This is a genomic window from Spirochaeta cellobiosiphila DSM 17781, assembly GCF_000426705.1.
GTDB lineage: Bacteria > Spirochaetota > Spirochaetia > DSM-17781 > DSM-17781 > Spirochaeta_E > Spirochaeta_E cellobiosiphila.
Map to the genome: position 1 here is coordinate 253,101 of NZ_KE384557.1, position 57,671 is coordinate 310,771.

General features: G+C 39.5%; 59 protein-coding genes and 1 riboswitch (2 of these 60 cut by a window edge). Of the genes, 38 read left to right on the top strand and 21 right to left on the bottom strand.

Features of this window, described 5'->3' with window-relative positions:
• Window positions 1-620: the 5' portion of a GTPase Era gene (gene era, locus K345_RS0116150; RefSeq protein WP_028975041.1), read on the bottom strand. Its footprint begins 259 nt before the window's first position; the window shows 620 of its 879 coding nt (coding positions 1-620); the start codon lies at window positions 618-620; its stop codon lies off the left edge, out of view.
• A gap of 172 nt (window positions 621-792) precedes the next feature.
• Between era and K345_RS0116155 the strand changes: the two genes are divergently transcribed.
• From K345_RS0116155 to K345_RS0116210, 12 genes are read left to right on the top strand one after another with little or no spacing between them, the layout of a single operon-like run.
• Window positions 793-1,386 (top strand): ATP-dependent Clp protease proteolytic subunit, encoded by a 594-nt coding sequence (locus K345_RS0116155; protein ID WP_028975042.1) that lies wholly within the window; start codon window positions 793-795, stop codon window positions 1,384-1,386.
• Window positions 1,386-2,330 (top strand): phosphoribosylaminoimidazolesuccinocarboxamide synthase, encoded by a 945-nt coding sequence (locus K345_RS0116160; protein WP_028975043.1) that lies wholly within the window; start codon window positions 1,386-1,388, stop codon window positions 2,328-2,330. Before K345_RS0116155 ends, K345_RS0116160 begins: the two co-directional genes overlap by 1 nt.
• Window positions 2,330-3,217 (top strand): endonuclease/exonuclease/phosphatase family protein, encoded by an 888-nt coding sequence (locus K345_RS0116165; RefSeq protein WP_028975044.1) that lies wholly within the window; start codon window positions 2,330-2,332, stop codon window positions 3,215-3,217. The genes K345_RS0116160 and K345_RS0116165 overlap by 1 nt, the downstream gene beginning before the upstream one ends.
• 27 nt (window positions 3,218-3,244) lie before the next feature.
• Complete coding sequence (argJ, locus tag K345_RS0116170; protein WP_037572816.1) at window positions 3,245-4,525, top strand: bifunctional glutamate N-acetyltransferase/amino-acid acetyltransferase ArgJ; 1,281 nt, start codon at window positions 3,245-3,247, stop codon at window positions 4,523-4,525.
• Window positions 4,526-4,543: 18 nt separating this feature from the next.
• Window positions 4,544-5,530 carry an AAA family ATPase gene (locus K345_RS0116175; RefSeq protein ID WP_028975046.1) on the top strand — a complete coding sequence of 329 codons (987 nt, stop codon included), beginning with the start codon at window positions 4,544-4,546 and terminating at the stop codon, window positions 5,528-5,530.
• Window positions 5,530-6,408, top strand: coding sequence for a DUF58 domain-containing protein (locus K345_RS0116180; protein WP_245584636.1), 879 nt, complete (start codon window positions 5,530-5,532; stop codon window positions 6,406-6,408). The genes K345_RS0116175 and K345_RS0116180 overlap by 1 nt, the downstream gene beginning before the upstream one ends.
• Entirely contained in the window at window positions 6,405-7,259 is an 855-nt protein-coding gene (locus K345_RS0116185) for a hypothetical protein (RefSeq protein ID WP_028975048.1), read from the top strand. Before K345_RS0116180 ends, K345_RS0116185 begins: the two co-directional genes overlap by 4 nt.
• Window positions 7,260-8,261: a VWA domain-containing protein gene (locus tag K345_RS0116190; RefSeq protein ID WP_028975049.1), complete on the top strand. Its 1,002-nt coding sequence runs from the start codon at window positions 7,260-7,262 to the stop codon at window positions 8,259-8,261.
• The gene (locus K345_RS0116195) at window positions 8,258-9,247 is read left to right on the top strand and encodes a vWA domain-containing protein (protein ID WP_028975050.1); all 990 of its coding nucleotides are present in this window, start codon (window positions 8,258-8,260) and stop codon (window positions 9,245-9,247) included. The genes K345_RS0116190 and K345_RS0116195 overlap by 4 nt, the downstream gene beginning before the upstream one ends.
• Entirely contained in the window at window positions 9,229-9,813 is a 585-nt protein-coding gene (locus K345_RS22595) for a tetratricopeptide repeat protein (RefSeq protein ID WP_053228402.1), read from the top strand. The genes K345_RS0116195 and K345_RS22595 overlap by 19 nt, the downstream gene beginning before the upstream one ends.
• Complete coding sequence (locus K345_RS0116205) at window positions 9,786-11,756, top strand: BatD family protein (RefSeq protein ID WP_028975051.1); 1,971 nt, start codon at window positions 9,786-9,788, stop codon at window positions 11,754-11,756. Before K345_RS22595 ends, K345_RS0116205 begins: the two co-directional genes overlap by 28 nt.
• A complete protein-coding gene (locus K345_RS0116210) occupies window positions 11,753-12,226 on the top strand; it encodes a Smr/MutS family protein (protein WP_028975052.1) in 474 nt (157 codons plus the stop codon). Before K345_RS0116205 ends, K345_RS0116210 begins: the two co-directional genes overlap by 4 nt.
• On the opposite strand, the gene infA is transcribed toward K345_RS0116210, so the two are convergent.
• Window positions 12,227-12,445 carry a translation initiation factor IF-1 gene (infA, locus tag K345_RS0116215; RefSeq protein WP_028975053.1) on the bottom strand — a complete coding sequence of 73 codons (219 nt, stop codon included), beginning with the start codon at window positions 12,443-12,445 and terminating at the stop codon, window positions 12,227-12,229. It abuts the gene before it with no gap.
• A 115-nt stretch (window positions 12,446-12,560) separates the two neighbouring features.
• Between infA and K345_RS0116220 the strand changes: the two genes are divergently transcribed.
• On the top strand, window positions 12,561-12,932 hold the full coding sequence (locus K345_RS0116220; RefSeq protein WP_028975054.1) for a hypothetical protein: 372 nt from the start codon (window positions 12,561-12,563) through the stop codon (window positions 12,930-12,932).
• Here the strand turns inward: K345_RS0116220 and K345_RS0116225 are convergent.
• Window positions 12,908-13,600 carry an MBL fold metallo-hydrolase gene (locus K345_RS0116225; RefSeq protein WP_028975055.1) on the bottom strand — a complete coding sequence of 231 codons (693 nt, stop codon included), beginning with the start codon at window positions 13,598-13,600 and terminating at the stop codon, window positions 12,908-12,910. The genes K345_RS0116220 and K345_RS0116225 overlap by 25 nt on opposite strands.
• Before the next feature lie 46 nt (window positions 13,601-13,646).
• Between K345_RS0116225 and K345_RS0116230 the strand changes: the two genes are divergently transcribed.
• Window positions 13,647-14,831: a hypothetical protein gene (locus K345_RS0116230; protein WP_028975056.1), complete on the top strand. Its 1,185-nt coding sequence runs from the start codon at window positions 13,647-13,649 to the stop codon at window positions 14,829-14,831.
• Here the strand turns inward: K345_RS0116230 and K345_RS0116235 are convergent.
• A complete protein-coding gene (locus K345_RS0116235) occupies window positions 14,828-16,210 on the bottom strand; it encodes a DbpA RNA binding domain-containing protein (protein ID WP_211227913.1) in 1,383 nt (460 codons plus the stop codon). The genes K345_RS0116230 and K345_RS0116235 overlap by 4 nt on opposite strands.
• A gap of 131 nt (window positions 16,211-16,341) precedes the next feature.
• On the opposite strand from K345_RS0116235, the gene K345_RS0116240 reads away from it, so the two are divergent.
• Window positions 16,342-17,526 (top strand): OmpA family protein, encoded by a 1,185-nt coding sequence (locus tag K345_RS0116240; RefSeq protein ID WP_169714829.1) that lies wholly within the window; start codon window positions 16,342-16,344, stop codon window positions 17,524-17,526.
• On the opposite strand, the gene K345_RS0116245 is transcribed toward K345_RS0116240, so the two are convergent.
• Window positions 17,510-20,239, bottom strand: coding sequence for an ATP-binding protein (locus K345_RS0116245; protein ID WP_028975059.1), 2,730 nt, complete (start codon window positions 20,237-20,239; stop codon window positions 17,510-17,512). The genes K345_RS0116240 and K345_RS0116245 overlap by 17 nt on opposite strands.
• Before the next feature lie 118 nt (window positions 20,240-20,357).
• Between K345_RS0116245 and cysK the strand changes: the two genes are divergently transcribed.
• Together cysK and K345_RS0116255 are read left to right on the top strand one after the other, a co-directional pair.
• Window positions 20,358-21,281, top strand: a complete 924-nt coding sequence (gene cysK, locus K345_RS0116250; protein ID WP_028975060.1) for a cysteine synthase A — start codon at window positions 20,358-20,360, stop codon at window positions 21,279-21,281.
• A gap of 20 nt (window positions 21,282-21,301) precedes the next feature.
• Window positions 21,302-22,585, top strand: coding sequence for an O-acetylhomoserine aminocarboxypropyltransferase/cysteine synthase family protein (locus K345_RS0116255; protein ID WP_037572820.1), 1,284 nt, complete (start codon window positions 21,302-21,304; stop codon window positions 22,583-22,585).
• Window positions 22,586-22,899: 314 nt separating this feature from the next.
• On the opposite strand, the gene K345_RS0116260 is transcribed toward K345_RS0116255, so the two are convergent.
• Together K345_RS0116260 and K345_RS0116265 are read right to left on the bottom strand one after the other, a co-directional pair.
• Window positions 22,900-23,829, bottom strand: coding sequence for an NADP-dependent oxidoreductase (locus tag K345_RS0116260; RefSeq protein ID WP_028975062.1), 930 nt, complete (start codon window positions 23,827-23,829; stop codon window positions 22,900-22,902).
• Window positions 23,829-24,194, bottom strand: coding sequence for a hypothetical protein (locus K345_RS0116265; RefSeq protein WP_028975063.1), 366 nt, complete (start codon window positions 24,192-24,194; stop codon window positions 23,829-23,831). The genes K345_RS0116260 and K345_RS0116265 overlap by 1 nt, the downstream gene beginning before the upstream one ends.
• 96 nt (window positions 24,195-24,290) lie before the next feature.
• Here K345_RS0116265 and K345_RS0116270 point away from each other — a divergent pair, with 96 nt between their 5' ends.
• From K345_RS0116270 to K345_RS21530, 8 genes are all read left to right on the top strand, one after another.
• A complete protein-coding gene (locus K345_RS0116270; RefSeq protein WP_028975064.1) occupies window positions 24,291-24,872 on the top strand; it encodes a TetR/AcrR family transcriptional regulator in 582 nt (193 codons plus the stop codon).
• A gap of 510 nt (window positions 24,873-25,382) precedes the next feature.
• Window positions 25,383-25,568, top strand: coding sequence for a hypothetical protein (locus K345_RS0116275; protein ID WP_028975065.1), 186 nt, complete (start codon window positions 25,383-25,385; stop codon window positions 25,566-25,568).
• Between the two features lie 318 nt (window positions 25,569-25,886).
• Window positions 25,887-26,393 carry a hypothetical protein gene (locus K345_RS0116285; protein WP_028975066.1) on the top strand — a complete coding sequence of 169 codons (507 nt, stop codon included), beginning with the start codon at window positions 25,887-25,889 and terminating at the stop codon, window positions 26,391-26,393.
• Window positions 26,394-26,699: 306 nt separating this feature from the next.
• Window positions 26,700-27,632, top strand: a complete 933-nt coding sequence (locus K345_RS0116290) for a metal ABC transporter solute-binding protein, Zn/Mn family (protein ID WP_053228403.1) — start codon at window positions 26,700-26,702, stop codon at window positions 27,630-27,632.
• Entirely contained in the window at window positions 27,629-28,384 is a 756-nt protein-coding gene (locus K345_RS0116295) for a metal ABC transporter ATP-binding protein (RefSeq protein WP_211227914.1), read from the top strand. The genes K345_RS0116290 and K345_RS0116295 overlap by 4 nt, the downstream gene beginning before the upstream one ends.
• A 1-nt stretch (window position 28,385) precedes the next feature.
• Window positions 28,386-29,504 carry a metal ABC transporter permease gene (locus K345_RS0116300; protein ID WP_037572823.1) on the top strand — a complete coding sequence of 373 codons (1,119 nt, stop codon included), beginning with the start codon at window positions 28,386-28,388 and terminating at the stop codon, window positions 29,502-29,504.
• Entirely contained in the window at window positions 29,494-30,591 is a 1,098-nt protein-coding gene (locus tag K345_RS21525; protein ID WP_083963824.1) for a metal ABC transporter permease, read from the top strand. The genes K345_RS0116300 and K345_RS21525 overlap by 11 nt, the downstream gene beginning before the upstream one ends.
• Window positions 30,592-30,597: 6 nt before the next feature.
• Window positions 30,598-31,035: a metal-dependent transcriptional regulator gene (locus K345_RS21530; protein WP_053228404.1), complete on the top strand. Its 438-nt coding sequence runs from the start codon at window positions 30,598-30,600 to the stop codon at window positions 31,033-31,035.
• Here the strand turns inward: K345_RS21530 and metE are convergent.
• The gene (metE, locus tag K345_RS0116315; RefSeq protein WP_028975070.1) at window positions 31,032-33,296 is read right to left on the bottom strand and encodes a 5-methyltetrahydropteroyltriglutamate--homocysteine S-methyltransferase; all 2,265 of its coding nucleotides are present in this window, start codon (window positions 33,294-33,296) and stop codon (window positions 31,032-31,034) included. The genes K345_RS21530 and metE overlap by 4 nt on opposite strands.
• A 2-nt stretch (window positions 33,297-33,298) precedes the next feature.
• Window positions 33,299-33,441, bottom strand: a riboswitch (adenosylcobalamin (AdoCbl) riboswitch).
• A gap of 172 nt (window positions 33,442-33,613) precedes the next feature.
• On the opposite strand from metE, the gene K345_RS0116320 reads away from it, so the two are divergent.
• From K345_RS0116320 to K345_RS0116330, 3 genes are all read left to right on the top strand, one after another.
• Window positions 33,614-34,108, top strand: a complete 495-nt coding sequence (locus tag K345_RS0116320; protein ID WP_028975071.1) for a GNAT family N-acetyltransferase — start codon at window positions 33,614-33,616, stop codon at window positions 34,106-34,108.
• Between the two features lie 214 nt (window positions 34,109-34,322).
• Window positions 34,323-34,796 (top strand): DUF2798 domain-containing protein, encoded by a 474-nt coding sequence (locus K345_RS0116325; RefSeq protein ID WP_028975072.1) that lies wholly within the window; start codon window positions 34,323-34,325, stop codon window positions 34,794-34,796.
• A gap of 235 nt (window positions 34,797-35,031) precedes the next feature.
• Complete coding sequence (locus K345_RS0116330; RefSeq protein ID WP_028975073.1) at window positions 35,032-36,081, top strand: alpha/beta fold hydrolase; 1,050 nt, start codon at window positions 35,032-35,034, stop codon at window positions 36,079-36,081.
• A 21-nt stretch (window positions 36,082-36,102) separates the two neighbouring features.
• Here the strand turns inward: K345_RS0116330 and K345_RS0116335 are convergent, their stop codons facing one another.
• Together K345_RS0116335 and K345_RS0116340 are read right to left on the bottom strand one after the other, a co-directional pair.
• Window positions 36,103-36,645, bottom strand: a complete 543-nt coding sequence (locus K345_RS0116335) for an HXXEE domain-containing protein (RefSeq protein WP_028975074.1) — start codon at window positions 36,643-36,645, stop codon at window positions 36,103-36,105.
• Between the two features lie 187 nt (window positions 36,646-36,832).
• A complete protein-coding gene (locus K345_RS0116340; RefSeq protein ID WP_028975075.1) occupies window positions 36,833-37,825 on the bottom strand; it encodes an SDR family NAD(P)-dependent oxidoreductase in 993 nt (330 codons plus the stop codon).
• 114 nt (window positions 37,826-37,939) lie between these two features.
• On the opposite strand from K345_RS0116340, the gene K345_RS21535 reads away from it, so the two are divergent.
• Entirely contained in the window at window positions 37,940-38,602 is a 663-nt protein-coding gene (locus tag K345_RS21535) for a trimeric intracellular cation channel family protein (RefSeq protein ID WP_053228417.1), read from the top strand.
• On the opposite strand, the gene K345_RS0116350 is transcribed toward K345_RS21535, so the two are convergent.
• A complete protein-coding gene (locus tag K345_RS0116350) occupies window positions 38,599-39,039 on the bottom strand; it encodes a hypothetical protein (protein ID WP_028975076.1) in 441 nt (146 codons plus the stop codon). The genes K345_RS21535 and K345_RS0116350 overlap by 4 nt on opposite strands.
• Window positions 39,040-39,139: 100 nt before the next feature.
• On the opposite strand from K345_RS0116350, the gene K345_RS0116355 reads away from it, so the two are divergent.
• From K345_RS0116355 to K345_RS21540, 5 genes are all read left to right on the top strand, one after another.
• Window positions 39,140-39,832, top strand: coding sequence for a hypothetical protein (locus K345_RS0116355; protein WP_028975077.1), 693 nt, complete (start codon window positions 39,140-39,142; stop codon window positions 39,830-39,832).
• A 142-nt stretch (window positions 39,833-39,974) separates the two neighbouring features.
• Window positions 39,975-40,652: a hypothetical protein gene (locus tag K345_RS0116360; protein WP_028975078.1), complete on the top strand. Its 678-nt coding sequence runs from the start codon at window positions 39,975-39,977 to the stop codon at window positions 40,650-40,652.
• Between the two features lie 8 nt (window positions 40,653-40,660).
• Window positions 40,661-41,359: a hypothetical protein gene (locus tag K345_RS0116365; RefSeq protein ID WP_028975079.1), complete on the top strand. Its 699-nt coding sequence runs from the start codon at window positions 40,661-40,663 to the stop codon at window positions 41,357-41,359.
• Window positions 41,360-41,362: 3 nt separating this feature from the next.
• On the top strand, window positions 41,363-42,058 hold the full coding sequence (locus tag K345_RS0116370; RefSeq protein WP_028975080.1) for a hypothetical protein: 696 nt from the start codon (window positions 41,363-41,365) through the stop codon (window positions 42,056-42,058).
• Between the two features lie 20 nt (window positions 42,059-42,078).
• Window positions 42,079-42,891 carry a hypothetical protein gene (locus tag K345_RS21540; protein WP_053228405.1) on the top strand — a complete coding sequence of 271 codons (813 nt, stop codon included), beginning with the start codon at window positions 42,079-42,081 and terminating at the stop codon, window positions 42,889-42,891.
• A gap of 72 nt (window positions 42,892-42,963) precedes the next feature.
• On the opposite strand, the gene K345_RS0116380 is transcribed toward K345_RS21540, so the two are convergent.
• The 3 genes from K345_RS0116380 to K345_RS0116390 are packed head-to-tail and all read right to left on the bottom strand — an operon-like array spanning window position 42,964 to window position 46,077.
• Complete coding sequence (locus K345_RS0116380; protein WP_028975081.1) at window positions 42,964-44,109, bottom strand: carbohydrate-binding domain-containing protein; 1,146 nt, start codon at window positions 44,107-44,109, stop codon at window positions 42,964-42,966.
• A 43-nt stretch (window positions 44,110-44,152) separates the two neighbouring features.
• Window positions 44,153-45,109, bottom strand: a complete 957-nt coding sequence (locus K345_RS21545) for a hypothetical protein (protein WP_053228406.1) — start codon at window positions 45,107-45,109, stop codon at window positions 44,153-44,155.
• A 20-nt stretch (window positions 45,110-45,129) separates the two neighbouring features.
• Complete coding sequence (locus K345_RS0116390) at window positions 45,130-46,077, bottom strand: metallophosphoesterase (RefSeq protein ID WP_053228407.1); 948 nt, start codon at window positions 46,075-46,077, stop codon at window positions 45,130-45,132.
• A 129-nt stretch (window positions 46,078-46,206) separates the two neighbouring features.
• Here K345_RS0116390 and K345_RS0116395 point away from each other — a divergent pair, with 129 nt between their 5' ends.
• Window positions 46,207-47,850, top strand: coding sequence for a hypothetical protein (locus K345_RS0116395; protein WP_028975083.1), 1,644 nt, complete (start codon window positions 46,207-46,209; stop codon window positions 47,848-47,850).
• Window positions 47,756-48,613, top strand: a complete 858-nt coding sequence (locus tag K345_RS21550; RefSeq protein ID WP_083963825.1) for a pseudouridine synthase — start codon at window positions 47,756-47,758, stop codon at window positions 48,611-48,613. The genes K345_RS0116395 and K345_RS21550 overlap by 95 nt, the downstream gene beginning before the upstream one ends.
• Here K345_RS21550 and K345_RS0116405 read toward each other — a convergent pair.
• The 6 genes from K345_RS0116405 to K345_RS0116430 are packed head-to-tail and all read right to left on the bottom strand — an operon-like array spanning window position 48,559 to window position 54,614.
• Entirely contained in the window at window positions 48,559-48,936 is a 378-nt protein-coding gene (locus K345_RS0116405; RefSeq protein WP_028975084.1) for a hypothetical protein, read from the bottom strand. The two genes, K345_RS21550 and K345_RS0116405, sit on opposite strands and share 55 nt — an antisense overlap.
• Before the next feature lie 15 nt (window positions 48,937-48,951).
• Window positions 48,952-50,325 (bottom strand): VWA domain-containing protein, encoded by a 1,374-nt coding sequence (locus K345_RS0116410; RefSeq protein WP_028975085.1) that lies wholly within the window; start codon window positions 50,323-50,325, stop codon window positions 48,952-48,954.
• Window positions 50,325-51,200, bottom strand: a complete 876-nt coding sequence (locus K345_RS0116415; RefSeq protein ID WP_028975086.1) for an FHA domain-containing protein — start codon at window positions 51,198-51,200, stop codon at window positions 50,325-50,327. Before K345_RS0116415 ends, K345_RS0116410 begins: the two co-directional genes overlap by 1 nt.
• Before the next feature lie 8 nt (window positions 51,201-51,208).
• A complete protein-coding gene (locus tag K345_RS21555) occupies window positions 51,209-53,062 on the bottom strand; it encodes a serine/threonine protein kinase (RefSeq protein ID WP_053228409.1) in 1,854 nt (617 codons plus the stop codon).
• Window positions 53,055-54,077 (bottom strand): metallophosphoesterase, encoded by a 1,023-nt coding sequence (locus K345_RS0116425; protein WP_083963826.1) that lies wholly within the window; start codon window positions 54,075-54,077, stop codon window positions 53,055-53,057. Before K345_RS0116425 ends, K345_RS21555 begins: the two co-directional genes overlap by 8 nt.
• A gap of 6 nt (window positions 54,078-54,083) precedes the next feature.
• Window positions 54,084-54,614 carry a hypothetical protein gene (locus K345_RS0116430; protein WP_028975088.1) on the bottom strand — a complete coding sequence of 177 codons (531 nt, stop codon included), beginning with the start codon at window positions 54,612-54,614 and terminating at the stop codon, window positions 54,084-54,086.
• 115 nt (window positions 54,615-54,729) lie between these two features.
• Between K345_RS0116430 and K345_RS21560 the strand changes: the two genes are divergently transcribed.
• Window positions 54,730-55,077 (top strand): FHA domain-containing protein, encoded by a 348-nt coding sequence (locus K345_RS21560; RefSeq protein WP_211227915.1) that lies wholly within the window; start codon window positions 54,730-54,732, stop codon window positions 55,075-55,077.
• Window positions 55,070-56,359, top strand: coding sequence for a clostripain-related cysteine peptidase (locus tag K345_RS0116440; RefSeq protein ID WP_028975089.1), 1,290 nt, complete (start codon window positions 55,070-55,072; stop codon window positions 56,357-56,359). Before K345_RS21560 ends, K345_RS0116440 begins: the two co-directional genes overlap by 8 nt.
• A 257-nt stretch (window positions 56,360-56,616) precedes the next feature.
• Here the strand turns inward: K345_RS0116440 and ilvD are convergent, their stop codons facing one another.
• Window positions 56,617-57,671 carry the 3' portion of a dihydroxy-acid dehydratase gene (gene ilvD, locus K345_RS0116445; RefSeq protein ID WP_028975090.1) on the bottom strand. Its footprint extends 775 nt past the window's final position, so only the last 1,055 of its 1,830 coding nucleotides appear in the window; the start codon falls outside the window, past its right edge — the gene reads right to left on this strand; it ends in the stop codon at window positions 56,617-56,619.

Consider the following 57,671-nt stretch of genomic DNA (forward strand, 5'->3'; position numbering starts at 1 on the left):
GAGTGAGGGAGTTCCTGGGATAGACGATTAATGGTTTCTTCCCGAATGATTTCGGCTATGCGGAATTCAGGCGTTTGATCTGTATAGTAATCTGGTGGGTATAAGTATTCTCCTTCCGGAGCTATATCAAATAATTGACCCATGAGTTCATCTAATCCTTTTTCTTTAGCGGCTGATACCTCAATAGTGTTTTGGATATTCTTGGACTCCAGCCATGTGTAGATCTCTTCTTTGGCAGATTTGGCTACATCCGATTTGTTTAAACAAAGTAATAGGGGAAGATTGGTTTTTAGAATCATAGATATTAACTCTTCCTCTTCTCTTCCTGGACTTCGGGTCATGTCTATGACATAAAGAATGAGATCCGCGTCTTCTACTAGGGTCGAGTCAACGACTTCCATCATGTATTGGTTGAATTTCTTTTCAGAGTTGTGATAACCCGGAGTATCAATAAAAACAATTTGTCCCTGTTCCTCCTTGGTTAATATTCCCCGTACTTTATTACGTGTTGTCTGGGGACTGGAGGAAGTAATACTAACCTTTTCACCAATGATCGCATTTAATAAGGTGGATTTCCCTGCTGAAGGGCGGCCTACTATGGCACAAAAACCGGATTTCACTTCTTAAACTCCTCGAAAATTTTATTCAACATAGAAGAAATAGCCAGTGTTTTCAACCATTCTTAGTTGATGATTCAGAAGAAAAAGACTAACTTATAGCAAGGCTGAATAAGTCTGTCCAGCTATAGGTCTGGTACTTATTGAATTATAATAATCCTTCAGGGAGTTTTGAATGAGATTTGAAGAAGAAAAAGATACGCAAAAAAAGGATCAGGAAAATAAAGATAATGTGATGGATAAAATGCTTAAAACAAGAACCATCCTACTATCTGGAGAGGTTAACAAAGAACTGGCTGAGAAAGTTATCCGTCAACTATTATTGCTGGAAGCAGATGGGGATGATCCCATTAAGGTATTTATTGATTCTCCTGGAGGAGATGTTGATGCTGGTTATGCGATCTTTGATATGATCAGATTTGTAAAACCAGAAGTCTATACAGTCGGAATGGGATTGGTAGCTAGTGCAGGTGCTTTGATCTTATTAGCCGCTCCCGCTGAAAGACGTTTAGGCCTTCCTAATAGTCATTACTTAATTCACCAACCATTGAGTGGTATTAGGGGGGTGGCTACAGAAATTGAAATCCATGCTAAGGAACTGGAAAAACTAAGAGCTAAATTGAATAAGCTCATATCAGATGAAACAGGCAAACCATTAGAACAAGTAGAAGTTGATACAGACAGAGACTTCTGGATGAGTGCTGATGAAGCCAAAGAATACAATTTGATTAATAAGATCGTTACAAATCGTAAGGATTTTGATTTCTAATGGACTCAAGTAAAACCATTCTTGATAAAACTTTCACCGGATATCAACCTGAGGATTTTGTAGATCCCAAGGTTCTTTATCAGGGGAAGGTAAGAGATGTGATAGACCTCGGTTCAGAACTGATTTTATCAGTTAGTGACCGAGTGTCCGCCTATGATTGTATTCTGGGTACTATACCTCTAAAAGGACAGATACTAAATCAAATGGCTCTATACTGGTTTGAACAAACCAAGGATATTCTACAGAATCATTTGATAGAATCTCTTAGTCCTCGTGCGGTGAGGGTTAAGAAATGTGAGGTTCTTCCTGTAGAAATCATTGTCAGATCCTATTTAACAGGATCTGCATGGAGAGATTATACGAAGGGTAAGGCTGTCTCAGGTATTAAGATACCAGAAGGATTCAAGGCTGATCAAAAGTTTGACAAACCGATTATTACTCCTTCCACAAAAGCAGAGCAAGGATTCCACGATGAGCCTATAAGTCGTGAGGAGATTATATCCCGGGGCTTGGTGTCAGAAAGCCTATGGCAGGATATAGAACAAAAAGCTTTGGCTTTGTTTCAACGAGGGACTGAACTGGCAGCAAAACAAGGTTTGATTCTTGTCGATACGAAGTATGAAATGGGATTGTATAATGGGGAATTGATTCTGGTAGACGAGATTCACACTCCTGATTCTAGTCGCTATTGGTTTGCCGATACTTATGAGTCATTGTTTGAGAAAGGTGAGAGCCAGAGAAAGCTTGATAAAGAATATCTACGTAAGTGGTTAGCTGATCAGGGTTTTATGGGCGACGGGAATCCTCCCGTCATTCCTGATGATGTTCGTTTGGAAGTGACTAATCGTTATAAAGAAGCTTTTGAACTACTGACAGGAAAAGAATTTTATCCGGAACAAGATGATATTGAAGTGGAGTTAAGTAAAATCAAGTCTTACCTTTAGTGGTTCGATATAAATTAATAATTGTTTTTACTTTTCTTATCTTCATATGTAGTTGCTCCCCTTCTTATGAGGGGAGTGTTGTTATACTCACATGGAATGTTAACAATCTATTCGATGACAGACTAAACCATACTGAATATTCAGAGTATGTTCCCGGATCGGGATGGAATACTTCTACTATGTTAGCTAAAGTTCGCTCCTTGCAAACTGCCTTAGCTACTTTAGATGGTTCTATTGATGTCTTATGTCTTCAAGAGGTCGAAACAGATATAGTAACAAATCTTCTTCGATGTTCTTCTCTGCAAGGTTATCCTTATCAAGTTTTTTTTAAGAATCATGATCAAGCCGTCGGATTGGCTGTAATTAGTCGTTTTCCTATTATAAAGCAGAATCAATGTCAAATCATACATCCAAAACAGGCCCTTCGTTCCATACAGAAAGTTAGAATAGCCTTGTCATCGGAAGATGAATTACTTATTTACAATAACCATTGGAAAAGTGCCTTAGGCCATATTCAGGACAATAAAACCTATCGTTTACTATCTGCAGATTTATTATTAGAAGACAGTAGGCAGGAAAAGGAAGCAACTATTGTCATTGCTGTGGGAGATCTTAATGAAGATAGTTCTGGTGCCGCATATCAGTTATTAGAATCGGGAAACTTCTTTGAAGAACCTCCTGGACGTCTTGGAATTGGTAGTTACTACTACCATAAGGAATGGGAATGGATTGATCATATATTTGTTTCAAAACAGTTCAATAGGAAGACTGAGATCGTAGAATATCGCATTGTGAATGAACAACCTTTTAGTGATTGGAGGGGATATCCCTCTCCTAGTGATCATTTTCCTGTATTAATCAAAATAAACGCTGGCTTGCAGAAATAGTCCTGCTGATATATAAAGAAGTGGACTATGAAACTCTATCAATCAACAGACGACTATTGGAATGACCTAGGAGAACGAAGTCAGCTTCCTGAGGGTTTTCAAACTGCTGTTACCCAGTTGAAGTTCATTCCTAAAGAAATGGTAACTAATGAACCCTTACCTATGAATCTTAACTTGATTCTATTAGATGAAGCCAGTACTGGATTTGCTGCTGTCTTTACTCAGAATGCCTTTCCTGGCTATCCCGTAATCATTGGGCGCAGACGCTTAAAAGAATCCACTGCTATACGGGGAATATTAATTAATAATAAAATTGCTAATGTTCTCTGTGCAGAAGGAGAGGAAAAGGCAAATACCTTATGCCGGGAGATAGCGCAATTAACAGGAGCTTCTGAAGAACAGTTCTTTCCTTCTTCAACAGGAATCATTGGCTGGGAACTCCCGTGCGATGACATTAAAAGGGCTCTTCCTTCTTTAGTAAAATCATTATCCAGGAAGGATGCTCGCTCTTTAGCGAAAGGTATTATGACTACTGATAGTTATCCCAAGGTTAGAAGTCTTTGTTATGGGAACTGTCGAATTACTGCTGTTGCCAAAGGTGCAGGTATGATTGAACCAAACATGGCTACTATGCTTTGTTTTATCATGACTGACGCTAATCATAGCAAAGAAGAATTACAGCAATGTCTACAGGACGCTGTAGGGGATAGTTTTAATTCTATTAGTGTAGATTCTGATCAGAGCACGAGTGATTCTGTGATAATCCTGTCATCTCAAAAGAAAAAAAGTAACCTTCAGGATTTTAAAGAGTGTTTAAATCGGCTATGCAAGGATTTGGCGCAAGATATTGTACGTAATGGTGAAGGGACTTCTCATGTGATAGAGTTAACCGTACAGGAAGCTTCCCACTTTGATATGGCAAAAGCCTTAGGAAAGAATGTTATTAATTCTCCTTTAGTTAAGACAGCTATTTATGGTAATGATCCGAATGTGGGGCGTATTGTGTCTTCCTTAGGTGATTGTGCTGGTAATGCCGGATTCCTTTTAGATGCTCAAAAGCTGACAATTAAAATTGGTGATATAACTGTGTATTCCCAGGGGAGTTTTCAGTTGACCCCGGACAAAGAAAAAGCTTTGAATCAGTATCTTAGGGATTGCTCGTATGATGAGCATTCTTTGGGTTATCCCCAGCATGATAAAAAGGTAGAAATATTGGTAAAATTGGGATTGGGTATCCACACAGCAACCGTGACCGGATCTGATTTAAGCCATCAATATATAAATGAAAATGCCGATTATCGGTCCTAATTCGAATGAGGATATCAAATGGATAAAAGAGAACAGGAACGACAGTTATTAGAAGCAACCAAATTGCTTAATGAGGTTCGTGAAGAAATGTCACGAAGAGTTATAGGACAGGACCGCATGATTGATGGTTTGTTAATGGGAATTATTGCTGGGGGCCATGTCTTGATTGAAGGTGTCCCGGGTTTAGCAAAAACTTTAGCCGTAAAAACCTTTAGTGAAGTGATGGACGCTGGTTTTAAACGTATTCAGTTTACTCCTGACCTTCTTCCAGCCGATTTAATCGGTACTATGATCTTTAAGCAGCAAACGGGTGAGTTTATTCCCCGTAAAGGTCCTATTTTCAGTAATGTGATATTAGCTGATGAGATCAATAGAGCTCCTGCTAAGGTTCAATCGGCTTTATTAGAAGCGATGCAGGAAGGGCAGGTCACAATTGGTGAAAATACTTTTAAACTCCCCAGTCCTTTCTTTGTACTAGCGACGCAAAACCCCATTGAACAAGAAGGTACTTATCAGTTACCTGAGGCTCAATTAGATCGTTTTATATTAAAATTACGTATTGAATATCCCTCTCATCAGGAAGAATTGGAAATACTCCGTATGGTAGTGGATGAGCCTGCTATTCCTCCCAGGGTTAAGAAAGTCCTTAACAGCAGTACTTTAGCATCTATCAAGGAAGCCGTTAAGAATGTTACCGTTGATGAGCGTATAGAAGCTTATATTGTGTCCATAATTGCAGCTACAAGAGAGAAAGATCGCAAGCAATATCCCTTTGCCCGCTTCCTGGAGTTTGGCGCTTCTCCCAGAGCCACCATTTATTTGTACCGTTGTGCAAGGATTCGAGCTGTATTTGAGGGCCGAACCTATGTTTTACCTGAAGATGTCAAAGCCGTATCTTATGATGTTTTGCGTCACCGAATTGTTTTAAGTTATGAAGCCGAAGCGGAAGGAATGTCACCGGATGATGTCATCACACATCTATTGTCTGCTGTATCGGTACCCTAATGGAAATAGATAGTCAAAGCATCCTTCAAAGAGTAAAAAATCTTGAATTGACTTCCCGTAAATTAGTGGATAGTCTTTTTGCTGGTAACTACCGTTCAGTTTTCAAGGGACCAGGATTGGAGTTCAATGAAGTTCGAGGCTATGTTCCAGGAGATGATGTTAGGTTCCTGGATTGGAATGTGTCCAGTAGAATGGGGAGTCCTTATACTAAGACGTATCGCGAAGAACGGGAGATGGTTCTTAACCTTGTACTAGATTTGTCTGCCAGTCTTAATTCCGGTTCCGGGAAACAAAGTAGAAGGGATGTGTCTGCTTTAATCTTTAGTTTGTTATCATATTCGGCTGTTGCCAACAATGACCGTGTTGGGGCTATTTTCTTTTCTGATAAAGTAGAAAGCTGGGTTCCTCCTTTAAAAGGGAAAAAACACATTAGCCGATTGATACAGGAATGTTTGTCCATGTCTTCCTCTGGTAAAGGAACAGATCTTGCTTTAGCCTTGCGAACTAGTATTGAAACTATGAAGCGTCGTGGGATAGTTGTTATTATCTCTGATTTCAAGACTACTGGTTATTGGCGGGAATTGACCTTACTGGCTCGTAAACATGATGTTATTGCTATTAGAATCACTGATCCTATAGAAGAAGATTTTCCTCCAGTAGGAGCTGTTTCTTTGGTCGACCCTGAATCTGGTCATTCCTTATTCAGTTGGGGCCGAAACAGAAAGTTCTGTAAGGAATACCATGATTATTGGGCTCTTAACACAATAAACTGGCAGAGAGAATGTCGAAAGCGCCGTGTTGATACAATGATTCTATCAACAGCCGATGATCCTGCACAAAAGCTCATCCAATTCTTTGAACACCGGAGATCTAAGTGAGAAAAGTATTCGTTGGGTGTCTATTCCTATGGGCTTGTTTGGGCGCTTTTGGTCAGGATTTAAATATCATTCGAAGCTATTTTTCCCCTTCTCAATATTATGTGGGAGATGAAGCCACCTTACATTTGGAAATCCTGAAGAAGGAGGATGTAATCCTTTCTCCGGTAGTCGATATTCCCAAACATCCCTGGATCAATATTCGTGATGTTTTATTCAGTGAGGATGAAGACAGCTACAGGATTCAGATTAAATTTGTTTCCTATAATACAGGTAGCCAAACTTTGCCGGATATTACTATCGGTGGCCTTACTCTGAAAGGTCTCAAAATTTATACAGAAAGCTTAGTTGATAATAACAACTCATCCATATCGGAACCGAAGGGGAATTTACTGGTTCCAGGCACAAGAACTTTCATAATTGCTGTTGTCTTTGTGATAATTCTTGTTCCTTTATTGTTCTTAGGTTTGATTCAACGTCTGTATCTCTTCTTTAAGAACAGTTTCCTTCTGTATAAGCATAAGAAAATCTATCGGAAACTTCAAAGTCAATTGGATTTACTTCGACGGGATATTGCTGTGTTAGAGGATGCGCCCTTCTATGATGGTTTATTACAGGCCATTAGGGTTTACCTGCAAGATAGGCTTCAAGTTCCTTTATCATCAGCAACGACTGCTGAATTGGATTATTACATAGGTGATCGCATAGGGTTTCGTTATAAGACCTTCATTAGTGATTTATTTAGGTATGGGGATATGGTAAAGTTTGCCCATCATCCTGCTCCCCTTGGAGACCGACGTAATCACCTTGAAGGGGTTGATTCTCTAGTTCAGTCTTTGGAGGCAGATGAATAAATGCTCATTTTTGAACGACCACTGGCTCTCTTTCTTTTTATTGCTTATTTCATTGCCATTTATCTAAGGTATCTATGGCCCCATAGGGGGGGACGCTTGATATATCCCTTCCATCCTTGGAAAGGACATATTACCTTATCAAAAAATATTTTTATGTCTGGAACAAAATTAATCATTGATCTGTGTTTTTGGATAGGTATGGCTTCTTTAATTGTGACTTTGGCTGGTCCTGTTAAAACAGATCGTGAAAAGGTATATCTCTCCCAAGGTGTTGATATCATGATTGTTCTTGATGAAAGCCCCAGTATGGCCGGAAAAGATTTTCCTCCTGTTAATCGTTTTGAAGCAGCAAGGCAGACTATAAGAGAGTTCTTGTTAACAAGAGAAAATGATTCCTTTGGGCTTGTGAGTTTTGGTAAGAATGCTGCTTTACGTATACCTCCCACAAGGGATTATGATTTGTTTAAAGAGAGATTAAATAGCTTGCAAATCATGGATCTAGGTGATGGTTCTGCTCTTGGTATGGGCATTGCACTCGCGGCACTACACCTGGAAAATACTTCTGGTTCAAATAAGGTTATCATTTTATTAACAGATGGAGCTAATAATGCGGGTATTATTCAACCGGAAACGGCTGCTGAGATCGCAGGTCGATCGGGAGTTAGAATATATACCATTGGTATTGGCACAGAAGGGGAAATCCCTATTGAGTTTACTAATCCCAAAACAGGGACTCTGATAAGCGCCTATAGCCGTGAAGGTTACGATGAGGACTTACTGAAAAAGCTTGCCAATATTACTGGCGGAGAATACTTTAAGGCTGCCTCCCCTGGAACCCTAAACGCTATCTTTAAAGCCATTGATTCTGTGGAAACCATACAAAAACGAGTTAAAACTAAGGTTCATAGAGAGACTCTTCATAGGCAGTTTTTAATTACTGCCTTACTACTTCTTGGACTTTACCAGCTAGGCTCCTTAATAGTTCTCAAGGAGATTCTATGATTTTTATCTATCCTGAAAGTCTATGGTATCTATTCATTATTCCTGTATTGATCCTACTTTTTGTTGTTAATTACTACTTTGGTAAGAAGTCTTTAATACAACTGATGGGGATGTGGCGTTCTCCCTCCTATGGAGAGTTGTATTTTATCAAAAAATCTCTGCGTGCCTTAACTTTTACTTTAGGTCTTGTTTTTATCATTTTAGGGTTAGCTGAACATCCTATGGGGCAACAAACAATAGAAGAAGAACGGCAAGGTGTGGAAATTGCTTTTGTTGTAGACTTATCAAGATCCATGCTGGTGGAAGATGTTGGCTCTTCCCGTTTAGATAAGAGTCGTCAATTGATTCAGGGGATCATGAACCAGTTTCCTGATTATGAATATAGTCTGACTGGATTTAAGGGGACAGGGTCCTTATTTATTCCTATGACAGAGGACAAATCCATTTTTAGTAGTCTCTTGGGGCAGCTATCAACGGATCTGATTACCACACCTGGTACAAATATTGAAGAGGGATTAGAAAAGGGTATCCAGTCATTTCCTGCCGGTCGTGATACTTATCGTGGCTTAGTCCTTTTTTCTGATGGAGAAGAGTTGTCAGGTAAATTAACGAGAGTTGTTAAAGATATTAAAGCCAAAGGGGTAGAAGTATTTGTTGTAGGAATTGGATCCCAAGAGGGCGGATATGTTCCGGATGACAGTGGTGATTATGTTACGGATAGAACTGGTGATCGTGTTAAAAGTATGCTAGTGAGTTCCAATTTAATATCTCTCGCCAGGGATGCTGAGGGAGAATATGTATCCGGTAAAGATATTGTCGTTTCTCAGGAATTAAGTAAGGCTCTAAACTTGGAAGATTCTGTTCAAGTAGCCAAAGGGGTTAGATTAGTCCAACGTTCCAGTTATCCCCTCTATGTCAGCCTAAGTCTACTTTGCTTTTTATTATTCTTACTAACAGGAGTGATTCGATGGAAAAACTTGTTTTAAGTCTGTTGGTTTGTGTCCTCTTTGTGAGCTGTGGTCCAGTAAAAACTGGTTGGGATGTCCTTATTGGTAATTATGACTTTAATCGGGGTAAGTACCAAGAAGCGATTCTCAAATACAATGATGCTATGGACGATGGAGATTTGGCTCCCTGGATATCCTATAATCTTGGAAATGTTTATTTTGCTCTAGGGGAAGGAGAGACCTCTTTGGATCTTTGGAACACTGTGGATAGTGATAATGAAATACAGTTACAATTTGTCGCTCATTTTAATAAGGGTGTTTATTTGTATGAGACAGGATTATATCAAAAGGCCTACGAGGAATTTCGTGCTGCTCTCGTACTTAATCCCTCTGATTTAGGGACAAAAAGGAATTTGGAATTGAGTCTTGATAAATCACAGGTAAACAAAAATATGGGAAGCGGAAGTAGTTCTGGACAGTCTCAATCCTTTGAAGGAGGAGATACCCATCCTATGATGGATTTTCTAAAACAGTTAGAAATAACCGATTGGTCTGAAAATGAGAAGGGGGATGTTAAATGGGACGAAAACGTTCAGGATTGGTAATATTTGCTCTTCTTATGTTAGGCCCTTGTTTATGGTCTATAGATTTTGATTATAATTTTAATGAAACAACCTTGGTCGTTGGTGAGCGTCTAAAGCTAGAGCTGACAATCCCCCATGACAAGGCTTCTGATATCATTGCTGATGAACCACCCACTCCAGACGGGCTTAGGTTGTACTATGGTCCTGACATGCGTCCTCGTACTAGGACTGATGAAAAAGGCGAGTTGGAAAAGTATGTTCTCATTGTTTATGAATACAGAACTACTAAGAAAGGTGTTATAAATTTAGGTACTTTTCATTTCCATTTACGTGAAGGGGGTGAGGAATTTTCAACAACCCCAGAAGAGTTTATTTTGTTGGATAGGGACGAACGGAATTTATCTTATCCTATTGATGCTCAATGGGTATTGCCTGATGGGCGATATTACGAGAATCAATCCATTCCTGTTACACTGGAAGTGACCGGTGCCGGCCAAATGGCTTTTCCCACCAAAATCGATGTAAGTTCTCCTACAGGTGCTGTCTTTCAGGATATATCAGCATACAGTGGTATCCAGACTATTCGTCATAAACGGGGACAGGCCTATAACATTCCTGCTGCCACTTACATGCTTAATCCTACTCGGTCTGGGCAAATACTATTAGACAGAGCCCGTGTTGATATCTTAGGAGTGAGACGAACAACCGATAGGGTTGTATTGAATATTCTTCCTCTCCCCAGTCAAGTAGCCAATACCAGAGCCATTGGGCGTTTTGAACAAGAGTATGAATTAGCAACACCAGAAATATCAGAGGGTGGGGAAATCCTTCTTACCATAGCTATCAAAGGGACTGGAAATCTGTATGGTCTGCTTCCTCCTACTATCGATACGGATCTAACCTCTCTTGGGGTAGAAGATTCCATTCAGGTAAATCCAAGTAGTGAGGGCTATAAGGGTATAAGAACCTTTCATTACCGATTCTTGGGAGATTCTACTGGACAACATCATTTACAGATACCTGCTTATTCCGTATTGAATCCACAAACAGGAAGAGTTTATAATTTAGCATCCCATAATCTAGTTGTTGATGTTACTCATGCTGATATAGAAGAATCTAAGGAAGTTCCAGATTATTCATTGATTGCTAAAGAAGAGTTGTCGAATTTTCAAGAATCAAAATTATATGCAAATCCTTTCCAGCATTTATGGATTTTACCGGGTATATTTTGTTTTGTTTTATTGGCTTTTACCAAAAAAAGGGGAAAATCTGTCATGACCCTTGCTATTATCTTCTTGATATCGGCAGGTATTCCTAAGGACTTTCCTGATTCCAGTGATGCCTACAATGCCTGGATGGATGGGGATTATGAAATGGCTTCAGTCCTATTTTCTACTTATGCTGATCAAACTCAGAATGCTGCTTTCTACTACAATGCGGGTGTATCCTACTTAAAAGAGAATAAAGTAGGAGAGGGGCTTTATGCTCTAAGAAAAGCAATCCGTATTAAGCCTATGAATCTTATATTCCGAGATACTCTCAAAGACTGGGAAGATTATTTTAATTATCCGAAGTCTGTTAATCCTGCTTTTATGATACATGGCAATGTCTTCTATTTTGTTCTTATTTTATCTATTAACTTAGTCTTGATATTTGCCGGTTTATTTGTGCGGTACAAAAAAGGGAGTCAATTTTTTGTAGCTATATTATTTGCAATGACTTTAGTTGTTAGTGGAACAGGTTTGATCTACACTTTGTGGTATAACAGTTTATCTCAGGGGATTGTGATGGAAGCTGATAGTCCTATAGTGAAAGTTCCCAGTGATAAAGCAAGCGAATGGATGACTTTAGTGGAAGGAACAAGTTTTCAGATAAAAGGGCTTTCTAATAATTATTACCTTATTAGAACATCCTATGGGCTTGAAGGTTGGATATTAAAGGATAGAATTAGGATCTTGTCATGAGTAAGAATAGTGATTTTGGTGATATCTTGGACCAGTGGATTAAGACTTCTACTAGTCAAAAGCCAGTACTACCTACTAAGAATAGTAAAACAAAAAAAGCTGCCAAACATGAACAAATGATGGATTGGATCGATAGAAATCCTATACATGACAAAGACGCGGGACTCACTCCTCAAGTGAGAAATACCTCGCCCCATCCTGAGAAATGGAAAGTTGAGGATGTAATTGATCTTCATGGATATACTGCCAAAGAGGCGGAAGCAAAGCTTGCTAAATTCCTATTACGTTCCAAACGTAAAGGATACCGTAAAGTCTATATCATACATGGAAAAGGGAAACATTCTCAGGAAGAGGGCGTACTTAAAGATATGGTACGGCGGTATTTAGAAAAGTCGACCCTTATTGGTAAGACCGGGCATCCCCCCAATAAAGATGGGGGAACTGGTGTTACCTGGGCTGCACTTCGTTAATTAACGCTCTCTGTAGATGATTCTTCCTCTAGTTAAGTCGTAAGGTGATAAAGCAACCTTTACTTTATCGCCAGGAACAATCCGAATATAGTGTTTTCTCATCTTACCAGATAAATGGGCAAGGATAAGGTGTCCGTTCTTAAGTTCTACACGGAACATGGTGTTGGGAAGAGATTCATTAACAATCCCTTCTACTTCTATTGCTTCTTCTTTAGCCACAGATCCTCCAAATAGTTTATTAAAAGCATAGTAGGAAATGAAATATCCTTTGTCAAGGTGCGATTTCACTAAACCTTCGCTTATGTCCTCCGATAAAATTTATAGGAGGTGAAACATGAATGTGTCAGCTTATCCTTTAATGTACAAAAGTATACAGTTTTCTCAAAGTGGAAAAGTTCACAAAATGTCTTTACCAGTCAACTGGACAGAATTGCCTTATTCTAATTTAAAATACGTTGTTGGCTACCCAGCTCTCAGTAAAGGACAGGGGTATTCCCTAAAGGACTTGGCCCAACTTGACAGAAAAATACTACTAACAAGAGTATCAGGATCATCAAAAAGGATAGAAGAAGCCAGAGCGATAACAAAGGAAATTAAGCCCATACGCCAGTATAAAAATATTAAAACACAACCAGAAGCCAGTTCGGTTAGATTATTTACAGGTAAGCTTAACCCTCCTCCTCAAATATTGGATTTTTCTATCTGAGTCAGAAAAGGATTATTTTTTAATTCCCGCTCCATTGTTGTGGTCGGACCATGGCCTGGATATATTCTTGTGTCAGGAGGAAGGTTGTATAATTTATCCTGAATGCTTTTAATAAGTTTGTCATGATCTCCTCCTATAAGGTCTGTTCTTCCAACACTTTCAAAAAACAAAGTATCCCCGGAAAAAAGTGATTTCTGTGATTCTGAATATAAACAGATGGACCCTTCAGAATGTCCTGGTGTATAGATAACCAACAAATCTGTATCAAAAAGGTAATCCCCGTCATTTATGATAATATCGGCACTTGGGATGCCTGTCCCCTTCTCCCTTGCCATTTGCTGACCGTATACCCCTAATTGGCCAAAAGCCTGCATATGAGCATCCTGAGCTAACTGTCCAAGGTAATGAGCATCCCCTGGATGGATCGCAATGGGTATTTCTAATTCTTTATTTTCCAAATAGAAATCACATATTTCTTTGATAGCTCCTACATGATCAAGATGACCATGTGTTAACACTATTCCCATAGGTTCAAGGTTCATCATCTTCAATTGTTGAAGTATTGTGTCTGCCTCGTCTCCTGGATCAATCAGGATAGCCTTCTTCCTTAAAGGAGAGAATATATAAGAATTCGTTCTAAATGGACCTACTATGATTCTATCTACCATGTTATTATATAAATCTAACTGACTGAGAGGGTATTTTCAAGTCTTTATGTTCTATTACGTCATAGTTCTCCTTATAGCATTTATATTCTATCTTCTCTTTCCCGGTATTGGAGCGGTTCGAACAAGGAATAGTTGGCGTTTATTTCGACAGGCTTTAGTAGATTCCAGTTTTTTTCCTATTCTAGATTATGCCTCTTTACGTGGTCTCAATGAAGGGATTTTCCGTTATTTTCGCTTTTTTGGAAGTCTGGAAGCCATTCAGGGGGATGATCTGATATGGATAAGGGGCAACAACATTCTTGCTTCTGTTGAGATGAAAGAGGTCAATCTCTTTGTCTTGGAGTTAAAAGAAGAAGAAGTTCAGGATGGCGATAATCCTTTTGGTGACAAAGAGGCCGGTAAGCTAACCTCTTTGTCTTGGGAACATATTTTTAGTTTGCCTGAAGGCACTAAGTTATTTATAGCTGGCCCTCTTTTTAAGGAGCAGGGAAAGGCAATCTTTCGAGGAGAACCAGAGTATAAGTTGACTATGATCATCTATGAAGGAGAAACAGAACTGCTTCTACAAAGAGCTATATGGGGAGGGCGTCAAAATAATGAATATTGGAATCGTTTGACCCCAGGTTCGTTAGGAGTAGGTTTTTTTAGCTTACTTGTATTGGCTAACTTTTTTCTGTCCCAATCCTATGGTAGACCCTTATCTCTTATTGCATTAACTCTTAGTCTCCTGCCTTTTAGTGTATTACTGCCACCAGGTCTGTTCTTTTTCTTTTCTTATCTCAACCAATGGAAGCTTGGTCGACGTCTAAGAGCAGAGCGGGATTTACTGCGATTACCCCTAAGATATTTCTTTGAGGATCCTAAAGCTGGAGGAGAAGCTCGATTACCTGATGGTAATGTCTATTTTTGCAAATCCATAAAATGGGGTGATACGATGACCTCCGGTCTATCCAAGAGCATACGTATATGGCCTAGTCTACTGAAGAAGGATGATTTAACAGATAGGGGAGGGTATTGTTTTGGAATACTACCTACCTTCGATGCCAGCTCTACACAAAAGAGGGATCCCTTTGCTGAAAACATAATCATTCCGGATAATCCCTCAGAATTAGCTCACAAATCTGAAAAAAAAGCCCTGCGTCATGAGATCAAATCTTTGTTTCTCGTTATTGCAGGACTTCTTATAAATACTTACATTATGCTGGTTGTATTACAGCGCTTGTTATACTAGGACTTTTTTTTTGCGTGATTAACAGTAATTTTACGACCTCTATATTCTGTACCATCGAGTACTTCAATAGCTTTATCAGCCGCCTTTGGATTGATTTCCATAAAGGAATAACTATCGAGAATCTTAATATCACCGATTTCTGATTTTTGAATACCAGCTGCGGCGCTAAATAAACCGACAAGATCCCTGGGATAAACTCTTCTATTACGACCAATACTAATAAAGAGGGTCACTTTGTTATTTGAACGTTTAAGGGATTTACCCATTGTATTCTTAAGTAAATAGGCTCCAACATAGGAACGCATATGGAAAGGGACACTTTTCTTGAACAACTTTTTATAGAGCTGCATCTCATCAAGGTCTTCATTATCTTTGATTTGATCAATGATTTTTTCAACACTTTCCTTGAATAAGAGAAGCTTCTCCTGCATCTCATCTTTTGAAATTCCCACGTTAATAATCTCCTTTAAATTGTGGAATTCCGAGGAATCTGTCTCATTAAGAAGAATGTTTATTCTTCCTTGAAAATCCACACTGCTAAGATGTTGCAGTGCCTTGACTAGTTCCATCGGTGTTTTGGGTTGAGCATAGATATATACATTTTTCACACCTTTAAAGCTTTCATGATCGCTCATATGAGCTAATCTGACATTATCCAAAGATTCCATGGGAGCTAAAGAGTCTATCAATTTCCAATCTGTACACAAAAGAAGAACTTTCTCCTTCGATTGGTATATGAGATCTGGCAGTAATCTACGGCGATTATCCTCATTCAAAAAAGTGATAGTTTTTACCTTACAACCCTTGTTTAGAGATAAAGAAGGAGTCACTATTTCTGGAGAATCAAAAAAATCTTCTCCCACTATTCCAAACCGTTCTCGAGGTATAACACTTAACCGCTGTCCTACTTGGACAATTTTGTCCATGATAAACTCTGCATCCTTTGCAAAACCTGATTTATTATCCTTAAGGACGAATAATACCGTATCCAGGTTAGGCTCATCCCATAATCCTTGTCTCATCATATCGATGATTCGATTAGGTGTGCTGACTAAGATAGATGGATTTTGACCGAGGAGTGCTAATTCTTTTTTGACGTCATCCTGGAGACCAATAAACAACATATCCGGCCAATCAGGCATCTTACGCCGATATCCGGATACGTCCTTCTTAAAATGTTTTAAAGTCTTCTTACTTTCAAAAATAATGAGTCCCTTCATCCCATTATTTTGGACTTCTCCTGCCTTATAGAAAGGGTAAAGACATATACTCTCCCTATCCTCTCTGGCAAAATTGACAAAAATCTTATCCTTAGTGGTATCTAAGGCTTGTATTATCTTTTTTGTCTGATGAGTTGTTGTTACTCCAAGATTCTTCAAGAAAGAATCAAAATTCGCCTCAATACTATCCCTCAAATCTTTGCTCAACAGCATAATGTAGTGATTACTACATTATATACGGGTATTCCCTTTGTCAAGAAAAGAAAGTATTTATGCCGACAATAAATAATATGAAACATATTTGGATACTATTAGCTTTAACAACCTCGATACTATACAGTGAAAACTTTGAGTTTAAATATGAGCCAGGACGTCAATTTAAAATGATCAGTAATGTAGATCAGGATGTCTATGTTAATGGAGATCTTAATCATCAAGCTAATATATTGGATAAAATATCCTTTAAAATATTAGAAGCTGAAGATTCTTCCGGTTTTATCAGTGCTCAATTCAATCTTACAACAAGTCATTATGAACAGGGACAGGTCATTAATAGTCTGGATAGCCAGTATACCAGTGAGTTCTGGCGTGATGCCAGAGGTCATTATGATATAGATCCTTCCTATTACATGCCCGTAGCTCGTAATGTTCCTATATTACCGGATCGTGATATACAGATAGGTGATACTTGGACAGCCCTGGGGGAAGAAGTTCATGACTTAAGAGAAGTATATGGTATTGAAGAACCATATCATCTCCCTTTTGTTGCTACCTATAAATTTGAGGGCTATCGTGATCATGATGGCCGTTCCTTACCTGTTATTTCTGTGAAATACAGTATAAACCAGCGGACAGGTCTTGAGGGAGATCTTGTTCCTTTATTATTCCAGGTTGAATCAGCACAAGTTCTATTCTGGGATCCTGATCTCGGCTGGACCACTTATGCCAAAGAATCCTATTACATAAAATTGTATTTATCTACTGGTGATATGTATGAGTTTACAGGTATTGCGGAAGGCTATATTCTGGAAGTAGAAGAAATGGATCGTGATAAGGTCGCTTCTGACATCAACAAAGACATTCAGGATTCTGGACTAGGAGAAACCCAAGTTGTTCCTACAGAAAAAGGTGTGTCATTAGTTATGGATGATATTCAGTTCTATCCTGATTCTGATGAATTACTTCCCGGTGAAGAAGATAAACTCCAGAAAATAGGTAATATTCTTAAGAAATATCCCTCAAGAGATCTTTTGATAGAAGGCTTTACGGCAGATATAGGTTCCAGGGATAGCCAACTTACACTTTCCGAAAAACGTGCCCAGAAGGTAGGCTCTCTTCTTCTCTCCTGGGGAGTCCGTAATTCTGATCAACTTCTGTTCCGAGGCTGGGGTGGGCAAAAACCTGTTGCAACAAATGAGACGGAAGAGGGCAGAAAGAAAAATCGACGTGTTGAAATAACTATTCTAGAGAATTAGGGAATCGTAATTCGAGAAATAAACGAAGATGTTCAATCTCTTCATGTAACTTCTTCCACTGCTTTTTATGGGGTAGTTGTCCTTTTTTGAGAAGATGTTCTATTTCTTTGGCTATAGCACTCAAAGGCTGTGCCATAAGGTTTAATGCTCCTCCTTTGATGGAATGAATCTCCCTATGGGCTGTGACAAGATCATTAGCTTCTATAAGAGAAGGAATTTTATCCAATTGCTTTTGAGCTGTATAGACGAAAGAAAAGAGCATCTCTTTAACAACTTCACTGTCTCCATCAAATTCTTGAATGAGCTCCTCTAGGGGTAAGGGAGAACTTCCCTTATCCAAGATCTCCACTTCTTGTCTATTGACTTGGAATTGAGAAGATTTTTCCTTTACTAGATGCATAACCACAGTGGTAATAAGCTTTTCCTTTCTTAAAGGTTTAGTGATCACGTCATTCATCCCTTGTTTATGGAAACGTTCTATATCTTGAGGATAAGCATCCGCTGTCAATGCTATGACCGGTAGTGAGAGCCATAGGGGATTATTACGTATTATCTCCGTCGTCTGTAGTCCGTCCATTACAGGCATATGAATGTCCATAAGAATGAGGTCATATTGAGTTTGTTTCATCATATCTAAAGCTTTCTGACCGTTATCTGCGAAGTCACAGATAAGACCTATTGTTTTTAAATGGAGGTAGACAACCTCTCTATTTGGCTCATAATCTTCTACAACAAGGATTTTCCTTCCCTTCACTTGATCTATAAGAGACAATATTTCCACCTCTTGAACCAAATCTTCTGTGGTAGGAGTACCCTTTTCCATACAGATACTGAAATGAATGTTAGTTCCTTGTTTGAGTTTACTAGTAAGGGATATATCACCGTTCATGAGTTCGATAAGCTGTTTGGCTAAACTCATCCCTAAACCAGATCCACCAAATTGCCTGGTTGTACTGGAATCTGCTTGCACAAAGCTATTAAAAATGTCCTCTTGACGGTCCTCGGGTATACCAATCCCTGTATCGGATAGGGTAAAACTGAGCCGGTAAACCTCAGCCTTTACCTCCAGGCCTATGGATACAGCTATATGACCTTCATTTGTGAATTTGATGGCATTACCCACAAGATTATTAAGAATCTGTTTGATCCTTAAACTATCCCCATTTAGCCATAGCTCTTCATCTAGGGCATCTCGATAGTAGAAATTCAGCCCTTTCTTTCGAGCTCTTTCCCCAAGGTTCATGGCTAAATAGTTATGTACATCCTTCCATTGGAAGGAGTGGATATCCAAATCCATCATCCCCGCTTCGACCTTACTAATATCCAGTAATTCATTGATCATATTTCTAAGGTTTTCTGATTCTTTGATTGTCAGTTCCACATACTTTTTATCTTCACCCAAGGGGACATCATTGAGAAGATGCTCTGAGAACCCTATGATTCCGTTAAGGGGCGTCCGCATTTCATGACTCATATTTGCGAGAAATTGTCCCTTAGCTTTATCTGCCTGTTTTAGTTTTGTATTAGCTTCATACAATTGAGCTGTTCTTTGTTTTACCTGGTCTTCAATGCTCTTTGAGTACTGTTCCAGATCTTTACGCATCTTTTCTGTATTTGTTGCCAGGGACAAAAAGATGGTAAAGTCAAAGACGAATAGACCCAAACCTTGTAACCAGAATGGAGGATTAAATTCTCCCACATAGGCTACAATATCATGGGTTGATGCCAGTATTCCTATAATGGTTCCTACTAATAAAGGGGCTGTATTGGGTACGCCTTTCTTAAAGGAATTAATGATAAATCCCAGAATAACTATTATAAGAATCTGGGTTGGGATAAAGACTAAGCTTAATCCTTTTGTTGCCTGCATGTAAGTCATGGGAGTAAAGATATAAACCAGCGCCATTCCCAGAAATAATGTCGATACGATCCGCTTTATGATAGGACGCTCTTTGATGGGAAGATAAAGTCTAAAAAACATATAGAGAAAATAACTTCCCAGTATAACACCAAGCTTACCTATTTTGTAGTTAAAGACAAAACCAAAGGGCCCGGCAAATACTGCTAATCTGTGGAAATATATCCCTATCAGTAGATTATAGAGACCAAAGTAAAGCTGCTTTTTATCACTTCTGTTATAGGCAAATTGAAAAAGGTATATGAAGGCAATCATAAAACTAATAGCTGCTAAATAGACAAAGAAATCACAATTAAAAAAGTCATACAGGTATTTCTGACGTCTTGCTGATACTGTTCTTGCTAAACGTACGTTTTTAAAATCAGCTTTCTCAGAGTCTATGTAACCTTGTATCATTAATTCATTGCTTTTTGTCTCATACAAAAGCTGATTAGGCAGATCTATGATTACACTGGAAGAGAGAGCCAGTATAAAATTAGGAGGAAATTCTCCTGCTGATCCAATCTGAATTCCATTTAGGTAATACTTAGCGGCTATATTGGGAGGATCAAAGATAAGGGTTGTGAAGTTATTATCCTCAACCACATCTGTTGAGAACCTGGTTCTTAAGGTAAAAAAGCCCCCATCAGGACCAACATTCAGCTTTTCCCCAGGGGTGACACTGGACCATATGTCATTGGTTGTATAGGACCAATCATTAAGGTAAAGTCCTTTTTTTTTCTGAAAAAGTGAGCAGGATTCCAATAATAAAAGTGATATTATTATAAGGCTAAATATTTTAATGATCTTCACCATTCTAGTCTAACAGCACCTTTCAGGAAAAACTAGTCTTTCTAAACTTGACAAAAAGAATACCATAAATTATCCTAATCCAGGTAATGTTGATCAGGAAACTGTAGATTTAGGAGAGCATATGGCATATTATGAAAGTATAACCCAATTAGTTGGAAACACTCCCTTAGTAAAACTAAATAGGTTAACTAAGGATGTAGATGCGGATATTTTACTAAAATTAGAATCTTTTAATCCCATGAGTAGTGTGAAGGATCGTATCGGTTTAGCAATGATAGAGGATGCAGAATCCAAAGTTTTGTTAAAGCCCCATTCGGTTATCGTTGAAGCAACAAGTGGTAATACTGGTATTGCTCTGGCTTTCGTAGGTGCTGCAAAAGGTTATCAAGTAATCTTGACCATGCCGGATACCATGAGTATGGAAAGAAGAAAACTTCTCAAAGCCTTAGGGGCTCGCCTGGAATTAACACCAGGTAGTGGCGGAATGAAGGCTGCTGTAGAAAAAGCGAACGAATTAGTTGCTACTTTACCTAATGCATATATGCCTAGTCAATTCGATAATCCTGCTAATCCCACAGCACATTACAATACGACAGCTGAAGAAATCCTTTCAGATACAAATGGTAAAGTGGATATTTTGGTTGCTGGTGTTGGAACTGGAGGTACCCTATCAGGTATTGGTCGTAAACTCAGAGAAAAGAATCCAGATGTAAAGATTATTGCAGTAGAACCTATTGAATCACCTGTTATATCAGGAGGTGATCCCGGGGCTCATAAAATACAGGGAATAGGAGCAGGCTTTATTCCTAAAAACTTAGATCTCGACTTGCTTGATGAGATCATCAAAGTAAACAGTGCAGATGCCGGATCAGTAAGTAGAAGACTGGCTAAAGAAGAAGGTATTCTGGTTGGTATATCCGCTGGAGGTAATGCTTGGGCTGCCCTTGAATTGGCCAAAAGACCAGAGAACAAGGGTAAAACCATAGTCACCATTGGTTGTGACTCAGGGGAAAGATATTTAAGTACTTGGCTATTTGATGAATAACATTATTAGGGAGAAACATTATGTCAGATTATAAGTTTGAAACATTAGCCCTCCATGCTGGGCAAAATCGTCAGGAATCAGAACGTTCTAGAGCCGTTCCTATTTATAGAACAACTAGTTATTTATTCAAAGATACCACTCAAGCAGCAAACTTGTTTGGACTAAAAGAATTGGGAAGTATCTACACACGTTTACAGAACCCAACCCAGAATATACTGGAAGAACGAGTTGCTGCCTTAGAAGGAGGGGCTGCTGCTTTAGCTGTTGCCTCTGGTACATCAGCGATATTTTATTCCATTATCAACCTCGCAAAGAATGGTGATGAGATCGTAGCAGCCAACAACCTCTATGGAGGAACATTTTCTATGTTCCATGACATTCTTCCTAATTATGGTATTACTGTTCGCTTTGTTGATCCTAATAACCTGGAACAACTGGAAGCCTCCATCAATGATAAGACAAGAGCTGTTTATGGAGAAACTATCGGGAACCCGGCACTAGAGGTTCTTGATGTCAAAGCAGTGGCTGATGTAGCACATAAGCATGGATTACCTTTGATTGTTGACTCTACATTTACCACTCCTTACTTATTAAGACCTATCGAATACGGTGCTGATGTTGTTGTTCACTCCCTTACAAAATGGATCGGAGGACATGGTACCTCTATTGGTGGTATCGTTGTAGATTCTGGTAAGTTTGATTGGAAACAAGATCGTTTTGACTTATTCAATAAACCTGATTCTGGATACCATGGTTTAAAGTTTGCCCATGATCTACCTGAACCATTAGCTCCTATTGCCTATGCCTTGCGTATGAGATTAATTCCTTTACGTAATCTTGGGGCTGCTATTAGTCCTGACCATGCCTGGGCCTTCCTGCAAGGTTTAGAGACTCTTCACCTTCGAATGGAAAGACATTCTGAAAACGGACTAAAAGTGGCCAAGTATTTGAAGAACCATCCTCAAGTAGAATGGGTACGTTATCCTGGATTAGAAGATGATCCTTCCCATGCCATTGCATCCAAATACCTTAAGAAAGGTTTTGGTGGAATGGTTGTCTTTGGAATCAAAGGGGGCGCTGAAGCGGGTGCTAAATTCATTAATAGTCTGGAATTATTCAGTCATGTAGCTAATGTGGGAGATGCTAAATCCTTAGCTATTCACCCTGCTAGTACGACCCATTCTCAGTTATCTGAAGAGGATCTTACTTCTGGTGGAATTACTCCTAATTTGGTTCGTCTAAGTATTGGTTTGGAACATATCGATGATATTGTGGCAGATATAGAACAGGCTTTTAAAGCTTAATTTTTCTATTACAAAAACAGGGCTGCTTTGTTAAGCGGCCTTTTTTATATTTGTTTCGTTATTCTAGCTTAGTAAGAATAATAGAAATACGAGATAAAGCATTCTTTGATAAAATGAACTTTCAATATAGGCTTACTTATTCTAGGGTTATCCATAAGATTTCCCCTAAAATGATGATCTCTGGTGAAAATATTTCATACTAGTGCAATCAGGAAGGCTTAGAGTATATTAGAGTCTTTTACGGCCTGTAATACCATGGAGTATCCTGTTTTAAAGTAGGACACAATGTAAGATGGATGATGGTATCCTCAATACTAAGGAACTATGACTAGCTTTCCCTTGGGGAAACCTGTCTGTTCCAGTTCAGCGAAAGCAGAAATTCCTTCATTAAGAGATACGATTCGACCGATTTTAGGGCGTATTTGCCCTTTCCTCATGGCCTCACTCAACCCATTCAAACATGACCTACTTGGTTTTCCAAAGACAATGTGATGATGAGAGGAAAATAAGCTTATCAACATTTTGGAAAGGGTAGGAACAATGTGAAGAGATTTTCCTTTTTTTACGAGCATTGCTTTGCATTGTTTAAAGGATAAAGCACCAGCTGTATCAAAAACAATGTCAAAACACTTCCTATAGGGAGTCACTTGGAAGGATCGGTAATCTACTACTTCATCCACACCGAGGGCAAGAGCTTCTTCACGTCCAGAACCACTACAACTCCCTATGATTCTTGCTCCTTGTATTTTGGCAATTTGAACAGCAGAACGACCAACACTTCCTAAACAACCATTAATAAAAATGGTATGATTTTTCGTTAATTTTGCCATGCCGATTAACGCACTCCATGCTGTTACGCTTACAAGACTCAATGCTGCTGCCTCTTCAAAAGAGCGGGAAGCGGGTTTCATACCAACATAATCTTCTTTGGCTATTGTGTACTCTGCAAAGGTTCCGGCTTGCTTAATATCTGTGACACCAAAGACTTCATCCCCTACATTAATCTTCTTTACTGCTGGTCCAATTGCTTCAACAACTCCCGCAAAATCATGACCTAGTCCTCTGGGAAAGCTAAATCCTGAAATAGGTTTCATCTCCCCCCGACGGATCTTCCAATCCATAGGATTAACTGATGCTGCTTTAACTTTTACAAGAATATTCCCTTGTCCCACTTTTGGTATTTTTACTTCATCAAGTTGAAGTTCCTCTAGTGAGCCATATTGAAAATATTGTATACGTTTCATCATCCTAGTAATACCCAAACAAAAAAAGCTCCCATTATAGCTTCAGATATAACAGAAGTTAAGATACTTGCTTTTGCCTTTTTGCTTAGAAATTCAAAAAGTCCTAAACCAGAGAGCAAAAAGATCATTACACTTAGGGCTAGGCAAACAGCAGTGCGGAGATCCGATGGTTCTGCTGTACGGCTTAGGAAAAATAGAAGTGCCAATCCGAAATAAATACCACCAATTCGCCTACACAGAACAAGGGCTCCCCTCGTCACATCAAAACCCCATTCTTTTAGGATTGAACTGCCTGCAAAAAGGAATCGAAGTCCTAGAACAGTAGCAGCGCATGTCATAATAATCGCTAAAATGTAAAAAGTCATATTGTCTCCTTTATATATTGTATGTCAGTTGCTGACATCATAAAAGTATGATAAAGTTTAAGTCATGTCAATGACTGTCATTAGGAATATGAGAAAATGAGTAGATGGGAACCAGATGGAAAAGGCCGGCTGGCTCAAGCAGCATTAAAATTATACCAGGAACAAGGTTATGAGCAGACGACTGTTACGGAAATAGCTGAAAGGGCAGGACTAACGGAGAGAACTTTTTTCCGTCATTTTCAAGATAAACGGGAAGTATTGTTTGGTCTTCAAGATGAACTTCTCAATATATGTTTGAAGGAGATAGACTTAGCTCCCAAAGAAATCACACCTATAGAACTGATTATGTTAGCACTTGAATCGCTAATACCATTTCTTCAAGAGCAGAATGAGATTATCAAACAGAGGCAGGTAGTGATAGCTGCAAATCCTCCACTCCAAGAGCGAGATTTGCTTAAACTTGAGAAATTCGCCTCTGCCCTGGCTGCTGCACTTATGGATCGAGGCTTAACTGCTTTAGTCGCAAATCTTGCGGCAAGTACAGGAATAATGATATTTAAATCCGCCTATAATCGTTGGATCTTTGAGGAAGAGGACACTGAATTATCAAAGCTAATCCAAGAGGCTTTTGATGAACTAAACTATATCCTTCTAAAGAAACATACTTCGTCCCATTAGTGATAAAGAGAGCAGTGCAACAACATCCTATTTTTCAGGCCTTATAAGCACTCCTTAAGTCTTGCCTCCATAATGCATATATACAACTCTGACCTTCAGAACTTTAGGGATAGTACTCTTGAAGTAAGAAACTAAGATAATAGCCTTTATAGGTTTTCTCCTTCTCCCTGTTTTTCTTGAGACTTCTAAGAATGTGGAAACAGTCCTTAACATAAAGATTGATTGATATGGATGGATATAAAAAGAACATGATATCCTGATGATGAACTTTTTAGTTTTTCTTCTCTTTACTTTATTTAGTTGTACAACCAAGCTCTTCTTATAACCGTACGATAAATGATTTGGCTGAATTCAGGTGAGAGCTTAAGAGTCAGACACATATTTACCAGCCTCAAAGAATGTATCTGAAGAGAACAGATATATAATTTAAGTATATCATCCAATACACCTAAAGCCAGTGATCATTTATCTCCTTCGTTTAGCTTGGCTATTTTTCCTTGAGACAAAGAAATGACTAACATAGAGGAGGCAATAAAGAATTTAAATTCTCAAATATTGAGTCCTGATAATATTAATTATAGAAAAGTAAAGGTAATAGGCGATATCAAAAATCTACCAGCTTTTGAGGAGTTTTTATCTGAGTTCGAAGGCTCTAAGAATTACTCATTAATTTTTATGCAGGATGACGATTCCTAGGATGTCTTATGAGACTTTATTCCTACAATTACTTTATTCGCCTCAAGGATGGTCCTGATATTAAAATTTCGACTCAAGTTCAAGTAGGTCTCCCTCTAGAAATAAAGGATCAAGAAACAGGAGGTAAAGGAGTATTACGATCGTACAATAAAATTAAATGATTCAGGAATTCTGACTATGCAAGACAAGAACTGGACAAGCTGATGTAGTTCAAATAAGATATATCACTAATTTGTTAATATTAAAAAATATGGATTAAAGTAAATTAAATTACTATAATACCTCCGAATTAAATTATAAAACAAAAAGGATGTTTAAATGAAGAGAATCTTAATTTCTTTATTCTTGGTGTCACTATCTGTGACTGCTTTTACACAAGAAGCAACTAATGAAACTTCAGTCCCATTGGAAAAAATCGAAAGACAAGGTTTTGGTTATGTTCAGGGAGATACAAAAATTAAAACTTGGGGGCAGATTAGAGATATCTACAAAGCTGATGGTGTAGACACAGCTGTAAAAAAACTTAATGCAAGTCAGTTCAAAATATATTTTTCCTTTGTACCTGCAATTGCTGGAGGATTAATTATCTCTGTGCCATTACTTCAACTTATAAACAATGAAGATCCCAATCTCCTTTTTGCTGGCGTAGGAATTGGTAGTTTTGCAGGGGCTCTCTTTTTAACTATTAGCGGTCAACACGACAGAGATGAATCCATCAGAATATATAATGAATATGTTGATAAGAAGAATAGTGAAGTAGCTATAAACTGGGCTCCCATTGTCACTCCCAACAAAGTAGGATTGTTGGTCTCCTTTAGCTATTAAAAGAAATATTTTTGTGGAGTCAGTTTATTTGGCTCCGCAAGCTGAATAAAGATAAACTAATAATTAACTAGTCACATTAATACCTTTTTTATAACACTATACTAAGAAAATAGCATCTCTATATTTGTTGTATAAAGGATATACGATTCCATTGCTATTCACTGTTTTTGTATGTCAAATAAATCTTCATTCCCATCATCCATTAAAGATATGATAATACTATTTTGAATATTCAAAATAAAATGCTTGATTATTGAATTATTGTTTATTACTATTTTGAATATTCAAAGTTAACGGGGGGAATTGATGAAAAAATATATATTAATAGCTTTAGTAGTCTTATCTATTATCGCTTGTAATAAAGAAACCGCTTCAAAAAATAAAGTTTATGGTGAGAGTAATAAAATGGATGTAGTCGCAACCATTGGAATGATAGGGGATGTAGCCCAGAATATAGGTGGTGAACGGGTTTCTGTGTATTCTATGATGGGCCCAGGTGTTGATCCCCATTTATATAAAGCAAAAGCTGGTGATGTAGCACGACTAAGTGATGCTGATCTAATATTGTATAATGGTATTCATCTGGAAGCTAAAATGGGTGATATTCTGGAAAAGCTTTCACAGACCCAAAATATTACTATGGTTTCCCATGTTATACCCGAGGATAGTCTTATAACAGTGGAACAAGCCCATGATCCTCATATCTGGTTTGATGTATCTAACTGGATTGCTGTGGCTGGTGCCATTAAGGACGCTCTTATCAGTACAGATCCTGCAGGTATAGACGTTTACCAATCACATTACGATACCTATGTGAAAGAGTTACAGGACCTGGATAATTATGTAAAGAAGCAGGCACATACCATTCCTCAAGATCAGAGGGTTCTTATAACAGCCCATGATGCGTTTAATTATTTTGGCAGAGCCTACGGATTTGAAGTACGTGGTTTACAGGGAATTAGTACTGTAGATGAAGCGGGTACTGGTGATGTGAGAAATCTGGCCGATTTCATAGCTGATAAAAAAATTGGCGCTCTCTTTGTTGAATCTTCCGTGTCTCCTAAGAGTATAAAAGCCCTTCAGGCTGCTGTCATTAATAGAGGTTGGAATGTGACTATCGGCGGAGAGCTATTCTCAGATGCTATGGGAGATTCTGGAAGTTTTAAAGGTACTTATATCGGTATGGTCACTCATAACATTGATACCATTGTTTCTGGTTTAAAAGGGGAGGACAAGTGATTACTACAAAGGAAAATGCAATAGTTGCGGAGGATGTAACTATTGCCTATCAGGATAAACCTGTCGTATGGGATGTTGATCTGAAAGTCCCTCAGGGTATTATGATGGCTATAATTGGTCCTAATGGTGCGGGAAAATCCACTTTACTAAAGGGACTTCTCGGACTCATTCCATTAACTGCTGGGAAGGTAAGTGTTTTTGGTGAATCCTATATAAAACAGCGTAAAAAAGTAGGTTATGTTCCTCAGCGTACAGCAGTAGACTGGGATTTTCCTACAACGGTTATTGATGTTGTTCTTATGGGGACTTATGGAAGGCTAGGTTGGTTTAAAAAGCCGGGACGTGATGAATACTATCAAGCTACAGAAGCTTTGGAAAAAGTAGGTATGAGGGATTATTCCCATCGTCAAATAAGCCAGCTATCAGGAGGACAACAACAGCGTGTCTTTTTGGCGAGAGCTTTAACTCAGGAGGCTGAGGTTTATCTGATGGATGAACCTTTTCAAGGTGTGGATGCTGCTACTGAAAGAGCCATCATTCTTCTCTTAAAAGAGCTAAAAGATCAAGGTAAGACCGTCGTTGCTGTTCATCATGACTTACAAACCGTTCCTGAATATTTTGATTGGGTTACCTTATTGAATGTGAGGCGAATGGCAGGAGGTCCCGTAGAAGAGGTTTTTACCCAAGATAATCTACGGAGAACTTACGGTGGGCGTTTATCCTTTTTAGAGGATAATAATATTAGGAACTAATATGTTGGAGTTACTTCAGGATTTTACTTTACAGACAGTAGCCTCTGGTGCTGCCTTACTTGGTTTATTATCAGGAGCTTTAGGATCCTTTGCTCTCTTACGTAAACAGAGTTTGCTAGGGGATTCTATCTCCCATGCAGCCCTTCCGGGAATTGTTTTGGCCTTTATTATAACCGGGAGTAAAAGCTCCCTTGTTCTCTTGTTAGGAGCGGCTTTTGCTGGCTGGATAGGTACGTGGCTTATCTTATCCATTATTAGAAATACCCGTCTTACCAGTGATGGGGCTCAGGGGGTAATCCTTAGTGTCTTTTTTGGGATTGGTTTATTATTACTGACCTATGTTCAGTCTCAACCCAATGCCGCTCAAGCCGGATTGGATAAATATCTCTTTGGACAAGCTGCTGCTTTATTACCAGAAGATGTCCTGTCATCAGGTATATTAAGCATTTTATCATTACTGATATTATTTTTCTTATGGAAAGAGATCAAACTCATGACTTTTGATCCTGTATATGGGGAAAGTCTTGGGTTTTCTTCGAAAGTCACTGATTTTGTTATCACCGGATTAATCGTGATTGCCATTGTAACGGGCTTGCAAACTGTGGGAGTTATCCTAATGAGCTCCATGTTAATTGCACCTGCTGCTGCGGCTAGACAATGGACCGATCGATTGGGAGTTATGGTTATTCTCTCGAGTCTATTTGGAAGTGTAGCTGGTGTAGCAGGAGCGATCCTATCCAGTATTATTCCTAACCTTCCTACAGGTCCAACAATTGTATTGTGTTTGACTTTTCTCGTATGTGTTTCTCTGTTTCTGGCCCCGAATCGGGGGATTCTATCGCAGATGATTAAGCGTTTTAATAACCGTTATGCTTTTTCCTTACAGAAGCTTCTTATGGAATTGTATTATCTGGAAAAAGATCATGATGAAGTTCCTGCTGGTCATGATAAGAAAACCATATCTCTGATCCGTGAACGAAAAGGAAGCATCACTGTTGCTTTAAACACTTTGCTCTCACGGGGGCTGGTGGAAAGAACCAGAGATGGCCTGTGGCGTCTAACCGATAGAGGTCGTAAGGAGGCTGTAAGTCTCAATGGAGGAGCTTCCCATGATATTTGAAATCCTTTTTGTTGCTGTACTTGTATCCATGGCATGTGCCATCCCAGGTGTTTTTCTTGTGCTTCGTAAGATGTCTCTAATGAGTGATGCCATTAGTCATGCTGTACTTCCAGGGATTGTTTTAGGATTTTTATTGACCCATTCCCTCTCATCTCCCTTACTTTTTATAGGAGCTGTTTTCACAGGGATTTTGACTGTCTTCCTGTCAGAATTATTAGTGAAAACCTCATTGGTCAAGGAAGATGCGGCTATTGGACTAGTATTTCCAGTCTTATTCAGTATCGGTGTTATATTGGTGAGTCTTTTTACAGGAGATGTACATTTAGATACGGATGCAGTGCTTCTTGGTGAGTTAGTATTCACCCCTTTAGATCGTATAAGTGTAATGGGCTGGGACTTAGGCCCTAGAATGGCCTGGATTATGGGCCTTATTCTATTAATTAATTTGTCTATACTCTTTTTATTATTTAAAGAGCTCAAATTAGCTACTTTTGATAAGGGATTAGCTACATCCTTGGGCTTTTCTCCTGTTCTTATTCAGTATATTCTTATGACAGATGTTAGCATCACTACAGTAGGTGCTTTTGATGCGGTGGGTTCGATTCTGGTTGTAGCCTTGATTGTTGCTCCTGCTTCTGCAGCCTATTTATTGACTGATGATCTTAAGATGATGGTTCTTCTCTCCATAATTATTGGGGTTCTGTCTTCTATTAGTGGATTTTATGTTGCCTGGTTTATGGATGCTTCTGCTTCTGGAGCTATTGCCGGGATGTGTGGAGTGTTCTTTTTACTAGCTTTCCTATTTGCTCCTTCCAGAGGTATTGTCGTTCAATATCAGCGAAAAAGAGGGCAGAAGCTGGATTTTGCAATGACATTGTTAACGGTTCATATTATGCATCACCAAGGTAAAACAGAAGAAATCAACGAGTGTAGTGTCAACCATTTGACCCAGCATATTAATTGGGATTCGGTCTTCGCCAAATCTGTAGTAACTCAGGCTCAAAGGAAAGGCCTTATCAATATCGTTAAAGGGATCATTACCTTAACAAGTGAAGGGAGAGAAAGAGCTGACCAGGCTATGATATAACGCTTAATGGAAAAATTAACAGAAACAGTCGAAGACTATATTAAGACAGTATGGACCTTATCAGAATATGGTTCTAAGAATGATCTCATTCCTTTGGGGGATTTGGCTAGACAGCTTAAACTGGCACCGGGAACAGTTACGGTCATGATCAAACGTTTTACTCAGGATGGGTGGTTTGAGTATGAAGCCAGAAAGGGTTGTCGATTGACTCCACAAGGTGTTTGCAAGGCTATCTCTATTCTGCGAAAGCATCGTCTTCTAGAGTATTTTCTCGTCGAAACTCTGGGTATGAACTGGGATGAAGTTCATCAAGAAGCAGAAAATCTTGAACATAGTCTGTCTGATAAGGTTGTTGAAAAGTTAGATGAATTTTTAGAATTCCCTTCCCATGATCCCCATGGGAAGAGAATTTGCCGTTCTGAAGAAGAACTGGAGACTTCTTAATCCCCTGACGATCGTATTCTTTTTGTGGCTCTCACCATATTGGTAAGGGCTGATCTGACTTCTTCCCAAGCTCTTGTTTTTAGTCCACAGTCGGGATTAACCCACATTTGATCGACTGGCAGAACTTTTAGTCTTTCTCTGATTTGATCTTCAAATTCCTGTACTGAAGGTACTCTGGGAGAATGAATATCATAGACTCCTGGGCCTATTTCCTTTTTGTACTGACTATCCCTAAAAACTTTAAGAAGCCTATTGCCGCTACGAGCTGTTTCAATAGTAATAACATCTGCGTCCATGGCTTCAATTGTCTCGATGATATCATTGAAAGCACTGTAACACATATGGGTATGGATCTGAGTTTCTTTATGAGCTGTAGACACGGTGAGCTTGAAACCTTTAACTGCCCAATCTTCATAGGATTTGATGTTTTTCTTACGAAGGGGATAACCTTCTTTGAAAGCCGCTTCATCTACTTGTATGATTTTGATTCCAGCTTCCTGGAGATCTCTGACTTCATCGCTCAGGGCTAAAGCTATTTGCTGGGATATTAACTCCCGTGAAAGGTCATTACGAACAAAGGACCAGTTAATAATGGTTACAGGACCGGTTAACATTCCTTTCATAATTCGCTTTGTTAAGCTCTGGGCATAGCTTATCCATTCCACTGTCATAGCTTTAGGACGACTAATGTCCCCATATATGATGGGAGGCTTAACACAACGGCTTCCATAGCTTTGAACCCAGCCATTTGAAGTAAAATGAAATCCTTCCAGTAGTTCTCCAAAGTATTCAACCATATCATTTCGTTCCGGTTCCCCATGAACGAGTACATCTAAATCAATTTCTTCCTGGAATTCAACACATTCCTTTATGTATTGCTTGAGAGAAGATTCATAAACTTCTTTGGTGATGAGTTTCTTTTTATAATCTCTACGAATCTTTCTCAATTCTTTCGTTTGTGGGAAGCTTCCTATCGTTGTAGTGGGAAGTGAGGGTAAGTTGAATTGCTGTCTTTGAAGTTGAATTCGCTCATGGAAGTTACCTTCTCGGTCCCGATTTCCCTCTTTACTAACTCTTTGTTGCACCTTGTCATTATGAATGAGAGAAGATACAAGTTTATTTTTGTGGATATTACGATTCTCTTCGAGGGCCGCTTTCGTTTCGGATGTATTATCATTCTCCAGGATAGCTTTCAGTAGAACTAATTCTTTCAGTTTTTCTACTCCGAAGGCGAGCCACTGTTTGATAGGAGCCTCCTGGGGTTCATTACGTAAGGAATAGGGAACATGCAGGAGGGAACAGGATGTGGATAGCAATAACTTGTTGTGAGGCACTTGTTCTCTAATACTCTCTATTAGTTTTAGGGCTTCATCATAATGGGATATCCAAATATTACGACCATCAATGATCCCGGCAACTAAAACCTTATCTCCTATGGAACTAAGGCTTTGCAGATTATCTTTTCCATGAATAAAGTCCAGACCAATTCCCCAAATCGGAGTTTGGCTTAATAAAGGAACAGCTTCACTAGCTTGTTCAAAATAGGTCATGACTATGATTTTTATTTTGGTACTGACAGAAGCTAATGTGTTGTAAGTCTGAATTATAAGATCTAGAAGCTTTGGGGCGGGATCTTTGACCAAAATGGGCTCATCAATTTGGAGAATAATGGAATCATCTAGTTCAGATATCTCCTGGATTACTTTCACATAGGTCTCCAGGATTGACTCGTAGTAATCAAAGGGATCACTTGTGTCTAAACTTTTGGATAATCCTGTGTAGGTAATAGGTCCGATGAGGTTTATCTTGCTTTGAATACCAAGTTCCTTGGCCTCTCTATACTCTGTACGAATTTTATTTATATTAGCTTGAAAGGGCGTTCGTTTATCTAATTCGGGTACAATGTAATGATAATTTGTATTGAACCACTTGGTCATTTCCATCGCGGTTGAGGAGGCATTGCCTCTAGCCATAGAAAAATAGATATCTTCGTATTGACTGAGATCACGGAATCTTTCCGGTATGGCATTGATCATGATTGAAGTATCAAGCATGGTATCATAGTAACTAAAGTCATTAGAGCTAATATAGTCGATTTTTTGACCTGATTGTTCAGTCCAGTGTTTGGCTCTAAGTTTTTTACTTAACTCTTCAAGTTCAGGGAAGCTTATCTTTCCTGACCAGTATTGTTCTAGAGCTTTCTTTAATTCCCGGTGTTCTCCTATGCGTGAGAACCCTGTTAGATAGGTTTGTGTAGACATTGTAATATTCCTTTTTGTTGACGCGACAAAATTTTTCTAAAGTTACCCTGGTAATCGGACTTGGAACAAACTGTTCCACACCGTAGCGCGACTGTGCCTGACTCTCACAGGACTTCCCCATAAGGTAAACTTCCCTAATACTTATGAGATTTTGATCCCTCCCTTTTATTAGTTAATCTGTACAAACTATAGGATAGAATCGGATAAATGTATACATAGTATAATATCCGACTTGGATTATGATCTTCCTAAAAGCATCAGTATGACATCATTCTCTATAGTTGATTAAAAATAGCAAATTAAATAACCTCCTCACTATGAAGTTAGAACTAATTCCAGCACCTCATGATGAGATTATTCAGAATTTATTTCCATATTATGTTTATGACATGTCCGAATATGCAGGTTTCTCTCCTGATGAGAAAGGTTCCTTTGCTGTGGCGAAAGAAGTGAGTCGATTAGATGAATACTGGACGAAAGAAAAGCATTATCCCTATCATATTATGGTTGATGGTGAGATAGCTGGATTTGTTCTCATTCGTCCTTATCCTGATCGAGAAGAATACAATGATATAGGACAATTCTTTGTATTACGTAAGTTCAAGCATAAGGGTGTGGGCCGTGAAGCGTTTATTCAGGTTGTTCATAAACATCCTGGTAAATGGATAACAAGAGTTTTGCCAAATAATAAAGGGGCATATGAGTTCTGGACAAAGGTTATAACTCAGGAAACACAGGGATCCTATTCGATTAAAAGAGAAGTCTATGGGGATAAGCCTATGGATTTTATTTATTATCATACTGAGTCCTGATCGGATGCACTTGTTCTGTTGAACATAAGGACCTCTTTTTATAATTTATAAGAGTAGGTCCTTATTTTTCTTCTGGTCATTAAGCTAGAGGGATTGACTTTATTTTGTTCTTCCTACCAAGTAAAAGCCCTGCTTGAAAATATTTAGAATTGTCTAAATATATATGTTGAAAAGATTAATTTATGTTGGTATTATCCCCCTCTTAGGAGGATTTATGCCCATAAACAAACGAGAAAGCCTTATTTTTACATCCTTAATGTGCGCTTTTATGGTGTTTACCATGAGTATATATAATATAGGAATGGCTACTGGTTATTCACTAGAAACCATAAGCCATGCCTGGTTAGGGTTTCCCCTGGCCTATATTATTGCTTTTATTCTGGATTGGTTTATTGTATCAATATTTGCTAAAGGACTCGCTTTTAAAATTGCATCAAAAGTAGATGATAGAAAGAAAAAGATAGTACTTATGCTACTCATTTCTACCTTAATGGTTGTTGGAATGTGTTTCTTTATGTCCTTGTTTGGTGCCGTTCAGAATGTAGGTTTTTCCAATAGAACAGTTGCTGTTTGGCTTGGTAATATACCTAAGAACTTTATTGTGGCTTTACCGCTTCAAATCATAATTGCAGGACCCATTATACGTTTTAGTTTTAGAAAATTATTTCCTGTTGGATGTATTAATTAAAGCTTAATATCCTCCTTGTCTTATTGGCAGGGAGGAAGTTCAAAGACAGTAGTATCTATAATTACTTGCTGTATTTCTTTTTTCTCCTAAAGGAATTTAATGATAGTTAAAAAAAAGTAACAAAATCATTACAATTATGACATTAAGACATAGTGAAGTTGTAAATCCTAATGCTATAAAATTACGGACTTTATTTTGACACTTCTTAAAATACTTTTTAGCAAGGGGAAATCTCGTGAAGATAATAAAAAAAATAGTTCTTATTGTATTGGCTATTCCCGTAGTCCTGATCTTATTAGTTGGTTCTATCTTATTTTTTAATTCCAGATTTGAAATGAAAGGGGAAGGGGACTTCTTTTACACAAAGACCGAGGGAGCTTCCTTGCCTGTACTTGTTTCTGGTAATGAAAATTCTTCAACTTTTATTGTGTTTTTAGCTGGAGGACCAGGGGATTCTGCCCTTCTTCAGCATGTGTATATTCCTATGACTGAGTTAGAAAAAAAATACAGAGTTGTCTATTATGATCAACGGAATGCAGGTCGATCAAAGGGCAAATTAATAAAAGAGAAAGTAAGTCTCGAGCAGAGTGTAAAGGACACAGCTCATATTGTTGATCTCATTAAGGAAAAATATAATGATCCTTCCATCGTTCTCATGGGACATAGTTGGGGTGGGGCTTTAGGTTCGGCCTACTTATTAGACGAAGAGCATCAAAAAAAGATTGCTGGATGGATTGAATTGGATGGGGGCCATAACTGGACAGGTATGGAAGCCAAATCTCGTTTATATGCCATGGAATATGCAGCCCAACATCAGGATGAGGAAAAATGGCAAGAGGCTTCACAGTTTTACAAAGAGAACCCTGTTATCAATAGTTCTAATATTGTTCAACACGCTTTATACCTACAAGCTTCCCATGCATATGCTCCAGAGGGCACTTCGGATTTAGATAGTTTTACCATATCACTACCAGAAATGCTGCTGTCCTATTATTATAACGTGGTAAATTCTAATTACAGGACTTATAAGTTAGCAACCATTATGGACACCTTCAGTATTAATCTGACTGATGAATTGTATCGCATCAAAACCCCAACTCTCATTGTCTGGGGACAAAAGGACTATAGGATTTCTGTGGATTTTGCCCATGAGGCCTATGAAAAAATCGGAGCTTCCCAAAAGAGTCTTGTTATTTTACCTCATTCTGGACATTCCCCGGTTACCGATGATTTTGATCTTTATATAAATAGTGTTATAGATTTTATTGACTCCCTATCGCTTTAACAGCGATAGGAGTCTTGGCGCTTATGTTCTTAGCTTTAATTCAATATAGTTACCTATTTTTAATATTCCTTTAATCATTTGAGGTAGTGTATTTTTTTTACGGCTTTGAACACTATCCCAAATGGCAGGAATAAACTCTCCTAATGTAATAACGAGAAAAACGACGAGAGGAACACTATGTTCATTTAGGATTTTTATATTAAACATTATGGACAAGCTTGTTCCTATCAAGCCCCCAAATAATAAGCCAGGATTATATTTCTTTCTAATAAGTGAAAGCAATAAATGTTGGACACCATTGATGATTAAAAATGTATTAAGTATAAGAAAGACTGTATTAGCCAGAGGTTCAAAGGGAATAGCCCAACTAACAATACAGAATAAGAACCCGATAAGACTTAAAGTTAATAGCCATAACCTTGTACTCATATTAGTTTCTTCTGTGGGAATCTTATAGTTCTGCTGATGATATTGGACTATATTCCATTCTTCCATCTCATGGATGAATAAGTTACATGCAATAATAAGATAAAAGATCTTATTAGATAATAATGATAATACCATTTGTAAACTCCTGTTAACTTTGATGTGATGATCATACTTACAGGAATATTTTTACTCAATTAACATTGTTCTCTATGGCACAAATCATTAAAACTGTGACAAATATATCCCCCATTATCCTAATGGCTTGTATTTGTTATCCAGACTCTTCCTATCTGCTTAACAGATAGATATTATCAATTCAGATTTACATTTCCCCTTCAAAGAAATCTTTAATCCCAGTTGCTTTCAAACTCAATTCCCACAGTAGTAGTTCGGAAGTTAAATCTCTTTCCTTTGGTAAAAGTACAGCTGGACCAGGTTGTCCGCTACCCTCAGGACCATAGAACTCACCACTATTCACATAAGGAGCACAAGTGCATGTAGCCAGGCCTGCTGTTCCATCTTCTACTGATTGAGCTACCTTCAAGGTTCTGTTAATGATGAATTTATCAAGAAATCCTTTGCCTCCAGCTTTGTAGGTTTTTGCTTGTAAACCACTATCTGTAGGTCCTGGATGGGCTGTTAGTATCTTTATCTTTTGAGACACACCTTCAGGCCTTCTATCATGCAAGGCATAAGAACCGAGCAGATTTGCTAGTTTTGATTGCTGATAGCGATACCATTTTTGAAGTCCAGGAAAGGTATCTCCTCCCAGGTTTCCCCCATTTTGTTCAAAGTATTTGGCTATAATAGGTTTCTTTCCCATTTTTCTAGCTCCAGAGGAATGACTGATTACACGAGCTTCGCCTGATGAGGAGGCTGCTTTTTCCAATAGGGGCCACAAACGGGAAGTAAGCAGAAAATGGGAAAGGTGATTTGTCTGGATTTGAATATCATATCCATCTACAGTGGCCCGATCCAGAAGCCCCATAACACCAGCATTATTACATAGCACATGACAGCCTTCCTCTCTTAAAAGGTTTTTCAAATGACCAGCTGCCTTCTTGACGCTTTCAAAGCTTTGTAGATCACAGTCTATATGAACGGGATCAGGACCATTGGGGATTTGGAGCTGTCTCAATGCTGAGGAGGCCCTTTGGGAGGGCCGGTTTAACAAGTAAACCTTAGCCCCAAGAGTGACACAGGTCTTTGCCAGCACAAAACCCGTACCAGAAGTACAACCTGTAATAAGGACATTCTTGCCTTCCATAGAAGGAAAACTCTTTACTAGATCACCATAAAAAACTGTCTCTTTCATATTCCTACCTGCTTAGTCATGAATTAAGTATAGTGCACTTATGTTAGAAATTAATAGGCCAATGTGAAAAGCTCACATATTGACTATTCAACTAAAAGACATAATATTGGGCCCATGTTGTATGCATTCGATATATTTGGAACTTTTGTATTTGCGATCTCCGGTGCCTTTAGGGCTGTTAAATATGAATTAGATATCCTTGGTGTAATGATTCTGGCTATTGCCACAGGTGTTGGCGGGGGCATTATGAGAGATGTCATCCTTGGTATCACTCCTCCAGCTGCTTTCCAAAATGAATCCTATCTTATTGTCTGTATCCTAGGAGGACTTCTTGTCTTTGTTGCAGCTCCGCGTATAGCTAAGCTGTGGAATATTGTGAAGTTGAGTGATGCCTTAGGCTTAGCCGTATTTGCTGCCATGGGAGCTCAAAAAGGGGCTGTTTATGGATTAGGGCCCATAGGAATTGTGTTTAGTGCTGTCATCACTGCTACTGGTGGGGGTGTTATTAGGGATATAATGGTTAGGGAGATCCCTGCCATAATCAGAACAGATTTTTATGCGACAGCAGCGGCCATCGGTGGCCTGATTATTGTTATTAGTCCCTATTTGTTCCCTATTATATTTCCAGATTTTCCTCATGCTCCCATGGTTGTGGCTGTTATTGTCACTTTTATCGTCCGTCTCGCTGCCATGAGGTGGAACTTATATCTTCCCAGAGTCAAAATGCTTAAGGAAGCCCCTAGTCGTCTGGCTCAAAAGAAAAGAAAAAATCCTTAACTTCTGGGTAATTTTGTATTGCAGTTAAAACACTTATCGCGAAAGATCGAATTCTCTTTACCGCATTCCGGACATTTGACAATATTCGGATTGAATGGCGGTTCTTGGGTAGGTAAGGGGTCGGGATCTTTTGGTAGCGCTGGTTCTGAATAGACCGGCTTAGGTTCTGGCTGAGGAGGAGGTTTAGGAGGCGCTTCGGACGAAGCTGGTTGAGACGGTTCCCCTTGAGTTTCTTCCTTCTCAACAGGTATAGATGGAGCTGTTGTGTTTACTGAGGGTTCTCCAGAACCGGATGTTACATTGACGACAACCAAAGGTTGTTGTGTTGGCTCTTTTACTATGACCTTATCTGCCTTCTTGGGCCTATACAGCACAATGATAAAAAGCTGTTCTATTGCAATTATGAATATTCCAATAACCAGCAAGATATCCAACATCCAGCACCTCCTCCATGTGGATAAGTATAAGAGATGGTTATCCAAATTACAAAAAAAGGAATAATTAAAGGATAATTATTGAATCAACCGATATAATAATGTGATCAAAGATTCCTCTTTTGATAATAATAATTATGATCTCATTCAGGACAGAGACTTTAGAGTCTTCATGATTGATGATGCTCTCCAATGCAATAGCAGCTCTCGTGTTTCCACTTCTATAGGCTTAGCCAGTATGATATATCATATGGGTATACGAGATAAAAATGCTTCCTTTGTCCTGGATCTATTAGAGACCAATAACGAATATGTAGTGGATGCCCTTGTTGTTGATAGTGATCCCTTTATTATGATGAGAAATATTACTCCCACAAGGTTAATCTTGAGTAAAACCTTTAAGATTCTAGCTTTTCACAATCCAGGCCACCTTTATCCCAAAGTCCTATTGGCATTATTGGGGGTTATCGATATTGCATACAAACGTTCTGTTGACGGTTTTGATATCTATCCTTTTACCCTTAGTGAGCTGAATAACATAAGTAAATATCTAGATGAATCACGAGATCAATTTGATCAAGTCAACAAAGTACTGTTGCGTATATTAGAGAATCTTCATGACATGGGAATCGGATCAGATGATTGGAAAATCCGTCTTATGGCCTTCCAGGCTATCCAGATAAGACTAGCCTTTTTTGATCAGAATAAATCCCTTATTGATATCATTCCTGAAGAACTTCTAACTAGAGTAAAAAAGAGAAGATCCATCAAACCTGACAGTTTTAATCTGGCCTGAAAACAGGCCTGTCAATCGTAAAATAGGCCTAAAATCAATGTTTTTTACTTTTTTCTAAAAAAAAACACCGGAAATTTGACAAATCGCGAATCATTTCTAAGACTTTCTATTAGAAACCCGTATTGAGGGAGGTTTACTGATAGTGTCCATAAAAGAAGCATTTAGAGAAACTAGCGATAAGTTCAAATTGCGCTATATGGATGAGGTTTTTCAGGTGAAGGAGGAACATGCGGTTATGTCCGCTGTTACTTATGCCTCTTTCCTAAACCAATGGGGATTACAGCCTGATAACTTTGTCCTGTTTTTCCGTTGCATGGAAATTGGAAACAAGTACGTTATAGATGCTTTGACAGAGGGGAAGGACCTGGAGCATTTCTTTGACGGTATAACACCAACCTATGGTCTTGTTAACCAAGTATTTAAGTTACTAGAAGCTAATAAGAAAGGAGGAATCTACGAAAAGGTTCTTGTGATTCTTCTTGGTTTTTTAAACAATGTTTACTTATCTCCTCAAGAAGGATACGACCTGTACTCTCCAGATATTGAAGAGATCAATAAGCTTGCTAAATTCCTGGATGAAACCAAGAAGCAGGATTTTCCCGTAAACCGTATCATGCTTGATATTCTAAAGCACCTGGATGAGTTGGATTGGGAAGAGAAGTCAGGTCCTAAATACACACTAGCGAAACATGCAGGCAAGATACGTTCAAACTTCCTTGATGATACTCGTCATTTGAATCAAAGCATTCCGTCTATCCTGCTTGAGCTCGACCCGGATTTTACGGATGGTATTAAACCACCCTATGTATATCAGGACTAGGAGGAAGGATGAAAGGCGCTGAATGGAAGAACGTCATCTCTGAAGAAGAGTTAGTTAAGCTTCGACTTGAAGCCATTGACTACATTATCAGAGCAGACGAACCACACCGGGTAGATGCGGCTATTGAGTTCGCCAAATATCTTAATTATGTAGGACTTAATCCCGACAACTATCCTCTGTTTATTGAGATCATGGAAAATGGAAATCCCCATGTATTAGAAGCTCTCATTGGTCAAAAGGATCCTTTTACCTATTTTGATGTTGTGGAGACAAGTCCTTATATGATCCATGAATTTGTTCAGATACTCTATCAATTTCAACCTGGAGCTCTGCATGAGAAGCTGGTGTTGTTAGTGATGGGAGTTCTGTTGAGAACCTATATCGATCCTATTGCAGGGTACAAGAAATACCAGATCAGTATGGATGAACTGAATGCCATAGGTAAAAACCTGGATCCTGAAAAGGATCAGAACGACCCTCTCAATCGAAAAATCTTGGACTTTTTCGGTGAAATCGGGGACATCATAAACGTGAGTAACGACGAAGCCCTGGAGTTGATTGCCAACCATGCCATTAATATCCGGAATGTCTTCCTCGATCCAACTCAAAAACTTTCGGATAAAATTCCTGAACTGTTAGTTCAGAGAGTAAAATACCTGGATGGGGCCGTCCCCCCCAGGAAAACCAAACCACTCAAGGAGTCGTGAAGAATGACAGCACAAAACGACGAATTCACCGACAAAGTATGGTCACTGGAATCCATAGCGAGGGTGGAAAACTCCATCATAAACAACATTTTCGGATGTCGAACTAGTGAAGGAGTTGAGGCCGCTATCGCATATATTCGGTTCCTCAGAGAAAGCGGCCTTACGAACGAGAACTACCCACTTTTTCTAAAGATTCTGGAAATCGATAACCACTGGGTTATTGATGAGCTCATCGGTTCAGGAGATCCCTTTCTACTGTTGACCCCCATACAGCCTACCAAGCATTTGGTATCTACCTGTTTCAGATTGTTGACCAACTGGCATCCAGGTGGAATCTATCCAAAGACACTTGCCATATCGCTTGGAGTCTTACAAGTTGCCTATTGTTATGCCAAAGATGGATACAACATTCACCCAGTATCCATCAATGATGTAAACAACTTAGGTAAGCACTTAAATAAGGACCTTGGTCAGGCGGATCCTATTAATCAGGTTATATTGGATATCCTTGATAAGATCAGTCTTCTCGAAGGTATCGGAGACGAAGCTATGGAAAGAGTTGCTCGACAAGCTACGCTCATTAGAAGTAATTTCTTTGATCGACGTAAGAAGCTTGAAGATGCTATTCCTCAGGTTCTATTGGTTAAATCAGATTACCTTGTCAAGGAAATCGCACCTACCAAAGTTTTCGTAAACTAAGAGCAAAGGAGTAAAAGGTAATGATTATTCTTGATAAAGAAAGAATTTTTACCAATGAAGACATTGGTTATATAGAAAACAGTATGTTGAACGGCATTCTTGCCTGTCGTACTTCAGAAGCTGTTGAAGCGGCAATTACATATTCTCGTTTCCTAAGTAAAACTGGTTTAACAAACGAGAATTATCCCTTATTCATCAAAGTCCTGGAGATAGGAAACCATTGGGTTATTGATGCTCTTGTAGGAGACAGAGATCCCTTTCTCTTCCTTAGCTCTATTCAACCTAATAGAAAGATCTCACAGGCTATGTTCGCCTTACTTGCAGAACGACATCCTGGAGGAATGTACCCTAAAACTCTGTCTATTATACTGGGAGTATTACAGGCTCTGTATAACAGTCCGGAAGATGGATACAATATCTACAGTCTGTCCGTGTCAGACTTAAACTCATTAGGTAAACACCTTGATGAAGAAAAAGGACAAGAGGATTCTTTGAATCGTGTAATCCTCGATATACTGGATAAGATCGGTCAATTGGAACGACAGGATTCCATTGATGCTCAGACAGAGGAGATTGCCATTCACTCTTCCAAGATACGTAATTTCTTCTTTGATGCTAATAAGAAACTTAAGGAAGTTATTCCAGAAGTTCTTCTGGTACGAATGCGTTATCAGGATTTTGAAGTGGCACCCAGAAACGAAATCGATCATAAGGAAGAAAAGGGCGGTCCTGCTGCAAATCCAAAACCACCAAAAGCAGGTGATTCCGCTACTCCTCCCAAGCCTAAAGCTGAGGCGGCACCTAAGAAAGCGGCTCCTAAAAAGGACGACTAAGAATCTTATTACTAATGGAAAAGTCCGGCTTAGGGTGCCGGACTTTTTTTATATCCCAACAGAACTTGCCAGTCACCAACGGCTTTTGAACTGCCTGTAATTGCTTTCATCGACTGTTTGACCATTAACGGTAGCGACAGCACCCTTGAAAAGGAACTCTCCATCCGCATCGAAGGGGGAGCGGGCTTCAATATTAAGAATTCCTCCTAGAATATGGAGATCGCCATTAGAATCCAAGGCATCTGTATCACCCTCAGCCATTTTTATCTTAATATTACCTCCCTTAATGAGTATCAACATAGAACGGGAGGACTTATTAGAAGCATTAATTCCATCATCTCTTGCATATAGATTAATCGTGCCTCCATTGACTTGGACTTGCGTTCCTTCAATTCCTTCTCCACTGTCAGCAATATTAATAAATCCACTATCAATCTGAACAAAACTATCCCCCCGTAAAGCATCCTCTACAGTAGAAAGCTCTATGGTGGAATTATTGATATAAAGGTAACTATTGTCAGGGGTCTTGTCACTTGTACTTCTAATACCATCTTTCTGGGATACAAGACTGATTTGAGCATTAAGTAGACGAATAGCTCCTTCGGCATCGATGCTATCCTTGTAGGATTGAATATTTAATGTAGAACCTATTACTTTCACAATTCCATTTGTTTTTATAGCATCATTGGCCTGGGCATTAATCAAGAGAGAACCTTTTCCTTTGAAAGTAATATCATAAGGACTATAAATAAGCCCTTTGGCCTCTTTATACCTACTGGAATGACTTTGCTTTCCAGTAAGAGAATTGGAACCCCTCAGGTTGATTAACAATGCTGTTTTGGATTTAACCCAAAGGGCTGGTTTATCCTTGTTATTAATACTCAGATCCTCCATAACAAGCTGTACTGTAGCCGAGGTCTTAGCCAGGTCAATAATAATAGTCGTATCAGAGTGTACCCCCTTAAGGTAGTAACTCCCGGAAGAGGTAATTGTATAGTCCTGATGGTTCTGTAATGGGACTGTGATCAGGTCCTCTTCATTGACGGTGTTGTCAAAATCCTGGATGGTAAACAATTCTGAACGTTTAACCAGAGAACCTTTGATTTCCCGGTCCACAAAATTGTCTCTTTCTTGTCGAGGGGCCTCCCTATTCTGGGCAGAGGCTGTGACGCCCACAATAATTAAAATACTGAATATACTCATATATTTAGGAAACATATTAGCGCTCCTTAATTAGATCTATATTCAGTATAATAATTAGTTACTCATTCTCAAAATCTTCCTGTGTACTAAGGAAGCTGGAACCCATAATGCCATATTCCTCTCGCATTTCATGAACAGACCGTTCCTGTAAAGTTTTTATCTTTTCATCTCCATACCAGCTATAGAAATAATCTCTTATGTAATCACGTCTTTTCATAATATTGGCGGTGATCGTATCAGCTAATTTTGTTCTCTCCCCTTTAGGAACATCCTTAAAAACATGATTACAGATCTTCTCCAGATCTTTCTTCTGAATAGAGTCAAAAGCATCAAAACGTTTTTTGAAGAAATCCCAGGAATAGGTATAAAACAATTCTGTCTTTAAAGGTGTCATATATCTGGTTTTACCAGGCCTTTCCCAGCCAAAAGTATCCTTTGTCCCTTTAATTTTCATTTTAGTATCCATGAGATCTACATTGGAAAAGTCGATTGTAATGATGATAGGGAAGTTGCCAGGAGTGTAATAGATTAAGTAGTTATTAGGATTACGGTCCTCATCAAAGGTGACCCAGCTGTTAATCAGATCCAAAGCTAACTGGTCTCTCATCACCTTTTGTTCCAGATACGGTGCCCCACTAAGCTGTTCCGTTCTAATCATGATCTTACTGGCCCGATAATACTCTCCTCCCAGTTTTGTTACCAAAGAGGGCGCTGCTGTATTTCCTGTAAAGTAGTTAAGAAAATAACAGATCTCCCCAAACTGGAATTGCCGGGCTTCCTCTTTTGGGATTTTCTTAATGATCCACTTAGCATTAGGATCTTCCTTTTCATAAGCTCCTATATAGTCTCTCGTTGTAGCAAAGAACGGTATGTCCATATATTCATCCGGTTCGAGAAAATCATCGGTTGAAAACTTTTCCAATGATTCTTCAAAGGTCGTGTGATAGTCCAGCATTTTTGTTAAACGTTCATCTTTAGATATTTCACTTGCAATATCGAAATTCTTTTTGGCCATAAAACCCCTCCAATGGCTAATTAATAGATATCTCCTAGAAAAAAGCGGCTTTTTTGAATTTTGAGGTCTACATGAATCAATTCATGTTCATAACTGTTTTTACTGAACTTGATGATAGGACAGGTTTCCTGTACTGAGGAGTAGATAATGATATAGTTTTTAGCCCCCATAATATTGAACCAAACCGATTCATCTCCACCCAGGTTATACAGAGGATTGTGACCCACAATAAAATAAATATCCGGATCGACTCCCAATAACTCCTTAGTTTTATTAATATCATCTTCTGTATATTCTTTGTTGTTAGCTAAGGATCCAATGGTGTTAATACGGTTCCACATGAGCTGAAAGGCATCAGTTTCATAACGGCGGATTTCAATAAGATGATCTCTTGTACATCCTCCTCTGACGGGACCGGCATGCACACAAAGAAAAGCATCTGCCATGATAAAAAGGGGCAGGGTATTGAACAGCTCCTCCACCTTATTCCTGTACTCCTCACCTCTGTGTGCGACCAAAAATTCATCAAAATACTTAGCCTGTTTGATCCCGCTTTTAACAAGTAAGTGGTTAAAAGTATCATGGTTGCCTTGAAGGAATATAAAATTCTGGGGCCAACGGACCATACATTCTAGAACTAATTCTAATAATTCCAGGCTTGGTTCCATCTCTGTTAGATATCCTGTACGGTCATCATGAATAACATCGCCCACTAATATAAGAATAGCTTTATCCTGATCAAGCTTATTTTCTATATCATCTGTTTCTAATATGCATTTGAAATTATGCAAATTAGCATGGAGATCTCCAACGATAAAATACTCTTTTGCTATTCCCCTAAAATCAATAAGAGCTCCAGGTTTGTTCTCTGCTGTCCTAGGTCTGACCTTAGCAGGAAGGGCCTTCCGTAGTTCAAGCACCTTGTCCAGCATCGCCATACTCCCTCGTTTGGGAAGGGATTCACTCATATAATCTCCTTCGGAATTGTTCAATAGGAACGCACTCCTAACTTAAATTAAAGTACACCCGAGGGGGAGTGTCAAAAAATATTTCCTTTTTGGGGCTATAACTACGATAATTATAAGGAGAGGATATAAATGATAACAAAGGACTTGCAGGATAAACTACAAGAACTCTATAACGTGGCCAATCTTTACAAATGGACCAGCCAGACAGAAGCACTCATCACAGAGGTTATCAAAAAAGCTAAAGGCAAGATGAAAGAAGCTCTTCAAAGTGCTCTCTACTTAAAAATGCGTCAAGCAGATAGCTCAAAAGAAGAGATTATCATATCTCTCATATTGCTCTCCAAGTTAGGGGTTGATCTGGATAGAATCACAGAAAAAACAGTGGACTACCTAATGAACAAGATCTATGTGGTAGATTTCCAGTTCCTGATTACCCACCTATTCCCTCAAGGCGCCCCATTACCGGAAGACCTCATCTATGACATTACTTCGAGAGTCGTCTTTGATATACGCAACAGCTATGACAGAATCGCCAGAGGTTTCCAGCGGGTTCCGAAAAAGAGAGGAAGTGAAGCCATATTGTATTTATCCGGGCTCATTTGCCGTCCCGATCTCAGTGCTCAGAACAGGGATCTTCTCTATATTATATTGTCTAAAGTTCAATTACCCTTGCCACCTAATTTAGCGACCATTGCCAATCTAAAGCTTATTGATATCCGCAAAAAATTAAGTCATAAATCACTTAAATCCTTAAGAAACCTAACTCTGGAAGGGGAGGATGTCCCAGAACCAGAAGAAAACGTCCCCGAAGAATTTCACAGTTTAGAACAGGATACGATGAAATCGAGAAAGAACTTTCTCGACATCTCCTATGAAGACAGACGTAATATTGAATTAAATAATCGGGATAATCAAAGCTCTGATCATCAGGAAGCTGCTGATAGAGGAAGCTTGGGTATCTCCCTGGAGCGGGAACAAGATAGCAGTAAAGGAGAGGATCTCGAATCTTTACGAATTAGTTCAAATCAGGGAGGGGATAAAAAACAGGACAGAGCCCCTCTCCCTGAATGGGATAGAATAGCATCGGAGGAACATGAGACAGAGGCTCCTCAAAGCAAAAAGTCCACCCCCAAAGCAAGTACTCCTTCTTTGGAGGAACCTAGACCAGTCACCACAGGTATTGAAACTACCATTGAAAATGATCCCCTCGAAGATACATCAAAAGGTTTAAACTATAAAACTTCAAAGGATAGTAAAGCTCCTCAAATAGAAAGTAGGGAAGAGAACAGCACAACAAGCTACAAAGCGTATCAGGAAGCAGGTAAGGAAGATGGGATCAAACTGGACTCCATAGATGATCTCTTTGAAATAGAAGAGGCAAAACACTTAGAAACCAGGACAGGAATAAACAAAAAGACTACAACTGCGGATACAAAAGATTCAGAAACCAGAAAACCAAAGAAAGCAAGAAAGAAGGCCCCCTCCAGAAAAGATCCCTCAGAAAAGGCTCCCCCTGTAGAGGCAGAAAATGTACATAAAACAGAAATCTCACCAGAAACAAAGAAAGGACTATCCCAAAGCTTAGGTGGTCTGACACGTTACTGGAAGAAAATCCTTCCTTTTCTCTTTATTCCTCTGATTATTGCTATTATATCAGCACTATTGTATAACCCTATGAATGATCCCAGCGAACCAACCAGAAACAATAATCCAACAACAGAAGATGTTAAAACAACAGGCCTCTCCTACATTCCCTATACATTATTGGCATGATGACAATCTTTTAGCGGCTCATAAGCCTTCGGGATTACTTGTTCATCGTTCGGCTATATCCTCAGATCGCATATCATTGGTAGGTCTTTTAAGGGAGCAGACAAAACTAAGTCTTCATCCTATTCATCGCTTAGACCGTGCCACTAGCGGGATTATTCTCTTTGGTAAGAATCCGGAAATAACAGCTCAATTAGGAAGTATCTTCCGTGAAAGACAGGTAAATAAAGCCTATCTTGCTGTTGTACGAGGATGGATAGAAGAAGCAGGTCTTATTGATAAAAGCATTAAAACCATCAAAAATGATGGTCCTTTAAGAAGGGTAGAAGCTCAAACCTATTATGAACCTCTCCAAAGGATAGAACTTCCCCTTCCTTGTGGACGATACGAAACCACAAGACTTACTCTCCTCCTTGTAAAGCCACACACAGGGAGAAGACATCAGATTCGTATCCATATGGAAAAGCTAAGCCATCCCATTATAGGAGATACCACCTATGGGGATTCCCGTCATAATTATTTGTTCCGTGATCATTTTGATAGTAATAGACTCTTATTGCATTCCTTTGCTCTGGGGATGGAGCATCCCCTGACAGAGGAACAAATAGGATTATTTGCTCCTCCTATGGAATCCATTACCGGTTTATTTAACGATTTTGATAAAGAAGCTCTCCAAGAGCGACTAGAGGAAGAATGGAATATCCAGACTTCCTATTCTGTGGCTTCCTCAATAGATTCGGTAGGAACAGGCCTGCAGGAAGAGTGAGTGTTCCCATCAAGGAATAAAACATCTTCCCATCCCAGTCTTTGACCACAGACTTCACATTTGAGTTTGTAAGGCCAGGCTCTTTTACGATTCAGGATAAAGGAAACCACCACTGCTACAAGGTAAATCATAGCATAGTAAACGGGTAAGCCTTTATGCTTCAGAAAGGTTATGACAGCGAATAAACCAAGTACCCCTGCGGCCATGAAAAATGTAGCCATCCTTTTTTGTATTCCCTGTTCTCCGTATTTCTTCTGGTAGATATTGAAAATCAATATAGCCACCACCAATACGGGGAAAAAACTCACTAACCATTCCACCATGACCGTCTCCTTTCTTTATTTCTTAGGCTCATCGAAAACGATCGTCGTTCCTTCAATGTTAATAACATCTCCGGAAGTTAACTTTCGTTTCTTAACAGGATTATTGTTTACCATAACTTCCGACTTAGATACCAGAGTATAGTCCCCTGTTTTATCATTTCTCATAACAGTCACGTGTTCATCGGCTATAGAAGGTTGGCCACTAATGGTAAGATTAGCTTCTGTAGAACTTCCAATAACGGTGTTTGCCTGGTTAAGGGCAATTGTCCCTGAGCTAACAGAACGTTTATTAGGCCCAATAACCTCTAAGCCTGCAACCTTGGCTGCTGATTCCCATTTGATAAAACCAATGAGGGATAAAACTAAACCTGCTAAGGGAAATAATATCAGGTATGGCAGGGGATCTGCTAGAGCGGCTTCTCCCATTAGGTTTTCAGAATAAAAATATTGGGTTGCCCGGTTCTGTTCCTGACCATAATCGATGTCGATTCTAACAAATTGTTTGTCACTTCTTGGCTGTTTAGCTCTGTAGGTGGCTACGTATTCTGTTAGGATTCTTTCTTTGATATCCTTATAGACTCCCAGTAATTCCTCTTGGTTATAGGCTTTGTAACTGGTTCCCCCAGATTTAATGGCCAGCTCCCGTAAGGCAGGATCTCCGTGACCACCAAAATCGATGGCAAACAAACTAACCCCTGCTTTCTTCAAAGCTTCCAAAGAAATAAGAGAGCTTCCCTGGACTTCACCGAACTCGGGATGAGGTTGATTCAAATGTTCTGTATAACTGAAATTTTCACCGTCAGATAAAACAATAAGAGCTTTACGTCCATATACATCGGTCATATTCCGGGAAGCCAAATCAATAGCCCAAAATAATTCTGTGTAAGCGTCTTTTCCCTCTGGTTTAATAATACTATCCAGATAAGTTCCCAAGACCCTATCATGTGTTCCCGGTTCAATATGCTGTACATAATGGGTATTAAAGCTGGCTAATCCAATGGTGTCCTTTGGATTGGAGATAGATCCGGCAAAGCGGAGGAGGGCATTCTTGGCCTGATTGGCAGGAAGTTCCCCCTTACCGTCATACATACTTCCTGAGTTATCAATAAGGAAGAAGAAGTTAATACCCCTGTCTAAGTCAGCCATTCTGGTTAATTGTAAAGGGACTTTAGGATTATCAAAGGCACCCCCATCATAGCTTTCTGATACCTTTACCTGATCGATGGTGATATCCTTAAGAGGGGAGGAATCGCCATCTGTTACACTAAAATACAGATCCACTTCCTGATTCAAGAGCAGACGTGCTGTGTCAATCTGATTAAGATTAACGTTAATAGCCCCCAGAGAGGCACTGATTCCTATAAAAAGAAAAGCTAGTATTTTATTCATTATTGTCCTCCTAGTGAGGTCAGTAGCAGCTTAAGATCACCTGCCTGGATAACATCCTCCCATTTGAGTTCCTGTTCTTTGACAGGATGCTCATTAAGAAGAAGAGGATGGGTTTTGGTCAAAGAAAGGAGATACAACTTCTTACCTTTCTTCTGAATCACCCCATGTTCCTGGGCTAAGCCTGTATACCCTGACAAGCTTATATCCACTTTACGGCTTGCCCCAATGAGAGACTTGGATCTGACCAGAGGGAATTGCTTTCCTTTGAACTTCCCATTCAAGACCCTAATAACGCCGTAGGTAACACCCGATTCCAGCAGACTATAGGCAAGAGCGATTGTTCCAGAAAATATGATGAGACCGAAGAGACGGCTATAAATAAAATGAGGTGCTATTTCGGCAGATTTTTCAATAAACAATCCTCCTACACAGCCCCCAATGATACCCCCACCTAATCCTATTAGTATCTTCTTAATAGATCTGGAACGTATTCCTTCTCCTATGGCAATGAACATTCCCAGGATAATCCAGCCAAAAGTCTTAAGAAGACTCTCATCCATTATATGAAGGTTCCCCACAAAAAGAATAAGGTTCTGGGCTAGAAAGAATCCTAAAATTCCACCTATACCACCAATCGTCCCTCCGATGATGGCCCCAGTACTGGTTTTATTACTATTCTTGGTGAGTAAACCTTCAGCACTTCCCAGGAAGGCTCCCATAACAGCACCAATGAGTAATCCCTGAACAAGGATAGATATGAGATAGCTGGGAAAGGCCCTTTGAAAGCTAATTGTTATTTCCATCAATGGCCATACTGCCACACCGGCTAGTATGCCAACGATTACAATCAGTAATCGTTTAATAAAAGTTGACATGTAACCTCCTATTCAAGAGTCAGGATCTTATTGTCGTAAAGAGCTTCTTTCGTCACTGACTTTCCGCCATTTATGAGTAGACTTTCTTTTATTTTCTTACCGGCTCTGGTCAGGGTCAGTTGATATTCCCCTGGATAGAGGCTCAGCTCCCGGGTTTGGGTTCCTTTAATTTTACCTTCTGGAAGTTTGCGTTGATCCCCTTCTATCGTCCAACGAAACCCTTTAGTAGGAATCTTTATCTCTAAGGACCCCTTTTCTGGTAAGAGGGCCGCTTCCAAATGAAGGGTTGTCTGGTTTGTTTCGACAATCAAATGGTAGTACTTTTCAGTATATCCCTTAAGAACAACACGGAATTGATAGGTTTCTCCTGTCATTAGACCGGCTTTTCGACTATTGGTTAAAGGCAGCCATTTGCCATTAGTGAACATATAAACCTGAGCTGGTCCTGTAAGGTTTTCCCCGGTAAAGTAATCCCAGAATTTTAACTCTGTCGTCAGAGGCAGAGCCCGGCTCGAGGATTTCTTGATCGAAACAATACGCCCCTTCTTTGTATGAATCTCCTGTTTCTGAACAGGCCGGGGATTAAGGGTAATCGTATGCCAGTTCAATTGGTCATCCAGTATGAACTTAATCCGGTATTCTCCTGCAGGTAGATATTGTTTGAGGGACTTGAATGTATAGAACTTGTCTTCCGGTGTTGATTTCAAAAGGTGAAAGTTCAAGGGTTTATCATTTATCCTAATAGGTTCATTGTCCTTATCCTGATAAATAATCGCTGATATAAAGTGGTCCTGGGGAAGACGGTCATCTATGGGGGTTTCTGCCTGCAGAACGAGGGCGCCATATCTTGTATTAGGCAGTATTTCATTATGCAGCCCTAATTTGAAGAGGGCAAAACCACATAATCCCAGAGCTCCCAGTCCTAAGGCCACAAGGATGGTTTTTTTTAGTTTTTGGAACTTCTTCGTTGGTTCTGGTGGTGTGTATTTCTTTTCTTCTACCAGACAATGGAGTTTTTTACGAAGCTCTGAAAGGTTTTTCTTACGGAAATGCCTTTGTAAAAGATTAATCACACGGCTTAGGTCCTTAATCCTTTTCTCCCTTTTGGGACTCATACACTTTTTAATGATCTTCTGGCTTAGTTTGCCTACCTGAGGATTTACCTTACGGGGGTTTGTGTATTTTCCTTTCTGGATCTGACCTAATAATTCCGCACTAAAGGATCCGGGATAGGGCTTCTTCCCGGTAACCATCTCATAGAGCATAACCCCCATGGAGTACACATCCGCCCGAAGATCCACTGTCCTTGTGCTTTCAAATTGTTCCGGTGCCATATAGGAGGGGGTTCCCAGGGTCATTCCATCCTGGGTTAAGCCCTCTTCCTGATCTTCTCTGCTGGAGGCAATCCCAAAATCCACTAACTTGGCCTCGCCTCTTCGGCTTAAAAGGATATTCCCGGGCTTGATATCCCTATGAACGACCCCTTTCTTATGGGCATAGTGCAGAGCCCGGCAGGAATCATAAAATATTAATAAAGCCATTTCCTCTGAAAGGTAGCGTTCTTGTTTGAGGAGTTTATCCAGTGCCGTTCCATCTACATATTCCATAACGATGTAGTAACTGGTTCCTTCTTTGAAGTGGTCATACACGTCAACAATGTTTTCATGTTTGAATTCCATCATCAGACGGGCTTCCCTTTTGAACCTTTCTGCTATGGCTTTTTTACCTCTTAAGGTAAGTTTTTTGAGTATGACCTCTGTATTAAGAGTAGGGTGATGTCCTTTATAGACAGCGCCCATTCCTCCCTTAGCCACCAGAGAATCTACTTTGTATTTTCCTATTTCTTCAGGTATCCTAGGCATAATCGTCCTTTAAAGTAATATTGGGTATCTCAAAGATATGGGTATCCAAGTTTATACTTCCTTCCACAGGAAGCCAAGCTACAATAAATCGGTTTGGGTTGTGGATTTGGACATATTTACCATTGGCTCTTGTAAAATAGCTACCTGCAATGGGACGATGGCCTCCAAAGTGGAAGACCTTATCCGTTTTTCCCAGAAAGTGTTCCAAACTTCGGTTGACACTATCCTTTTCAGCTTCCTCATTTGCTGTCCAGGTTAGACCATAGATAACTTCCGGTTTCGTTCGGTAATTGATGATTTCCTCTGTGTTGTAGAAACGGGCTGGTTCGGCATGGGTGACGATAAAGTGACTTCCCAAGGCCATTAGAGGCAGGTTTGCTTCAAAATCATAGTAGCTGGCAAAAAAATCATCACTCATATACATCTGAACCCAGTCGGTTACCATTTGTCCTTCCATGGCGAACTTGCCAAAGGGATAGTTCCCATTACCATTTTCATTGGCTATGTTTTCATGATTACCTTTCAGAAAATGAAAATGCTGGGGAAAAGCGATCTTGAGTTCAATGATCATTTCCATTAACCCTAAGCTTTCCCTCATCTCTGCATCCATGTATTTATGTTTTCGGAATCCTCCCTGGAATTCTTCGAAAGCCTGAAGCCATCGATTCCTGACTCGTCCTTCCCCATGGAAACCATCACCGACACAAACGATCTGAAGGTCCCCTCTGGTAAGCCGTTCCAATACTGTACTTCCGTTAAAGTCACAAGCTTCCATAAGGGATAGAATAAAGTCCATGCGAGCATGAAGATCAGGAATGATAATCGTCTCGACAGGAAGGAGTTTTATTAACCCTCCGGGCAGACCTCCCTGATCAACAGGACGCATATCCTGATCCTCAGTCATCAGGATCCCATTCACTTGATCCACTTTTTGTAAATAACTCACAGGATCGAGGACTTTTTTGCGAAAGAAGATAGTTTTTAGTCGGTCCAGCATTTTCTTGTAATCGGTCATTATCTATTAATCAACCACCATTGTTTTATTTACTTCAATAAAGTTCTCTGTAATGATCATTGTTGCTTCATCAAGAATACTTTCCTCATCGGCAGGATCCATATCTTCTTTTAGAATAGCTATCTGATAGATAGGAGAACTCTTCTTGATTGGTCCTTTGGAAAAATGTACTTCTCCGTCTATAACAATGTCCTCTGTTAATTCAGAGTCCGCATTTTCTGCCGCTTCAGGAACGTCTTCTCTTAGGCCGATGCTGGCATAGGAAGCCTTACGATTGCCTTCCATTAATGGTCCAATATTCACTAAGGAACCTGAATAAGTGAGAACCAGGGCTCCTTTTGGATCATCCTTGGCCAGCTCCTCTACCGTGATAAGTCCTAGTTTCTCTAGCTCTTGTTCAAAGGCTTCCTGTTTTTCCAGCCACCCTCCGCTTAGTAGTTCAAGACTATCATCGTTATCCGGAAGACCTGCTATTTTGACCAGTCTTTTAATATGATCCTGTAATTTGACTGGAATTTGTTGAAAATTATCACCCATCGTATTTCCTCCTGACATTGGCTTAATTCTTGATTCATAATGTAGGACTTGTTCTACTGATTATCCAGTGTTGTTTCCTATTTATACCAAAAGGTATACCTTGTTATCTTTTTCCGTGATATTATTATTGTGTATGGACGAGACACTCTATAAACGTAGTCCTCAGGGACAAAATAAACAACAACAAAAGGGCCGTCTCTTTATTGGGAACCGCTCTGTTAACTTTACTAAGGACATTTATATTGGCAGGGGAGAGGATAATCAGATCGTTTTAGATAAGGATGATCAGATATCCCGTCAGCATGCTCTTATCAGGGTTTTAGCAGGGAGAGCCTATATCAAAGACCTTAATAGTACGAATGGTACCTATGTTAACGGCCAGCCCCTTCCTAAAGGGAAGTTAGTTCCTTTAAATCTTGAATCTGTAATACGAATTGGGAACACATCCATTCGCTATGCCTAAGCTTTGCTTAACCCTTCTTGTTCTACTCCTCTTTATGGGGTGTTCCCTCTTTACCTTGGAAGAGGGAGAACCTTCTAAAACAAGCTGGACTCTTATGATTTATGCCAGTGGGGATAATAATCTCGATAATGATCTTCTTGATGATTTTCAGGAAATGGAAGCAGCCATCACAAGTGATTATCTCAATGTTATTCTTTTAATAGACCTAAGTACAGCCAATACTGCTGGTATTGGCTTTAGTGATACCCGGGCTTATCGTATTCAACATGATGAGGATGATAATTCCATAGGCTCAGAAGAATTAGAGATCGGACCCTTAGCCTTGTATACCTCTTCCCAGGAAGAGCTTGATCTGGCCAATCCTGATACTCTGAGTAGCTTTGTGAGTTGGTGTAAGGGGAATTATCCTGCTGACCATTATGCTCTTATCATGGAAGGCCATGGGGATGGCTGGTATAATGAGTCCTCTTATAACTCTGGAATCAGTGCAATGGGGGTAGGTCATGATGAAGATGATGGCCAGGGAAGTTCTACTTATCATTACCTTAGTCCCGGGGATATAGAGACTGCCCTCACAGGCAATGAAGTGGATATAATAGGCTTTGATGCCTGTCTTATGGGGACAGGAGAGACTCTTTATCAGTTAAGAGATATTGCAGATTTTGCCTGGGCCAATCCCTATCCTGTTCCCGGTTATGGGAATAATTACCGTATTCTCCTGGAACACCTTGATCAAAGGCGTTCCTCTGTTGCTTCCTTTGGCTGGGGATACTTAAGTGCCTATGATGAGGCTTATGGTAATACCATTTTCAATGGGTCTTATCGAATGGATACATGTAATGTTGCTCTCTATGATCTATCCAAAATGAGCCAGTTTATCGAAAGTTCTGTCTTTGCTAAGTGGAATATCCTTTTGATGGATAAAATGGCCCGTATCAGTGAGGAGCAGGCAAATGGCCTGGCTATTGTTGATGATACTTCCCAATATATTATAAAAGATCCTGATAACTCTCAATTTCACTATAGGGATCTATTGGAACTGTATCGTTGGGCTGATAATACGAGTCTTGATCTGCCTGATTTCGGAGGTTTTATTAAAACCTATAAATCCTACTATGCCTCAAGTTCAGATTCGGAGGCAGATTATCATTTAGGTATATATTTCCCTACGACAAAAATAACTGAAGGTGATTTGTCTGATGACTTATCCGCCTATCGAAGTTCTCTGGATTTTGCTGATACCAATTGGGATGAGCTGATCGAGGCTTATCTGCTCCCTTAGTCTGTTTTTTATCGTTAATAAGCTAACAGAAACCCCTCCTAGAGGGGCTTTTTTAGATTATAAGCCTTAGAGAAGAATCTCGAAAGGGCCTTTCGAGAAAGTTTAAAGGCCCTTTAAAAAAAATTGAAAGGCCCTTTCGAGATTATTTAATAGACCTTTAAAGATCTTTCACTAGCTCACTGAAAATCCAAACTAGTGCTCAGGGCACAAAAAAAGGACTAACTTACGATCATAAGTCAGTCCTCTTCTCCTGGAATTTATTCAGGTAAGACGCGCATAGCCCCTTCATCAGCACTGGCGGCATGAAGACCATACAGCTTCAAAGCCTGGCTTACTTGACGATCCCTTCCTCTTGGTTTGAAGGCTTGCTTACCAAAGGCTTCTTCTTCCTTACGACGTTTGTCTAGTTCCGCATCGCTTAACTTCACATTGATAGAGCGGTTGGGGATGCTGATCTCAATCGTATCTCCATCCTTGATCAGACCAATGGTTCCCCCAGCTGCTGCTTCGGGACTGGCATGGCCAATGCTAAGACCGGAAGTCCCTCCAGAGAAACGTCCATCTGTAATCAGAGCGCAATCTTTACCTAGACCCATGGATTTGAGATAGGAAGTGGGATACAGCATCTCTTGCATTCCCGGTCCCCCCTTAGGTCCTTCATAGCGGATGATGACCACATCTCCTTTGACAACTTTACCTCCCAGTATCGCCTCAACAGCATCATCCTGACTTTCGTAGACTTTGGCAGGTCCTGTAAAGTTGAAGATACTTTCATCTACACCGGCAGTTTTAACAATACAGCCTTTTTGCGCTATATTACCAAAGAGAACGGCCAGTCCTCCGTCTTTATAGTAAGCGTGATCTATATCTCTTAGACAGCCTGCTTCTCGATCCAGGTCTAATTCCTTGAACTGACTGTTCTGACTTCCCATAACAAGGTTAAAGACACCTGCCGGGGCAGATTTGGATATTCTTATTCCTTCGACAGGATTATTTCTTCTAATATCATGATTCTCAATGGCCTCTGACAGGCTGGGGTAGTCTACACGGCCTACAGAAGTATCCAGTAAGCCGCCTCGTTCCAATTCTCCCAGAATACTAAGAATTCCTCCCGCTCTGTTCACATCTTCAATATGATAATGACTATTGGGTGCTACTTTACAGAGGCAGGGAACCTTACGGCTTAACTTATCCATGTCAGACATGGTGAAATCCACCTCTGCTGCTCTGGCAATAGCCAGTAGGTGGAGAACCGTATTGGTGGATCCTCCCATGGCGATGTCCAGGGTCATAGCATTAGTAAAGGCTGCCT

Bases quoted from the DNA above. Each gene is read 5' to 3' on its own strand.
- K345_RS0116195 (WP_028975050.1), top strand. From the start codon at position 8,258: ATGATTTTTATCTATCCTGAAAGTCTATGGTATCTATTCATTATTCCT.
- K345_RS0116320 (WP_028975071.1), top strand. From the start codon at position 33,614: ATGAAGTTAGAACTAATTCCAGCACCTCATGATGAGATTATTCAGAAT.
- K345_RS0116325 (WP_028975072.1), top strand. From the start codon at position 34,323: ATGCCCATAAACAAACGAGAAAGCCTTATTTTTACATCCTTAATGTGC.
- K345_RS0116275 (WP_028975065.1), top strand. From the start codon at position 25,383: ATGACTAACATAGAGGAGGCAATAAAGAATTTAAATTCTCAAATATTG.
- K345_RS0116415 (WP_028975086.1), bottom strand. From the start codon at position 51,200: ATGTCAACTTTTATTAAACGATTACTGATTGTAATCGTTGGCATACTA.
- K345_RS0116425 (WP_083963826.1), bottom strand. From the start codon at position 54,077: ATGACCGATTACAAGAAAATGCTGGACCGACTAAAAACTATCTTCTTT.
- K345_RS22595 (WP_053228402.1), top strand. From the start codon at position 9,229: ATGGAAAAACTTGTTTTAAGTCTGTTGGTTTGTGTCCTCTTTGTGAGC.
- K345_RS0116260 (WP_028975062.1), bottom strand. From the start codon at position 23,829: ATGAAACGTATACAATATTTTCAATATGGCTCACTAGAGGAACTTCAA.
- K345_RS0116155 (WP_028975042.1), top strand. From the start codon at position 793: ATGAGATTTGAAGAAGAAAAAGATACGCAAAAAAAGGATCAGGAAAAT.
- K345_RS0116285 (WP_028975066.1), top strand. From the start codon at position 25,887: ATGAAGAGAATCTTAATTTCTTTATTCTTGGTGTCACTATCTGTGACT.
- cysK (WP_028975060.1), top strand. From the start codon at position 20,358: ATGGCATATTATGAAAGTATAACCCAATTAGTTGGAAACACTCCCTTA.
- K345_RS0116380 (WP_028975081.1), bottom strand. From the start codon at position 44,109: ATGTTTCCTAAATATATGAGTATATTCAGTATTTTAATTATTGTGGGC.
- K345_RS0116160 (WP_028975043.1), top strand. From the start codon at position 1,386: ATGGACTCAAGTAAAACCATTCTTGATAAAACTTTCACCGGATATCAA.
- K345_RS0116205 (WP_028975051.1), top strand. From the start codon at position 9,786: ATGGGACGAAAACGTTCAGGATTGGTAATATTTGCTCTTCTTATGTTA.
- K345_RS0116190 (WP_028975049.1), top strand. From the start codon at position 7,260: ATGCTCATTTTTGAACGACCACTGGCTCTCTTTCTTTTTATTGCTTAT.
- K345_RS0116175 (WP_028975046.1), top strand. From the start codon at position 4,544: ATGGATAAAAGAGAACAGGAACGACAGTTATTAGAAGCAACCAAATTG.
- K345_RS0116265 (WP_028975063.1), bottom strand. From the start codon at position 24,194: ATGACTTTTTACATTTTAGCGATTATTATGACATGCGCTGCTACTGTT.
- K345_RS0116220 (WP_028975054.1), top strand. From the start codon at position 12,561: ATGAATGTGTCAGCTTATCCTTTAATGTACAAAAGTATACAGTTTTCT.
- argJ (WP_037572816.1), top strand. From the start codon at position 3,245: ATGAAACTCTATCAATCAACAGACGACTATTGGAATGACCTAGGAGAA.
- K345_RS21540 (WP_053228405.1), top strand. From the start codon at position 42,079: ATGATTATTCTTGATAAAGAAAGAATTTTTACCAATGAAGACATTGGT.
- K345_RS0116370 (WP_028975080.1), top strand. From the start codon at position 41,363: ATGACAGCACAAAACGACGAATTCACCGACAAAGTATGGTCACTGGAA.
- K345_RS0116180 (WP_245584636.1), top strand. From the start codon at position 5,530: ATGGAAATAGATAGTCAAAGCATCCTTCAAAGAGTAAAAAATCTTGAA.
- K345_RS0116225 (WP_028975055.1), bottom strand. From the start codon at position 13,600: ATGGTAGATAGAATCATAGTAGGTCCATTTAGAACGAATTCTTATATA.
- K345_RS0116410 (WP_028975085.1), bottom strand. From the start codon at position 50,325: ATGAATAAAATACTAGCTTTTCTTTTTATAGGAATCAGTGCCTCTCTG.
- K345_RS0116395 (WP_028975083.1), top strand. From the start codon at position 46,207: ATGATAACAAAGGACTTGCAGGATAAACTACAAGAACTCTATAACGTG.
- K345_RS0116350 (WP_028975076.1), bottom strand. From the start codon at position 39,039: ATGTTGGATATCTTGCTGGTTATTGGAATATTCATAATTGCAATAGAA.
- K345_RS0116365 (WP_028975079.1), top strand. From the start codon at position 40,661: ATGAAAGGCGCTGAATGGAAGAACGTCATCTCTGAAGAAGAGTTAGTT.
- K345_RS21555 (WP_053228409.1), bottom strand. From the start codon at position 53,062: ATGCCTAGGATACCTGAAGAAATAGGAAAATACAAAGTAGATTCTCTG.
- K345_RS21530 (WP_053228404.1), top strand. From the start codon at position 30,598: ATGGAAAAATTAACAGAAACAGTCGAAGACTATATTAAGACAGTATGG.
- metE (WP_028975070.1), bottom strand. From the start codon at position 33,296: ATGTCTACACAAACCTATCTAACAGGGTTCTCACGCATAGGAGAACAC.
- K345_RS0116405 (WP_028975084.1), bottom strand. From the start codon at position 48,936: ATGGTGGAATGGTTAGTGAGTTTTTTCCCCGTATTGGTGGTGGCTATA.
- K345_RS0116255 (WP_037572820.1), top strand. From the start codon at position 21,302: ATGTCAGATTATAAGTTTGAAACATTAGCCCTCCATGCTGGGCAAAAT.
- K345_RS0116245 (WP_028975059.1), bottom strand. From the start codon at position 20,239: ATGGTGAAGATCATTAAAATATTTAGCCTTATAATAATATCACTTTTA.
- K345_RS0116335 (WP_028975074.1), bottom strand. From the start codon at position 36,645: ATGGTATTATCATTATTATCTAATAAGATCTTTTATCTTATTATTGCA.
- K345_RS0116210 (WP_028975052.1), top strand. From the start codon at position 11,753: ATGAGTAAGAATAGTGATTTTGGTGATATCTTGGACCAGTGGATTAAG.
- K345_RS0116430 (WP_028975088.1), bottom strand. From the start codon at position 54,614: ATGGGTGATAATTTTCAACAAATTCCAGTCAAATTACAGGATCATATT.
- K345_RS21525 (WP_083963824.1), top strand. From the start codon at position 29,494: ATGATATTTGAAATCCTTTTTGTTGCTGTACTTGTATCCATGGCATGT.
- K345_RS0116390 (WP_053228407.1), bottom strand. From the start codon at position 46,077: ATGAGTGAATCCCTTCCCAAACGAGGGAGTATGGCGATGCTGGACAAG.
- K345_RS0116440 (WP_028975089.1), top strand. From the start codon at position 55,070: ATGCCTAAGCTTTGCTTAACCCTTCTTGTTCTACTCCTCTTTATGGGG.
- K345_RS0116270 (WP_028975064.1), top strand. From the start codon at position 24,291: ATGAGTAGATGGGAACCAGATGGAAAAGGCCGGCTGGCTCAAGCAGCA.
- K345_RS21545 (WP_053228406.1), bottom strand. From the start codon at position 45,109: ATGGCCAAAAAGAATTTCGATATTGCAAGTGAAATATCTAAAGATGAA.
- K345_RS21550 (WP_083963825.1), top strand. From the start codon at position 47,756: ATGATCCCAGCGAACCAACCAGAAACAATAATCCAACAACAGAAGATG.
- K345_RS0116300 (WP_037572823.1), top strand. From the start codon at position 28,386: ATGTTGGAGTTACTTCAGGATTTTACTTTACAGACAGTAGCCTCTGGT.
- K345_RS0116240 (WP_169714829.1), top strand. From the start codon at position 16,342: ATGAAACATATTTGGATACTATTAGCTTTAACAACCTCGATACTATAC.
- K345_RS0116290 (WP_053228403.1), top strand. From the start codon at position 26,700: ATGAAAAAATATATATTAATAGCTTTAGTAGTCTTATCTATTATCGCT.
- K345_RS0116230 (WP_028975056.1), top strand. From the start codon at position 13,647: ATGTTCTATTACGTCATAGTTCTCCTTATAGCATTTATATTCTATCTT.
- K345_RS0116340 (WP_028975075.1), bottom strand. From the start codon at position 37,825: ATGAAAGAGACAGTTTTTTATGGTGATCTAGTAAAGAGTTTTCCTTCT.
- K345_RS21535 (WP_053228417.1), top strand. From the start codon at position 37,940: ATGTTGTATGCATTCGATATATTTGGAACTTTTGTATTTGCGATCTCC.